Below are 57,671 nucleotides of genomic sequence, written 5' to 3'. Positions count from 1 at the left end.
CCCGCCAAAGCACCGGGCCGCAGGAATGAACCTTCATTTCTACCCTGGATCTGTGAAACACTGGCAGCGCTTAGAGGAGTAAATGTACAAACGTTGGCAAAAACGACAACTGAATCAGCAAGGCGCTTCTTTTCACTTTGATATTCAGCGCTTGATCTCGCAGGCTCAATTTACAACGTACTATTTCCTGCATACGATTTTTTTAAGTACATTTCTCAATATACGACCACTTTACTGGAATCCATTATGGCTACATCACAACGCAATACGTCCAAACTACCGGGATTCCTGCGCATCATTACGGGCGATAATGCGCTACCGGTAGCGGTGGCATGGACACTGGATGATGGTCGTCTGAAGCACACGCTCATTCAGCCACTCGAAAGTTGGCTCGAAAATGACAGTATTGCACTCGATGGGTATGATGAAACTACCCTGCATGCCATGGGGGTCCGCCCTCTGGATGTCATTCGTGAATTGGAAACCGATCACGATAGCGAGACACTATTCATCAGTGGGTTTGGGGAAGAGGAAGAAGCGCTAGAACGCATGTACGAAGAGTATGGGCTGAACCCGGTGGTCGAATTGGCACCGGCCTATACACTTTACCCGGGCATGTCATTTGATGAGTGGGAAGAAGAACGCCGTCAGATCATGGAAGAACGTGGGCTGGATGCCTTCAATCCAGAACATGAAGTCGCCGCCATGCTATTTCTGCATGCCCGGTTGGCCGAAGAGTGGCCAGAGCATATTCCTCGCAACTAGCCGTACTTCCATCAGGCGAGACCGCTAGGCGACACCTGGGAGCGAGCATCAGAGCAACTCACAGGAAGCATTCAACGTGCCCCCTAAGGGACTCCCATAAAGAGTCCGGCAAACAGGCTATTACGAGACGTCCACCATTGTCGTCAGTGAACATGATATCTCTTAAAAAAGAGGAATACGATAAATGTGCTCCTCTCCTTCAGGATAAAAACGCGAAGGCTTAATGCATCGATGATACACCCCGCCACAGGCAGTGGTAACGCCAATGGAAGCATGATTACCCGCAGCAATCGAGACCTCAATATAACGCAGGCCCGAGGTGCGTATTTCCTCCAGCAGAAGACGGACGCCAGCAGTTGCATAACCACGGCGTCGTTTCCATTCCGCAATGGCATATCCCAAATGCCCCGGAACAGTAGGCGGAAGTGCTTCACTGCCTGGTACCCAACGAAAGCCGAAAGAGCCAATAAACTCGTTCCCTTCCATTAGCCATCGGCGAAAACCGGGAATACGCCCTGTACCAAGACGCTGATATAATCGAGCTTCCTGCAGATTCCGTGCACCATCAATGCTGGCGATGAAACGTTCAGGCTGAGCTCTCAGCTGCTCCAGCTCGCGGACACGTGTCTCTTCAGACACGAGGTTATTAGGGGAAAACCCTCTTTCCAATGCCCTTTGATAAGCAGGTAATAGAGTCAGGGAAGGTTTTTCCAAATGAATGGGCAAAGCGGGTATCCTCCTCACAAGCGCTTGTCCGGGGCTTGATTTCAACCCCCTGTTTCACCCGCGGAAACACCTCCTCATTGCACGCCCCCTCTGATTATCCAACAACTTGCCTACCGGGTTGCAACGCCGCTTTTATCTTCCACGCAATAACATAGATGATTCCGCCTGAAATGGACCCGGTAAACCAGCCATAATCGTAAAACCAGTGAACCGTAGGCGAAAACATGGAAAATCCAGTCGCAATAATAGGCAAAATGAAAGCAATAATCCCGCATATATTCCAGCGTGGATACACATCTTCCCGATATAGGCCAATAAGATCCAGTTGCTGTTGTTCGATGATAAAATAGTCCGCGACCATAATCCCGGCAATAGGCCCCAGCAAGCTCGAATAGGAAAGCAACCAGTTGGACAATAATGATTCAATGCTCAAATCAGAGTGTATCCAGCCCAACTGCTTCAATAGCTCATGTGCCATTAACAACAACCCTACCAACCCGGTAATAAGCACGGCACGGGTGCGCGTAATCCACCGCGGCGCCATATTCTGCAAATCATTGGTGGGCGACACTACGTTGGCTGCCGCGTTGGTGGAGAGCGTTGCCAATACGATAAGCACCATGGCAATCGCAACGAACAGCGGGTTACCAATAGCACCGATCAAACTGACAGGGTCTGCAACGGTATGACCAATCAATTGTGCGGATGCTTCTGTCATCACCACGCCCAGCATGGCCATCATGAACATGGTGGTAGGTAAGCCGATTATCTGCCCCCAGATCTGGGCCTGCTGATTTTTTACGAAACGGCTGAAATCAGGAATATTCAGAGACAATGTAGCCCAATACCCGACCATGGCCGTGACACCCGCGAAAAAATGCGGAGTCGTGTGTTCATTCCCAAGTGAGGTCTGGTGCAAAAGATGGCTGAGCGGTACCTCGCTTAGCCCCCACCACAAAAGTGCCAGGCAAACGACAGCCAGTATGGGCGCAGCAAGTGTTTCCAGTAATTTAATCGATTCCGAACCTTTGATGACCACATAAAGATTCATCGCGCCGAAAACGAAAAAACCAATCACATCGCCACTGGCGCCCAATAGATGCCATGAGGGAACAATGACACCAACCAAACGACTGAGTGCCATTCCACCAAACATGGTTTGGATGCCAAACCAGCCGCAGGCTGTTAACGCACGAATCAGGGCAGGAATATTCGACCCGGTAAGCCCGAACGAGCTACGCAGAAAAATGGGAAAGGGAATGCCGTAGCGCGTACCTGCCACCGCATTCAATGTCAAGGGAATCAGTATGATCAGATTGGCAACCACGATGGCCGCTACCGCCTGCATCATGCTCAGGCCAAAATAAGTGGTAAGAACTCCCCCAAGGGTATAAGTGGGCACGCAGATTGACAGGCTGACCCAAAGCGCCGCCACATGCCAGGTATTCCATGTACGTTCGGAAAGCCGCGTCGGTGCCAAGTCAGGATTGAAGAAACGACTTTTTTTAACGTCATCACCAACGACCATTTCGACTTGCCCACCACGCTCGATCAAACGGGACTTCTTTATTGTTTCATTCATGGAGTCTCCTGCCGCACGAGTCATCAATATCCATTATAGAGAGGCATGATGGCCAATGGCTGCCATTATTATCTGTTGGCATCCATGTCAAAAACCGCCATGCACTCAATAGTTTGTTATAAAACAATCCTTCATGGGTTACCTGAAATGAAAGCCCTCTTCTATAGGGAATACATCTAAAGAAGGGGATACAAGAGAAGCAGCGCGCCATGAAAGAGCCATCAATACACTATTGATCCTGGCGCGCGAGTATACCAAAGTCCTAAGCATTACCGGATCGATATCCTTTTTATCTTTTTCTTTTCATCGATGACCGATATTGTTCCTCCTGATTTCAGCATATGAAGATTATGTGCTCGAATAAACCGACGCTGACTCACCATGGCGCATACAGACAGCTCTCTCTGTTTTCCGTACTTACTCTTTTTTCTTCATATACCCTATTTTCGACATGCGAGCTATTTTCCAACGTGTGCAACCGTCGCAATTTCAACCAGAGCATCGCGCTTGACAAGGCCAACCTGTATGCAGAAACGCGCCGGTTTATCACCAGGGAAATATTCGGCATAGACCTCATTAATAGCACCATAATGAGCAAAATCACTGACGAAAATTGAATTGAACGTCACATCATCCATGGTGCCACCCGCTTCCTCTATGACTGATTTAATAATCTCAAGTACATGACGTGTTTGAGCAGCCGGGTCGCCGACATGAACAACGTCATTATTTTCATCGAACGGCAAAGTCCCTGAAACGTAAACAATGCCATCAGCCTGAGTGCCCGGCGAATAAGGGGCCAAAGGGGCGGATGTTCCTTGTGGAACTACAATCTGTTTAGGCATAACACGACTCCCTGAAAACGTAATGACAATGTTACAGCGTTTGAATGATCCGCTTTAAAGGAACCAAATGCCGATCACTCCAGTGAAAGGATGAGTAGCACTTCATCACTTCATCACTTCATCACTTCTTCACTTCTTCACTTCTTCACAGAAGTGATCTACATCACTGACCCAGCCAAAGAATTTTTCAACGTTGAAGACAGCAGCATCATGCGCTTCACGCGGACCGGCCTGATGTGCGGCATCTTCAAGAAGTACGCAGAAGTACTCAAGGAAATAGCCGTCACGAATCGTCGATTCAACACAGACGTTGGTCGCCACCCCAGTGAAGATCAATGTACGAATACCACGTGAGCGCAGCATGCTATCCAATGCCGTGTTATAAAAACCGCTATAACGAGGTTTATTGATTACAATATCGTTCTCTTCAGGCACCAAAGCATCGATCAGTTCGAAATCCCAATCACCACGGGCGAGAAACTTTTGCGGTGTTTCAGGGTGAGCACGCAAATATTTAAGTGCATTGGATTTGTGCCAGTTGGGTGAACCCTCACCACCAGCCTCATGATAATCGGCGTCCCATCCATTCTTGAAAAAAACAACTGGCATGCCAACACTACGGGCGGTAGTAATCGAGCGCTGGACTTGTGATACCACTGACTCGATATGACTCAAATCAAAGCCGACGAGATCGAAATAGCCTCCTTTACTGGCATAGCCATTCTGCATGTCGACCACAATCAGTGCGGTGGATGCAGGGTCAATCACCAATGATTCAGGGCGAGCTGTTAACGTAATCCCTTTTCCTTCAGGAGTAAATGAGGGCCGAACGACCTCTTCTTCACGGCCATTTTCAACAACTTTTTTCTCCACGGCATCTTTCTGGATGACATCACTCATACAGCTTTCTCCATTTCAGTCTCAAGGGAATTCAGAGAACCAGACTTCATTTTTGGATAAATACGTTGCCCATAGTTTTCAACACCTTCTACAAAATCATCAAAGGTGAGCAGCACTCCAGCTACACCGTCCATGGCATCAATTTCATCCAGCATGGCCGCCACTTGTTCGAAGGAACCGATCAACGTGCCCATATTGATATTGACCGCCGAAGTGGGATCACTCATTTGGCGCACGTTGGTATCCTTGCCGGAGCGCGTATCCCTGGCAGCCTGATCCGTTAACCAGCTCAGAGCCCCTTCATCAGCACCCGCCTTGTAATGCTCCCACCGTTGGCGGGCTTCCTGTTCTGTTTCTGCAGCAATAATCATGAAAAGCCCGATACTCCCGACATCTCGCCCTGCTTCCTGGGAAAAGCGCCGCATCCGTTCGACTGCCGGTGAAAAGGCGGTTGGCGTATTGACGCCTTTGCCAAAGACAAAATTGTAGTCTGCGTGCCGGGCCGAGAACGCCATCCCTGTATCGCTTTGCCCAGCACAAATGATAGGCATATCTGATTGCGGTTGAGGGCTCACCGTACATTCATCCATCTGGAAGAAGTCTCCCTTCAGATCACTCTTTCCGGTCTGGCACAACTCTTTCAACACACGAATATATTCATCCAGATAGTCGTAACGCTTGGCGAAATAATCATCACCGGGCCAAAGCCCCATCTGCGAATATTCAGGCCGTTGCCAACCCGTCACGATATTCAGTCCCAGGCGCCCATGACTGGCCGAATCAATAGTGGCAGCCATGCGCGCCACAATGGCAGGCGGCATGACCAGGGTAGCAGCCGTCGGAAAGAGTTTTATTTTTGAAGTCACGGCGGCCAGGCCTGCCACAAGGGTGAACGTTTCAAGCGCGTGATCCCAAAACTCGGTTTCCCCACCAAACCCTTTGAATTTGGTCATGGCAACAGCGAAATCGAAATGGTTATCCTCTGCCTTGAGGGTAATCTTTTTCAATAAATCAAACGAAGGTTTGTACTGGGGTGCATTTTTGGAAATCAACCACCCGTTATTGGCGATGGGAAGGAAAAGCCCTGTTTTCATGATGACGCTCCTGGTATTCGAATTGGCGATTACCTCAAGGATTCTTTCTGCCTCTTTGATGTCTTCTGCATGAAAGAAGTCGAGGTCCATAAACCGGTGATCATCTATCGACACTTGAACACTTCAAGCTTTATGCCATACGAGGATTCGTTCAGATAAAACAGTCACATAGGAAAACATGCTTACCAATACGCATAAAAAAAACAGACCGGATGGTCAAATTTTGCGCCAAAATGGCTCATCTCATGCACGAAAAGAGGGATCTTCATCGAAATGTGGCTAACTAGTTTCCCGACGCAACAAAAATAAAATGTAATTGCTGACGTAATTCTGCGCCCTGATTCAGAATTTTTAGAGTGATATCAAATAAAAAAACAAACCACAAAATAAATGATAATCATTATTGTTTGTGATAGTGTATCATCTATTCCATGTATTGGACTTTTCACGCTGGGTGTGAGCAACCAAGCCTCTGTTTTAACAAAAAACCATTCCAATGGCTGGCTGTCAGGATGACGGGGAGACGTATGAAAACTGCATTATCCATCCTCATGCTCTGCTTGTTATCGGTATCATGTTATTTACTACCGAACAAGGGAGTGGCTGGAACACTACAGTACCCGATGACGGTCACTGACCTGGCAGGCCGCCACGTCACCCTCAATCATCGCCCGTCAAGAGTCTTTTTGGGCCAGCCCCGTTTTTTCTATGCCATCATGTCCTTGACCCCGAGGCCAACCGATCAATTGGCAGGATGGAATTACCCTCTCTCTCGAATCGATCCTGAAATTGCGCCTGTCCTGAATAAGGCGTGGCCCGCCCTGGCACATCTACCTGCACTTTCTCCTGCGCCCAGTCCCCATATCAGTGGTGAGGGACTTATCGCCATGAAGCCCGACCTGGTGGTGCTTCCTCTCAATCAGGAAAGTGCCATCGAAGGATCCACGCTGGCAAAGGTCATGCAATCGATGCAGATTCCCTGGATATATGTGGATTTTGACCAATATCCTCTAGTAGATCCCGCGAAAAGCATCTCGCTTTTGGGACGTGTATTGGGACATGAAAAAAGGGCAACCCGGATGACACAGATCATTACACATCAACAGCACTTGATTGCCACTCGAGTTGCTCTCATGAAGCATCATCCCAGTGTCCTCATTAACATCACACCGGGAATAAAAACACAGTGTTGTCGCACCAATATACGCACAGGGATGGATAATATTGTGACCGCCGCTGGTGGAAAGAACATTGCCCATAACATTCCCTCTGACAAGGCGACCCTTTTAAGCAATGAGTGGATATTGGGGCATCCTACCGATGTTGTGATCAATACAGCCCGAATGAACGTTGCTCAACGCGGGATTCGTCTCGGTCCGGGGGCAAGCGAGAGTGACATACAGCAAAAACTGGTTGATCTGACACATGACATGTCCGGATGGACAACGCTACGTGCCGTGAAAGACAAACGTTTTTATGTCATTTGGCACGGTCTTCATCAAGGCCCCTATGCAGTCGTTGACCTCATGCAGGTAGCCAAATGGCTGTATCCCTCTACTTTTTCGGATATATCCCCGATGAAAACCTTCAGGGCGTTGTTGGGTCCGGCAGCCCCCGTACTTGGCGCCGGTATCTATTGGGGGAGCCTGGGATCCCCCCATGAAAGTGATCACTCGATAAACCAGTAATCATGGCGTCTTGTCCTCCTTCGTCATCAATGTATAGAGTTCCCCCTAATGAAAGATGGTTTTTTTCGCCTGATCACACCACAAAAGCGTGATCGCCGCGTCATTCTCATCGCGACATTTGTTGGCGCAACACTCTTTTATGCAAACCTGTGCTTTGCCGAAGCCATAACGGATACAGCGGCCTCAAGTCAAAAAACCACTTACTTGAATACCATGACGGTGGAAGGTAAACAGCCGGGGTATATTCCTTTGCATGGATATACGGTCACACAAAGTAGTATTGCCGGGAAACGGCCGGTCTCCTTTCTGGATGATCCTCATACCGTTAATGTCGTTACGTCACAAGTGATTGAAGATCAGAATAGCCATACGCTCGATGACGCTTTGGCTTCTCAGGCGGGGATCACATTGGGGAATTCGATGGGCGGTACTGAGGATGGCTTTGTCAAGCGTGGTTTTGGCAGTAATCAGGATGGTTCCATTCTGGTGGATGGGATACGCCAACCGCGGGGTACACTATCGCTGGCGACGATAGATCATGTCGAATCTCTTATGGGACCAGCGTCCATGTTCCGCGGGCAGCAGGACCCTGGAGGCGTCATTAATCTGGTAACCAAAAAACCCGAGTACCATGCACGTACTTTAATAAGCGGAAATGCCAGCTCTTTTGGTGGAGGCAATGGAACCGTTGATATCACCGGCCCCCTAGGGCAAACAGGACTGGCGTATCGATTGATTGCAGATCGTACGGCAACAAAGTCGTGGAGAGAATTTGGTAAAAACCGGCGTACGATTATAGCGCCCAGTCTACGATGGGAGGGTGAACACGATACCGTTAATCTTGCCTATACCTATAGCCATTATAATCTGGACATGGACCGCGGAACCCTTTTTGTAAAAGGCCAGCCCGTCCATGTCGGTAGAAGGCATCGTTTCGATGAGCCGTGGAGCCATGTATTCGGACATGACAATAACGTCACCGGATGGTGGCAACATAGCCTCAGTCATCATTGGTACTCGAGAACGACGTATGCCTTTATTCGTCGGCAGTATAGTGATGGTCAGCCCCGTGTCATCTCCGTCAACCCTCTCAATGGCAATATAAAAAGACGCGCTGATGCCAATCATGGCTTCGATCGTCGTGAGCAATATGCTTCCTTTGACTTCATTGGCCATACCCTTCTTATGGGGATGCGCCACGATGTGGTCGTAGGGGTGGATCATGAGTTCCAGCGTGACTACCTGTTAAATAAATACGTAGGCACGGCTGTAATCGATGCCAATCTTTACAGTGATCAGGAAGGTGAACTGGAATTTGATCCCGCTTCCCTCAACAACGCCAAAAGCAACCGACTGGATGAGATCAAGACCTATGGCCTTTACGCCAGCGACAGTATTCAGTTAACTCCGCACTGGATTCTGGGCATGGGTGCCCGCTATACATGGTTCAAGCAGTATGATGGTCAGGGACGCCCTTTCAGAACGACCAATGATACGTTGGGCAAAAAGCTTTTACCTGCCCTCAATCTACTTTACAAGATTACGCCGAGTACCTCTGCCTATGTAAGCTACAGTGAGTCGTTCATTCCCAATGCAGGCAATTCCGAGTCGGTTGGGGCCTTGGCGCCTGAGCTTGGAAAGGGATATGAAATCGGACTCAAGCACCAATGGTCTGATAGATTAACAGCCAGTGCCGACATCTACCGAATAAGAAAGAACAATGTGGCCGTGACAGATAATGGAATAATGCGCACAGTTGGAAAGGCAGGTTCTCAAGGATTCGAGTTTAATCTCGCAGGGCAAATAACGCCCACTCTCTCCTTACTCACGTCGTATGCTTATACCTCAACCAGGGTTATTTCCGATACACCTGACACAGTGGGCAATCAACTCCCCAACTCACCGCACGGTTCAGTACGGTTGCTCATGGCAAAAAGTCTTGATCTTACGCCGGGGATGGGAAATTGGCGGCTCGGTGGTGGCGTAAGATATATCGGTGCCCGTCAAGGAGATGCGAAAAACACCTTCAAGATGAATGCCTATGTGGTGGCCGACATGTTCATTGCATGGAATCCACGCATTGGGGGAAAACAAACCCATGTACAATTGAACTTTAATAACATGTTCAACAAGACCTATTATGCGTCCAGTGGTGGAAGCCAACGCGTAGCGATCGGTGCGCCTAGAGAGGTAACGTTATCAGGAAACATTAAATTTTAAAAAGCTGCAATACGATATAAAGACAGAGGTATGAGTATGACGCTAGCACAAATACCCCGAGCACGAAGAAAATGCTCGACTCAACAAAAACATTCACGCATTAGCCTTAAACGTTGCGAAGCCATTCTGGCTGCTGCGCTTAAGGCCTTCGCATCCCATGGTTTGCATGGTGCACGCCTGGAGACCATCGCCGAAGAAGCAGGCCTTTCCAAAACAAATCTGCTTTATTACTTCCCCTCCAAAGGCAAATTGTATACAGCAGTACTAACGCGAACATTGGATGATTGGCTCGCGCCCTTGAAGAAATTTGATGAATCACAAAATGCCATGGAAGTTCTTGATCATTATTTGACCGAGAAACTGGTGTCATCGCGGGATAACCCCGATGCTGCGCGGTTATTTTGCATGGAGATGCTGCACGGTGGGCCGACCATAAAACACTTCATGGAAACAGAGTTAAAGCAGGTGGTGGAGGCTAAAAAAAACGTCGTCGTCGCATGGATTGCACAAGGTCAATTGGCACCGGTCGACCCATATCAGCTCTTTTACCTACTATGGGCCGCCACACAGCAGTACGCGGACTATACGCCCCAGATGTTGGCACTTTCCGGCAAAGACCTGAATGATCGCGAGTTTTTTGACGCTGCGTTGGCAACACTACGCCAAACACTACTGGCAGGATTGGCGCCAAAACCATCACACGATGCCTCGCCATCAGGGCCTCTGTAGACATGCGAGTGATTATCCAATCAGGCGGTATTCAATCATGCAGCAATACACGGCTATCTACAGGTCAAACGTATACACCGCTGTAAAAGATGCCAGAGCGGACAAAATACCTGAGTGAACACGAAAAACAATGGGCTCTTGTCAAAGCATCAGGCACATGCGCAAAGCGTTTAGTCTTTCAGTCCCGCATTACGCCTGACTTGTTCGAAAATCGCAGTAAAATCAAGCTCGCCGTCACCTGCGGCATAGGCTGACAAGAAGCGATCATGCAGTACCGAGGCATAGGGCAACGGCACCTCAAGATGCTGTCCGGCATCCAGAAACAAGTCATTGTCCTTTACACCGATCCCCATCGGGGCGCCTGCAGGTGAATATGCCTTATCCACCATAATCGAACCATAGTTCTTGTGCACAGGTGCGGTACAAAAGCTGTTGGTCATGATCTCGAACATGGCTTTCGGGTCAACACCGCCCTTCTCGCAAAGAGTAAAGACTTCAGCCATTTGTTCGATGGTAGAGAAAATCATGAAATTCAGCCCCACTTTCACCACATTGGCCTGAACGGGATCTTCTCCCACATCGAACGTGCGTTGGCCGATAACATCAAACAGAGGCTGGAGCTTTTCTTTTTGCGCTTTTTGGCCTGCGGCAATCACAAACAATTCGCCGGCCTCTGCAGCAGGTGGGCGCCCTAATACGGGAACAGAGAGGTAGTGTTGACCACGTATGTCGTGTTGGTGCTTAAGGCGTGCTGCTTGCCCAAGCGAAAGCGTAGAAGAGCAGACATGAATAGCCCCTTTTTTCAGGGTAGATGCAATACCGTCTTCACCAAAGGTCGCGGACTCTACAGCTGCATCATCAAATAACATCGAAAATACGACATCAGCCCCGTGTGCGGCCGCCGCCGGTGTTTTGGCCAAAGAAGCACCTTTTGCTATCAATGGCTCGGTTTTTTCGACACTACGGTTATAGACGGTGACAGGGTACCCCGCCTCTACCAACCGCATTGCCATGGCGGCTCCCATCACGCCCAATCCTACAAAGCCCACGTTCATATACGTACTCCCTCGTTCACTGAAACATTTGCAAAAAAGGTAATAGTGAGCCTGCCGGGTTGATCGGGGGTAAGTCTCCGAATCCAGACACCTGACGACATCTTCTTTACCCGTTTCTAGCCACCCCCTATCGCTGCCGGCTTGCACTCCCACATCAACATCGCGTTTCCCATCAACACGGAAGATGCATACCAATATTCAAACGTTTGATTGAATACGGCGACTTTCAGCAGTCGAGTATCTTCACTGCCTTCATAGCGCCTCAATTTTCCGACAAATATCACCTTCTTTGCGACATACAGTCAGTGAAGAACGATTAGGCAGGAATGCCACATTCAGTAAAGACTTCATCCGCTTTTTGACAGGCAACAGCGTTAGATTCACCTTCTCTGAAATATGCCTTCAATGCACGACGCAATGCCTCTATCCGGGGAGGCAACCCTTGTTGCCGTCGTTCATCCGCTTTCTGTTCCACCCTGGCACGAAAGGCGTCGCGGTCCACTTCGATATCCGGCGAAAGATTATCCACACTCACATTGAAGCGTCTTCCGCATGCCCGGGTCAGAATCAGCTCAATGGCTTGTGGTGCGATTTCGGCTTTTTCGAATGCCTCTTGTTCACTTTGATTACGTCCATCCGGAAGATACCAATAGCCAAAATCCTCCAACAAACGTCGTTTTGGCCCAGCGATGCACCAATGACTGATCTCATGCAGGGCACTGGCAAAAAAGCCATGGGCAAATACGATACGGTGGTACGGCGTAATATCGTCAGCAGGCAGATAAATGGGCTCGTCATCTCCTCGAACCAGACGTGTGTTGTATCGCACCGAGTACAGTGCATTGAAGAGTGCAATCAATGCGTCTGTCTGCACTGTCTCGTCTTTTTCATCGTCCAACGGCATATGAGACCGGTCAAGTACGTCCTCTGAGAGCGAACTTGATGGACGGCTATTCGAATGACTCATTTGATGCTCATACTTAACTAAACTGTCGCCCTTGAAATCCCTGGCATTTGGAATTAATGCACTTGAAATTAATGACGCTTGAAATCCAGGGCCGCAAAGAACCTATTATCGAGTGGATAAGGATTTATTTTCAATGCAAACACAAAAAGGGCATGAAGCCTTCGCTTACAATGCATAAGTACGTTAAGCATGAGAACAGCCAGCCCCTTTTATTTGCAAGTATATTATACATATCCACCCCCGACTGAGCAGGCTCTGCTAAACTTCCTGATCCTGGATTCTGCTGACGGAGCCTTTGTGTCCTCTTCCACTTTACCTCAAACATTTGATCGCCGTTCGGCGACCATCCGACTTGTGAAATTGGCATTGCCACTTTATGGAACACAATTGGCCCAAATGGGCATCAGCACGTGTGCCATTATTCTGGCGGGGCGTTCAGGTACCGTGGATCTTGCCGCGGTTTCCTTGAGCGGCAACCTGTGGCTACCCATCTTCATTCTGTTGAATGGCACACTTATGGGGCTCACCCCTGTGATTGCCCATTTGAAAGGTGCTGGTCGTGTAAACGAATTTCGTGAGCAAATCCATCAATCGATCTGGATTGCCCTTCTATTAGGGATAGTCACAAGCCTTATTCTTGTATTTCTGACGCCATTTGTATTGGCCGCCATGCATGTGGCTCCCAATGTTCAACACTCGGCCCACACATATCTATGTATCGCAGCATGTGGTATTCCAGCATTGGCGCTATTCCAGACACTACGCTCATGCGCGGAAGGCATGAATAATACCCGTGTCGCCCTTTTCTGCACTATCCTGAGCCTGTTACTGAGTATTCCATTGGGAGTATGTCTCGTATTCGGCTACTTTGGATTGCCCGCCATGGGTGCAAAAGGATGCGGGATCACAACAGCCTTTGCCATGTGGGCAGATTTATTGCTGATCCTGTTCTACTTCCACTGCTCACCCACTTTTCGTGCACTTCATTTGTGGAAACACGGTATTCAGCGCCCCAATTGGCCAATCATCAAAAATCTTCTGGGATTGGGGCTACCTATCGGTATTTCGATTTTTTCGGAAGTCATGATGTTCGCCACCATGGCTCTGCTAATCGCGACTTTTGGCACCGTCGCCATTGCCGCTCACGAAGTAGCCGTCAATATTTCCGGTATTCTTTATATGGGGCCTCTTTCATTAGGTATGGCACTTACAATCCGTGTGGGAACACGCATGGGAGAAGGCTCATCCTTCCTTGCACGCAAGGAAGCACTCAATGGCTTACGCCTGGCGGTGCTGTTTGCGCTCTTTAATGATGTCATTGTGTTTATGTTCGGACACTGGCTGGCTACGCTTTACAGTGATCAGGCAAATGTGATCGCTCTCTCTGTCACGTTGTTGCACTTTGCTTTGGTGTTCCAGCTTTCAGATGCCTTGCAATCCACTCTTGGCGGCATTTTACGGGGATACAAGGACACGCGCGCGGCCATGATCATCACCCTTTTCGCTTATTGGATTGTTGGTTTCGGCGCAGGTATCCCACTGGGATACGGGGTGCCGGGACTATGGCATGGATTGGGTATTTACGGTTTTTGGTGTGGCATGATCATCAGCCTAACCGTCTCCGCCCTTCTGCTTTATATCCGCTCTAGAAGAACGGCAAAACGCCGATTGTCTGCATTGCCAAGTCATTAGGCAAGCGCCTGAAGCGCATGAAATAGACACGACGCTGAATGAGAGAACGATATTTGACGATTCGCCTGTAGTAATTGGTAAGGGACCTATGGTATTAGTAAAACATCCGGTTGAGGAATATTCGAGATCCTTACCGGATGAATTCGTGGCAAACGTGCAAGGATTCGAGGAATCGATTCTCCAACGATCGCCATGAACCGCGGCAAACGTTACTGGTGTGGCGCAAGCCCTGTGCGGACGTGTGCAGATGTGTTGGGGGCACTACCTCCCTTGGAAAGCCTGCTCCAATCTTATGGGAAGCATTATCCCTATATGAAACAGGAGCCAGAGAACACAGTGCTTTACTGAAGCCTGTATATCTGAAGCCTGGCTAGACTATCGGACACACTCATTGAGGAGAGTCTCATGGGCACACCGCTTCGCCAACCTGCCAACGTGATTGACTTTGTTAGTCGCCGTAACCACTTCCGCGCCAAACAGCGTGTCATCCGACTGGCCCCCGAGCTGGATGGCCTTGAAATGATTTACCGCCTTGCTTCTGATGATGAAGCCCTCTACGGGATGCCTGTACTTGCCTGGGCCTTGAAGGAAAATGGTGAACCGATGGGCATGGTGCCCTGGATGGACAAGCTAACCCCTTGCCAACAGCTGGATGATCCCGAATATGGTAGCTTTGTCGGTTATCGTGACCCGGAAACCAATGAGCTCTTCGATACTCCCCCCGACTACAAGATTCAGGAATTGCAACAGGCATCACTCTACTATGATTATGAAGCCTGTGACGAAGTAACCCAGATCCAGCAGATTCCTGATTCTCAAGGCACGCACGCCCTGTGTATGGATGAGGAAGGCGCTCCATGGCTGCTCAAACAGGTACATGGCTGGCGCCTCTTCAGCGATGGTTCGATTGATGCATTGCTTGTCGATGAAGACCTCGTCGAGGACACGCCTATCCTGCTGAACGACAACTGTATTTATTCGGCCAATGCACGGCATGGTGCGCTCTACTATTTTCAACGCAATATTGCCAATAGGATCAAGCAACAGGATGCGGAGACATTGGAAGCCCTCGCCATGATGGTGAATGATGCGCCCTAAACCCAACCCGGGGGCCTTTAACACCCATCACCACAGATAATTCCACTTCATATTTGTACAAAACGCCCGAGGGTTGGATAGGTGTCCAACTTTCGGGGTGTAGTTAAAACCTTTACACCGACCTCAAGCTTTTAACATTTGATCTGAATATGGGCACGGATGTAGAGAAAGAGGGATAGCAAAATGCGACATTAATGGGTTGAAACCGGGGGAAGCACGTTCTCAAAAGCTTGCAGCGATAAAATACCATCATCCCAGTTTTACAAGGTAGTAATACACACGTTCGCCATCATCTGAAGTGACCTCTTCCTGTTGAAGTAGCTCATGACCAAGAAAACTACAGAATTGGGGTATATCACGTTCCGTGGCAGGGTCTGTCGCCTTAACCAATAAAAGTTGATCGGAAGCCATATCCCTGACTTTATTGTGCATCATCATGATGGGTTCGGGGCAATACAGCCCACGCGTGTCCAACTCAGCATCCGACCGGCCAATTGATTCAGGAATTTCGGCATCCATTATTTCAAGACCTCCACAAATACAGTGACTTCTTCTCGGTCATGGAAGAGCTGACGTGCCCGACGGTACACCTTAACGTGTGCCTGATCCAAGGCTTCATCCAGATATTCAAGACACTCTCTTACTGCTTCCCAACGCTTTTTCATGGGAAGTTTCAAATTGAAGATAGCATAGCGACAATGGCCACCCATCAACCATTCGCTCATGACTTCTATCACTCGAATAGGCCGCTCTACCATATCGCATACTAACCAGTCGATAGGCGTTTCAGGCAACCATTTAAGACCATCTTCCTTGAGATGCTCTACCATGCCTGTACTCATTAGACGCTTATCCATCGGGCCATTATCAATGGCAAACACTTGCATGCCTCGATGCACCAACTGCCAGGTCCAGCCACCGGGAGCCGCTCCCAAATCCGCCGCTGTGCTGCCGGCAGCAAGGATATCTTCCCAGCGGTCATGAGGAATAAACTGATGCCATGCCTCTTCCAGTTTCAGGGTGGAACGGCTGGGCGCCGTCGGAGGAAATTTCAATCGCAGAATACCATTGGGATGTTCGCTCCGATTGCCGGGAAAACTTAAACCCAACTGTATTTCTTTTTCATCAGTGAGAAAAACATGCAGCCTGCGTTTCCCTGCCCGACGGCGAAGAATGTTCTTCTTGCCAAGGTGGCTCTCCAATGGGCGCATGAGCGACTTTGCCAAACCGGCAAGAGCTTTCCCTTCATTGGTATCCGGTGTCTCGACGAGAATGGAGTCAACGCTCCAGCCCACTTCTTTCAACTGGGAAACAATCGCTTTCATGCGCTCGCCCTTGTCCAGCCCCTTCATTGGCGGCAAGGCAATTAATGACTGCCTCGCAAACACCAGAGCTTCCAGCGGAACATGGCGCTGTAGTTCATTCAACGGCTTATTGTCGATGGAAATGACACGAACATACCCTGCATACAGCTCATGCTCCAGCTCAACAGCTTCATCAGCCAAGTGGTCACTCAATTCAGCAACAAGATCAGCTTCCAGACCGGGGCGACAATAAAGCAGCCATTCACTGGGACATACGGTAAGCATATTGGAAGAAGTATCAGACATTATTCAGATATAAACAGAAGGGAAAAAAGCGCGATAGTGCGCATTCAAAACAGGGCACCAGTGTACCCTAAAGTGGCAACGTGTGCCCAATCATACGCGCCTATGGTTAAGCACACAAAAAAGCCCTGCTTCAGGAGAAACAGGGCTTTGACTGTGCGGTTATTGATGCTGAAGATAACCGGGTAAACCTGTACTCGGTCATGGAAAATCTGATTCAAAACATCAATTGACCTCTAACAGACTATTACTTGGCTTGATGAACCATGCCCTGAACACGTTTCAGAAGCTGAGGGTTCTGCTCGATGGATTGACCAATCTGGTTGAATTTTGATACGGAAAGACCGCTTTTCTTCACGGCATCAACCATTTTGGTATTGGCTTCACGACGAATCTGAGCAACCTTGGTCGTATCCTTGCCAGCAGCCTGAAGCTGTTTGGTGTAATCCTGGGAGAGAGATACAACACGTTGAGTGGCATTAGCGAAGCTTTTCAGCTGAGCATCGCTGAAATTCTGTGAAGCGGCAGATGCAGCGGAAGAAGTTGCAGAAGATGCAGCCTGTGCGTAAACGGCAGGTGCAGCGACAGCGCTTACAGAAAGGAGTGCAGCTGAGATGATAGCATTAGTGCGTTTCATAATCTCTCCGATAGAATCTTTGAATTTACACAATTAGGACGGCTGGGAACGAATTGAGTTCAATCAGTCATCCATTTTTTTTGGAACCGGAGCCTTTCTATAAATTTGCGGCCACCAATCCGAATGGGTCCAACAATTGTGTCTACCCTAAACTGCTGCTTAATCCCCACTAATTCAACCCTGACCACGCAAAAAAATTCATGTTTTTGTAACATCATGAAACAACATGGGTTTTAGTAACATTAATGCCGCATAATTTACATTAAATTACTTTTTATTTTATTGGCGAACAGTCTCATTCATAGGCCAAGCAGTGGTACACTTTAGTATGCATTGCCACTTTTCAGGAGATTTTGCATGCTCTCTCACCTTCTCTCTGTCGATCAACTTGATCGCACCGAGATTGCCCGTATTTTCAGCATTGCCCAACGAATGGAACCTATCGCCCATCGCAAGAAGGTATGCCGAATTCTTGAAGGCGCCATTTTGGGTAACCTGTTCTTTGAAGCCAGTACCCGTACTCGTATCAGTTTTCATACCGCTTTCTCCCGCCTGGGTGGCTCGGTATGTGATACTACCGGTTTTACCTTCTCTTCCATGGCAAAAGGTGAAACACTCACAGACACTGCGCGTGTACTTGGCGGATATTGTGATGCCATCGTTATGCGGCATCCGGACCTTGGTTCTGTGGCTGAGTTTGCCGAATCCATCAATATACCTGTTATTAATGGTGGCGATGGTCCCGGAGAACACCCCAGCCAGGCGCTCCTTGACCTCTACACAATCCAAAAGGAATTCAACCGCATTGGTCGACCGCTGGATGGTGCGCATATTCTAATGACAGGTGACCTCAAATACGGTCGCACAGTTCATTCCCTGATCAAACTCCTCTCTCTTTATCACTCGCTGCATTTCACACTTGTTGCGCCAGTTGGACTGGAAATGCCCGATTACCTGATCGATCTGGTCGTTAACCGCGGACACAAAGTGGAAATTCGTGAGAGCCTGAATGAACACTTCGCCGATATTGATGTTGTCTATGCGACACGTATCCAAAAAGAGCGCTTTACTCAGGAAATGGTCGAAAGCTTCAATGGCATCAGTGACGAGTTCAGGGTCAACAAGGCTTTTCTGGATAGCCGTGGCAACCAGAATACAATCGTCATGCACCCTCTCCCTCGTGACAGCCGCCCGGGTGCCAACGATCTAAGCAATGACCTGAATGATGATCCACGCCTCGCCATTTTCCGACAAACAGATAATGGTATCCCTGTACGTATGGCTATTTTTGCACGCCTAATGGGAATTGAAGACACGTTCGATAAACACCTCACAGATGTTACCTGGAAGACACCAGCTCAAATTGGAGTAAATGAGCAACTTCAAGGATGAAATACCAATAAGTATTCTTTACTCCTTACCCGTGGCCTGATGTGTCGGCAAACATCATAACCACGGGAATCTTCAATTGGGGAGCTGCCAACAAGTATGGATCCGCACACAATAATCACTCTGCTTCTTCCACTTGCCGGTATTGCATGTGTGGCCGGATTCATCGATACCATTGCCGGAGGTGGAGGACTCATCACGGTGCCGGTTCTGATGTTGTACCAGCTTCCTCCCATCGTTTTGTTGGCTACCAACAAGTTACAAGCCAGCGCCGGTACATTTACCTCTACCCTCACCCTATGGCGAAAAAAGCAACTGCACCTGAGATCACTCAAGGTTCCCTTCTGTATGGCATTCCTCGGCTCTGTCGTGGGAACGCTTTTGATCCAGAGGATTACGCCTCATTTTTTAATGATCGTGGTGCCAATCGTCCTGACGATTATCGCCTTGTACTTCCTCTTCGCACCGACGGCAGGAAAAATAGAAAGCACCCCTCGTATGAGTGAAGCGCTCTACGACCGTACCATTATTCCTCTCATCGGATTTTACGATGGCTTTTTTGGTCCGGGAACAGGTTCTTTCTTTTCTCTTGCTGAAGTCGCCTGTCGGGGGAGGCAATTAGTCAGGGCAACTGCGAACGCCAAAGCCTTCAACCTCGCCAGTAATATCGCGTCCTTATTGATTTTTATTGTAAGTGGCAAAGTCATTTGGATAATAGGTTTGGCAATGCTGATGGGCCAACTGATCGGCGCTTATCTCGGATCATTAACTGTCATTGGTGGGGGGGCAGCTTTTATTCGGCCGCTCATCGTCATTATGTGTCTGTGCATGCTCGGGCGATATCTTTGGGTTAATGTTTAGAAGAGAATGCCAATGCGAAGGGTATTTTCACTATTTTGAACATAAAAAAAGGAGGCTCAAAGCCTCCTTTTTTATTTGAATATTCAATAGCAACAATAGCCATTCACTCTTTCATAGCACGCGGTAAAATCCGGTGATCCATCCCGTTATAACCATTCACGCGCGGTCCTCAGGATGCACATACCTGCGAAATAGATGGACGTTGCAATCAGGCTATAAACCGCCCATACCGGGTGTTGCTGATTGATGATCAATACCGTCATGCAAACACACCACAGGACAGTGACTGCAATATTAAGTGGCATCAATTGCTTAACCCTGAAGGGGTGAAGAAATTTGATGGAGCTCACAGTCAACGCAGCCAGGACTACGATAATGGCAAAGGTAACCCAGGGCTGCTGCGGAAAAATATAAAAATAGGCCGCAACGATATTCCATGCGGCAGGAAAACCTACAAAGTAGGAGTCTTCGCTCTTCGCATTGACATTGCAGTAACAGAACATGGAAGAGAGCAAAATAACGAATATTGCCGGCAATCCCAGAAAATGAGGCAAAGGAATAAATTCGTAGATAAAAATGGCGGGGACAAATGACCATGTCAGGTAGTCAATCACCATATCCAGTATGACACCATCAAAGTTGGGCAGGATACGTTTGATTTCGTATTTTCGGGCAAGGTTCCCATCAACGCCATCTACCATCATGGCTACCCCTAACCATAACAGGCAAGAGACAGCGTCACCATTGACAAGAGACAACAGGGCCATCATCCCGAGAATAACACCGCTGGCGGTAAATGCGTGGATTCCCCAGGCCCGGAAGACGGAAACCTTGGAATCTTTAGTGGAAAGAGTTTCGGACATAAGTAGCTACCTGAAGGCTCTGTAAAGTTTACAACCCAGCTTACAACATAATCTGCAGCATGCCAGGCACAATTCTACGCCAATTCGAACATTTTCTCTAAATATCAGCAGGTTTCAAGCCGACATAAAGCACATCCAAGCCTTCCCGCTAAGCAGGAGATCCTCTTGACTGATGAGAATATATCGGCAGATGGTCTATTTACTTTATACGATATACCCACATAAAGTGATCTTAATGAACATTATCCAGATAACGCAATCCTCCCAACTGGGCTTCCTGACGGCTGATCCACCCAACGTGTTCAAGGATATGTTGATCCGGATGCACAGGGCTCCACATCGAGGGTGCAGGCAATACAGATGCCAGCAGTTCAGCCTGACGCTCTGTCAAATGTGCAGCGCTGGTACCGAAATAGTGTTCTGCAGCAGCCTGAGCCCCATAAATGCCTGGCCCCCATTCAGCGAGATTAAGATACATTTCCAGAATCCGATGCTTGGGCCACATCGCCTCGATCAAAACGGTGAACCATGCTTCTATCCCTTTTCGTACCCAGTCAGAGTCAGTCCAGAGCCAGATATTCTTTGATGTTTGCTGACTCAACGTACTGGCACCCCGTAGAGCATCCCCGGCCCTCCAACTACGCAAGGCCATCTCGATTTGATGTTGATCAAACCCATGATGAAAAGGAAACAGCTGATCTTCACTGGTGATGACTGCCATCTTCAGTTGTGGCGAAATCTCCTCATAACTCACCCAATCATAGTGGTAAGACAGGGCTTTGCCTGATACCAGAGCTTCGACCTCCCGCTGCACCATCACGGAAGAAACCGGCACGGGTATCCAACGAAAAACCAGTACACTCAAAACGGACAGTACAATGAAGAATGCCAGACATATAACGAGCCCTTTAAGAGCACAACGCAACATATCTTTGCCAGAAAGGGATATAGACATGATCTTTTTTGTTTATTCGCAACCTGTATATGGGGTCAGTATAGCGGCTTTGGCAACAATATGACCAATCCGGCAGGGTGGGAACCGCATCACGGGATACAAAGGGGGACATCCCGACATGAAGAAGGCCAGGGGTTGGTAAATGATTAAATAGAAAATATCCAGGGCTCCTCATCACAGGAGCCTCATTCAGCCTGTGAGTCAAGCCAGCTTGTTCGCATGATAGCGCAAATGATCTTCGATAAAGCTGGCAATAAAGTAATAACTATGGTCATAGCCAGGCTGCATACGCAATATCAGTGGTACACCCTTCTCTTTACAGACTACCTCGAGATTTTCAGGCCTCAACTGTGTCTCAAGGAAATTATCTGAAGTCCCCTGATCCACCCATAATTCGGGAAGTGCCGTGGCCTCTTTCGCATTGCGAATCAACTCACACGCGTCATAGGCTTTCCACGCCGAGGTATCTTCACCAAGGTAACCGGTAAAGGCTTTCTCCCCCCACGGGACAACACTGGGATGGGTAATGGGTGCGAAAGCAGAAACAGCCTTGTATCGATCGGGGTTACGCAACCCCAACACCAGCGCACCATGACCCCCCATGGAATGTCCCATAATGGAGTGCTGACCGCTGAGCGAAAAATTCGCTTCCACCACAGCCGGCAATTCATTCAGCACATAGTCATACATACGATAGTGCTGATCCCAGGGCGACTGCGTAGCATTCAGATAAAAACCTGCACCTGAGCCAAAATCATAGGTATCGTGTTCACCCGGGAGATCCGTCCCTCGCGGGCTGGTATCCGGGCAAATAATCGCAAGCCCCAGCTCATTTGCAATCCGGTGCGCCCCTGCTTTTTGCATGAAGTTCTCATCTGTACAGGTCAGGCCGGACAGCCACCAGACAAGTGAAGGGGTTGGAAAACGCTCCGCATCCGGCAGAAAAATGCCAAACACCATCGTGCAATTCAATACTTCCGAGTAGTGTTGAAATCGCTGGTAAATACCGCCAAAACTGCGAGTGGAAGACAGCGCTTCAAGTACAGTGGATTTTTCATTAACGTCAGTCATTACCTGTTCCTTGAAAAAAGGCGCTACATGCCTGCAGCGCCCTTTGATGTTGTTAGACGATACTATCGTTCATCCACGTTAGAAATGAATAACGCTACGAATCGCCTTACCGTCATGCATCAGTTCGAAAGCTTCGTTGATCTGATCCAGCTTCAGGTCATAGGTCACAAAATCATCAATATTGATTTTGCCTGCCATATAGCGCTCGACATAACCTGGCAATTGTGTACGACCTTTAACACCACCAAAAGCACTACCTTTCCAAACACGGCCTGTTACAAGCTGGAACGGACGAGTTGAAATCTCTTCACCGGCCCCTGCAACACCGATAATGACGGATTCACCCCATCCTTTATGACAGCATTCCAGTGCCTGACGCATGACATTGACGTTACCAATACATTCGAATGAATAGTCCACCCCACCGTCTGTCATATCAACGATCACCTCCTGTGTGGGCGCATTGTAATCCGCCGGATTCACACAATCAGTCGCACCCAGCTGGCGGGCAAATTCGAATTTATCCGGGTTCAGGTCAATAGCGATGATACGCCCCGCATTGGCCAGTTTTGCCCCCTGAATAACCGACAGCCCGATGGCGCCGAGCCCAAAGACAGCCACTGTAGCGCCTTCCTCTACTTTGGCAGTGTTGAATACGGCACCGATACCCGTCGTAATCCCACACCCGAGCAAACAGACTTTGTCCAGTGGCGCTTCAGGGCTAACCTTTGCCACCGAGTATTCTGAAACAACGGTATATTCGGAAAAGGTCGAAGTGCCCATGTAATGATAAATGGGGATACCGTTTTTGGAGAATCGTGTAGTGCCATCGGGCATCAACCCTTTACCCTGCGTCGCACGTACAGCGCTACAAAGGTTGGTTTTACCGGACAGGCAGAATTTACATTTACCACACTCTGCAGTGTAAAGCGGAATCACATGATCCCCTGGTTTGACGGATGTCACGCCCGGCCCCACCTCTTCGACAATACCTGCACCTTCGTGCCCAAGGACGGCGGGGAAAATACCCTCTGGATCACGGCCCGAGAGCGTAAAGGCATCCGTGTGGCAAACCCCCGTGGCAACAATTCGAACAAGAACTTCTCCTGCACGAGGCCCTGCGACATCGATCTCTTCAATAGTCAGGGGTTTACCCGCTTCCCATGCGACAGCTGCACGTGATTTCATCAAGCTCTCCAATCAGTCATTAGGTGTAAGGCCATGTTTTAATGGATCATTTGTTGATTTTAATCGGTCGATGACCACAATTCACTATCGTTCTAATGGAATAGTTAAGGTTATTTTTCAGATAACCGTCTTTTAATTTCGGATGGCGTGATCTTCAGTGTAAAGAAAATTGCAGAGGCGTATTCACAAAAAGGGCGACACCGGCTTATCGTCAAACGACAGTTTTCAAAACCGTTTTCGAAAATCTCATAAGCAGCATTCAGTAGTAAGAGTAAATCACATGGCCAAGGCTTTTTTAACGACACCTTTTTAACCAGGCATCTTCAATCACGTACCCGTGGGCTCATAAACAAATTTTTCAAATCATAAACAAACACCCCCACCATGCATGAACTCATAAAAATGAATCACGATGGAGAGGGTGCGGTATAATCCTATTCGTTGTTTTAACGAAATGAATTATTTTTTGCGTTTACGATTGGCCTGATGAATAGCATGACCATCAACAGCCAACGCGGCTTCATGAATGGCTTCGGAAGTTGTTGGGTGTGCAAAACAAATCAGCCCAATATCCTCAGCCGTTGCACCAAATTCAATCGCTGTGACTGCCTGAGCAATTAGCTCACCGGCATGCTGTGACAGAATATGAACGCCCAGAATACGGTCTGTTTTGGCACAGGAGATCACTTTGGCCAACCCTTCCGGCGCATTATTGGCCAATGCACGGCCATTGGCGGCAAACGGGAAGGTACCGGTTTTATATTCCACGCCTTCCTCTCGCAATTGCTGCTCGGTTTTACCTACCTGTGCGACTTCCGGTGCTGTATAAATGACACTCGGGATTGCCTCATAATTCATTTCGGCTTTGTGGCCTGCAATGATATCCGCAACCATCACGCCTTCTTCAGAGGCTTTATGCGCAAGCATGGGGCCACGTACAACATCGCCTATGGCATACACACCGGGAACGCTGGTCTGACAATGATCATTGACCGTGATAAACCCACGCTGGTCCTGTTCAATGCCAGTATTCTCGGCCAGTAGATTCGCCGTGTAGGGTTTACGCCCAACAGCGACCACTACTTTGTCAAAGGTCTGTGACTTTTCGCCATCCTTGTCACTATAACGAATCTCGACTTCGTTACCCTTGACTTCTGAGCCTGTGACCTTGGCGCCCAGTTTGATATCCATTCCCTGCTTGCTCAGAAGCTTTTTGGTTTCCTTGGCAATCTGCTCATCCACTGAAGGCAGGAAGCTATCAAGAGCTTCAATCACCGTCACTTCACTGCCCAAACGGTTCCAGACAGAGCCCAGTTCCAAACCGATCACACCTGCACCAATGACCCCCAGACGTTTGGGTGCCTCGGTAAACTCCAACGCACCGGTAGAATCCACTATGACATCACCTGTCAGCGGCGCAGGAGGAATATTGACCGGCACAGAGCCAGACGCAATGATGATATTGTCGGCTGAATAGGTAGCAGTACTCCCGTCATGGGCCGTCACTTCAACCTGTTTGTCAGCCAACACCTTACCGCTCCCCTCCAACGGTGTAACACCATTGGCCTTGAACAGCATGCCAATACCGCCCACATTCTTGTTGATGACAGATTGCTTGAAAGACTGCATTTTATCGATATTTGTCGAAATATCGCCTACTTCGATACCGATTTCAGCGAAATGGTCACGAGCCTCAATAAATTTGTGGGAGCTCTCCAACAACGCTTTCGAAGGGATACAGCCAACATTCAGACAGGTTCCACCGAAGACGGTCTTACCCTCATTGTTGACCCATTTCTCGACACATGCCGTTTTCAATCCAAGTTGAGCTGCACGAATGGCAGCAACGTAACCGCCAGGGCCAGCACCAATGACGATAACATCGAATTTTTCGGCCATAGAATAAAACTTCCCGATGGTATAAATGTAGACGCACCTTTACTCACTCAAGATGCGCGCTGTTAATAAATTGATAAAACCTGACCGTTTCCAACCCAACCACAAAATACTCAAACATTCAGTAGGAAACGAGCAGGATCTTCAAGCAGATTCTTCACAGTGACGAGGAACTGTACAGCATCCTTACCGTCGATCATACGGTGGTCATACGAGAGTGCAACATACATCATCGGGCGAATAACCACTTCACCATCAACCGCTATAGGACGCTCCTGAATCGCGTGCATTCCCAAAATAGCGGTTTGGGGTGGATTGATAATCGGCGTCGAGAGCAGAGACCCGAAAATACCCCCATTGGTAATAGTGAAGGTACCGCCAGTCATATCATCAATACCGAGCTTTCCATCACGACCACGTTTACCGAAATCCGCAATCTGGCTTTCGACATCGGCCAATTTCATGGTATCGGTATTACGAAGTACCGGTACTACCAAACCACGCGGTGTTGAAACGGCGACACCAATATCCTGATATCCGTGATACACAATATCCGAACCGTCTATAGAAGCATTCACATCGGGGAACCGCTTGAGCGCCTCTGTACACGCCTTGACGAAAAAGCCCATGAATCCTAGTTTGATGTCGTGGGTTTTCTGGAACAGATCGCGATATTGTGAGCGCAGCGCCATAACACTGCTCATGTCGACTTCGTTGTAAGTCGTCAACATGGCGGCGTTTTGCTGAGCCTGTACCAGACGCTTGGCAATGGTCTGGCGGAGGCGACTCATGGGCACACGTTCCTCAGGGCGCTCACCGCTGGGCGTACTCACACTGGATTGCGCTACAGCAGACGTTGATCCTGCAGATTTAGCCGCAGGAGCAGATGCAGCCTGACGTGATTGCACAGCATTCGGGGCCTGTCCATTGTTGATCGCCTCAACCACATCCTGCTTAAGGATTACGCCATGCTTGCCTGTGCCTTTGATCTTTTCGGGATCAAGCCCGTGCTCTGCCACAAGCGGGCGGGCCGCCGGTGCCAACCAGACTGAACCGACTTGTTCTGCGCCTGCTTCTTCGTCGTTTGTTTGTGCCGTTGACGAAGCAGCTGCCGATGAAGGAGCCCCCCCTTCCGAAAAGGTAGCCAATACCTGTTCAGAAGCCACCTGAGTGCCTTCAGGCGCCATGATCTCTTTCAATGTGCCATCGGCAGGTGCAACGACCTCCAACACGACCTTGTCGGTTTCAATATCAACCAGCAATTCGTCACGTTTGACAGGTTCACCCGGCTGTTTGTGCCAGGTCGCCACTGTCCCTTCTGCGACGGATTCAGGAAACGAAGGTGCCTTCACTTCATGATCAGACGCTTGAGGGTTAGCATTATCAGATGAAGCTGACGTGGAACTTTCATTTGTAACGGCTTTCGCGACAGCATCGGGGGATTCGCTCGCGCTCGCGAGAGAGGCTTCGGGTTTGGGATCTCCCAATACCCCAAGCACTTGTTCAGAATCACATACCTCGCCTTCCTGAACCTTGATCTCTTGCAAAATACCGGCAACAGGGGCGACCACTTCGAGCACCACTTTGTCGGTTTCGATTTCAACAATGAGCTCATCACGTTCAACGGAATCACCCGTTTTCTTATGCCAGGCTGCTACGGTACCTTCCGCGACAGACTCTGGAAAACTGGGGGACTTGATATCGGTTGCCATGTACGTTCCTTTTTGCGTTACCCTATCAAGTGTTGCATCTACCTGCTTCACTTGAGAGCTGCAGGACTTCACCCCTGAAGCCCGTTAATATAAAAGTGGTAAATACCCGACGTTTTGAGCGCGTGGTTTATAACGTATGCCCGGATTCAACGTCACCATTAAAAGCCGCATTGACCAATGCTTCCTGTTGAAGCGTATGGTTTGCGATGTATCCGACTGCTGGCGCTGCTGAAGAATCACGCCCCGCGTAATACAGCGTATTTTCAACACCAGGATGAGCTACCTTGATAGCCGCCGTCAGTTCATCCTTGAGGATAAGCCACCCCCCCTGATTGCGCGGTTCATCCTGGCACCAGCATACGCTCTCCAGCGAAGTGAATTCACGCAGGCGTTTCGGCAACGTTTCACTCGGGAAGGGATACAACTGCTCAACACGGATAATCGCAACATCGTTGCGCTCATGTTCACGACGATAATTCAACAGATCATAATAGACTTTACCCGAACAGATAATCGCGTGCCGAATGGTATCCGCCGCCACCTCGCCATGATCACTGATCACCAACTGGAAACGGCCCTCTGCCAGATCATCCAGGGTCGAAACAGCCTCCTTGTGACGCAACAGACTTTTGGGCTGCATGACAATCAGCGGCTTGCGCAAGGGACGCACAACCTGACGCCTCAATAAATGGAACATTTGCGCCGGCGTGGTAGGAACGACTACCTGCATATTGCTTTCGGAAGACAGTTGTAGAAAACGCTCAAGACGTGCTGAAGAGTGTTCAGCGCCCTGCCCTTCGTAACCGTGAGGCAGCAACAGAACCAGCCCACACAGGCGCTGCCATTTGGTTTCACCCGAGCTGATGAACTGGTCAATAACGACCTGAGCGCCGTTGGCAAAATCACCAAACTGCGCTTCCCATGCAACCAGCCCTTTGGGCGACGTTGTCGCATAGCCATACTCAAATGCCAACACCGCTTCTTCCGACAGCAACGAGTCATAAATATTAAACGGAGGTTGCTCTGGCTTGATATGCTGAAGCGGTACCCAGGTCGAGTCATCTTTCTGGTTATGAATCACCGCATGACGGTGCGAGAAAGTACCTCGACCGCTGTCTTCACCACTGATGCGAATGGGATGTCCTTCATCAAGCAGAGTTGCATACGCCAATGTTTCCGCAAACCCCCAATTGATCGGCAGCGCTCCTTCAATCATTTTCTGCCGGTCACTGTAAACTTTCGCCACCTGACGCTGCACATCCACCCCTTCGGGAATACGCCCAAGGGCATTCGCCAACTCGATCAAACGGGCCTTGTTGAAAGGCGTATCGTAATCACCGAACCAGCTTTGGCCGAGGTAAGGTGTCCAATCAACAAAAAGCTGACGATTCGGTTCCTTGACCAATTCATTAACCACCTGACTTCGTTCATCCAAATGGTGGCGATATTCATCAACAAGGTGTTGTACTTGATCAGGGGTAATGACCTGCTGGCTGATCAACTGGTCTGCATACAGTTTACGCGTAGTCGGATGCTGCTTGATCGTGGCATACATCAACGGCTGAGTGCCCGATGGCTCGTCGGCTTCGTTGTGACCACGACGGCGGTAGCACACCAGATCAATAACGACATCCTTGTGGAATTTCTGGCGATAGTCGAGTGCAATTCTTGCCACTTCGATGACAGCTTCAGGGTCATCTCCATTTACATGGAATATGGGTGCCTGAACCATTTTGGCAACATCAGTGCAGTATTCGGTTGAGCGTGCATCCGCACGGTCCGATGTGGTGAAGCCCACCTGGTTATTAATAACCACATGGACGGTTCCCCCCGTTTTGAAGCCACGGGTCTGAGACATCTGGAAGGTTTCCATGACCACGCCCTGAGCGGCGAAAGCAGCATCGCCATGAACAGAGATAGGAAGCACTTGATCACCCTGATCATCCTGACGACGATCCTGACGTGCTCTCACTGATCCTTCGATGACGGGGCCCACTATCTCAAGATGCGAGGGGTTAAAGGCCAGCGCCAAATGCGTTTCACCGCCGGGCGTCATGATATTCGAGCTGTACCCTTTATGGTATTTAACGTCTCCCGCGCCCTCTACCACCGGGTGTTTGCCGTCGAATTCATCAATCAGATCCGCCGGACTTTTACCAAGAATATTAACCATCAAATTGAGACGGCCGCGGTGCGCCATACCAATGACGACCTCTTTCACCCCTTCCTGACCTGAACGCTGGATGAGCTCGTCAACCAAAGGAATGAAGGATTCTCCTCCTTCCAGACCAAAGCGCTTGGTTCCCGGATAACGGCTCGCCAGATAACTTTCCAGCCCTTCTGCCGCCGTCAGTCGTTCAAGAATACGACGCTTTTCATCAGCACTGAAATCAGGTTGCCCGTGGATGGATTCTACACGCTGTTCCAGCCAGTGTTGCTCGCCCGTATCAACGATGTGCATGAACTCACAACCAATGGTACGGCAATACGTCTGCTGCAGGCGCTCAATAATTTCACCCAGTGTTGCTTGCGACTTGCCAAAATAGAGCGTATCCGTGGGAAACTCGACGGTAAGATCCTGCTCGGTCAAATGGTGGTAGGAAAGGTCCAGATCAGGAACCGGCTGGCGTTTACGCAATCCAAGTGGATCGAGTTGAGCGCGCTGATGTCCGCGCAGACGGTAGGCATCTATCAGGCGCAAAACACCAATTTGGCGACGAAGATCATCAGAGGAAGTGTGGGAAGAAACCTGAACATGTTGCCCTTGTCGACCCAATTGTTCGAAGGCCGCTCGGACAGGCGCCAATGGTTGATCTTTCCGGGAAGAATCACCCTGTGCAGCCAACGTATCGAAATACTGACGCCACTCATCTGGTACTGAGGCTGGATCTTCGAGGTAGTGCTCGTATAACTCTTCAACGTAGTGCGTGTTGGACCCACTCATGTGAGAAGTGCGTCGAAGAGAATCCATAGTGCCTTCTTGCATTGTAGTGCACCCTGCTTATTCGTAACGGGTGGGGTTCGGGGATGACACATTGGCGCGTCATCTCTGGTCTTTTTAACGCTTATCGTAATTCACCTTTCCCGGCCTACCCGCTTAAGGCCAGGAAACCCATTTTCCAAGGTTGATTACAATATTACTGATGCATAATAACAAATGACCCATTAACGCTTATCTAATGCTTTGCGCTAATGGGCAATGTTGTCAAAGGGTAATTCCTGTCATGTGGCCTGTGTCATCAGAAGCTCACGAATCTTGCCGATCGCATGTGTCGGATTCAGGCCTTTAGGGCATACGCTAACGCAATTCATGATGCCTCGGCAACGGAAGACGCTGAAAGGGTCGTCCAGTTCTGCCAGTCGCTCGCGCGTTGCAGTGTCACGGCTGTCATTCAGGAAGCGATAGGCCTGTAACAGCCCTGCCGGTCCAATGAACTTGTCGGGATTCCACCAAAACGAAGGGCAGGAAGTCGAACAACAGGCGCACAAGATGCATTCGTATAGGCCGTCCAGTTTGTCACGGTCTTCCGGGGACTGAAGACGCTCGATAGCGGGCGGCGGGGTGTCGTTCTGCAAATAGGGTTCGATCTTGCGATACTGCTGATAGAACATCTGCATATCAACCACCAGATCACGAATAACCGGCAACCCCGGCAGCGGCCTGAGTACAAGACGGTTGTTTTTGACCACTTCGGAAAGCGGTGTAATACACGTCAGGCCATTGCGTCCGTTCATGTTCACACCATCCGAGCCACACACACCCTCGCGACAACTACGACGGAAGGCAATGGTCGGATCCTGATCCTGAATCATGGTAATCACATTAAGTACCATCAGGTCACGGTCTCCCGTATCGACCTGATAATCCTTCATGTAGGGTTTTTTATCCGTATCCGGATTATAACGGTATATCGATACTGTTAACGTCGTCATGAGCTAACCTTCCCCATCAATAAGTACGAATTTTTGGCTCAAACGGTGGAACTGTTTTCGGTTTCATATTGACATCACGCTTGCCAAGACGCTTTTCAGTCGGATAGTAAACCGAATGTTTCAGCCAGTTTTCGTCATCACGATCAGGATAGTCTTCGCGGGAATGAGCGCCACGACTCTCTTTACGGTTGAGCGCTGATATAGCGGTTGCCTCAGCCACCTCGAAAAGATTATCCAGTTCCAATGCTTCGATACGTGCCGTGTTGAAGGTTTTTGATTTGTCTTTCAAGTGAGCGTTGTCAATACGTGTACGCAGATCCTTGAGTTTTTCAACACCTTCCAGCATTGGTTTTTCAGTACGGAATACACCAAAGTGCATTTGCATAATATCCTGAAGCTCTGCTTTTAGCTCAGGCACAGACTCACCCTCAGTGGAATCATCCCAGCGTCTCAGACGCGCGAGTGCATGATTGACCTCATCATCTGTAGGCTCAAGCCCATCGACACCATCATTCAGGACACTTTCAATATAACGCCCCGCTGCACGGCCAAACACCACCAGATCAAGCAGTGAATTACCCCCCAGACGATTGCCGCCGTGAACAGAAACACAGGCGACCTCACCACAGGCGTACAAACCATCGATGGGTTTGGCATTCCCCTTATCATCAATTTGCAGGGCCTGACCATGCACATTGGTGGGAATTCCCCCCATCATATAGTGGCACGTGGGTGTTACCGGGATTGGCTCCTTGACCGGATCGACATGCGCAAATGTTTTGGACAGTTCGATGATACCGGGCAGGCGTTTCTTGAGAACCTCTTCACCCAGATGGTCCAGCTTCAGCAGCACGTGGTCTCCTTTCTCACCACAACCACGACCATCCTTCATTTCCAGCACCATGGAACGTGCCACGACATCACGGCTAGCCAAATCCTTGGCATTGGGGGCATAGCGTTCCATGAAGCGTTCGCCGTCCTTATTGATGAGATAACCTCCCTCACCACGGCAACCCTCTGTTACCAGCACCCCTGCTTCATAAATACCGGTGGGATGGAACTGCCACATTTCCATATCCTGTACAGTGAAGCCGGCACGGAGTGCCATGCCAACACCATCACCCGTGTTGATCAATGCATTGGTGGTGGATGCAAAAATACGACCAGCGCCCCCGGTTGCCAATACAGTGGCTTTGGCCTTGATCAATACCTCTTCGCCGGTCTCTATATTGATGGCAATGACACCAACGACAGCATTGGCTGCATTCTTGACCAGATCAACGGCATACCACTCTTCCAGAAACTCGGTACCGCTACGCAGGTTATTCTGATAAAGCGTATGCAACAATGCGTGCCCGGTACGGTCCGCCGCGGCACAGGTACGCGCCGCCTGCCCACCATGACCATAATCCTTGGACTGCCCACCAAAAGGTCGCTGATAAATACGACCGTTATCGAATCGGGAAAAAGGAAGGCCCATATGCTCAAGCTCAAAGACCGCACTTGGCCCCTCAGCACACATATACTCAATCGCATCCTGATCACCAATGTAATCAGAACCTTTTACGGTGTCATACATATGCCAACGCCAGTCATCATTCGGGTCGGCACTGGCAATGGCACTGGTGATTCCTCCCTGTGCCGAAACAGTATGGGAACGCGTAGGGAATACCTTGGTCAGAACTGCAGTTTTCTTGCCGGACTTGGAAAGCTCCAGGCCCGCACGCATACCCGCACCACCACCACCGATAACGATGGCATCAAACGTCATTTCATGAATATGTGACATAATAAATCAGGCTCCCCACATCACTAGCACTGACCAGACAACAAAAGCGAAAAGCGCGAGGATCACAACAACCTGTATGATCAACCGTGCAAAAGCACATTTGACGTAATCAGTCAGAATGGTCCATACCCCAATCCATGCATGGGCAGCAATGGAAAGCGCAGCTGCCAGGGTAAATACTCGCATGGCATTATTTTCGAACAACCCGGACCACTCGGCATAATTCAAGTGAGGGTGAAACAGAAGATAAAGCACCATGAACAGGGTATATAGGGCAAGGATAACGGCGGACACCCGCTGTACAAGCCAGTCGGACAAACCGTTGCGCGTTAGATTTGTAATAACAGTTACCATACCCATACCCCCGCGAGCACAATCAGGACAAAACCGGCAATCAATACCAGTTTGGAAGTACGCATGCCGCCTTCCTTGTCATCGGCATAGTGCATGTCCATTGCCAAATGACGGATACCGGCAACAAAATGCCAACCCAATGAGGATAGAAGCCCCCAGGCGATCAGTTTTGCCAGAAAGTTGTGTGCGAATGCATGATGAACAGCTGCAAAGCCCTGAGGAGAAGAAAGCGATTTATCGAATGCCCAAAGGGCGAAGATGAGGCCGATAAAAAGGAAAACCCCGGTAACACGATGGGTTATGGAAATAATGGCGGGTAGTGGCTGCCGTATCGTACTGATATCCAGATTGACTGGTCTATCGGCAGCCTTTATAGGCTGTTTGTTGGTCACGGTGAAATTCTCTCATCCGGCTGACTTTCACACGGATTTCTGTTTGGTTTTTTTGGACGCCATATCAGGATGCCGTCAAAAACTCCCAGTTCACTCGAATCACCGCCCACAAAGCAGCATATTCCCACGGAATCGGAAGATCAGATCGGATCTCGATACTTGCTATGACGGATTAGTAGTATAAGACCTCCTTAACGTTTGTACAATCGAAGTACGGGCGAACAAACTTAGCTTAAAGTATAGGCTTTACGCATCTCTCCTTGGTTTATTAAGCAGACTGTGGAATGTACCTGTGCCTCCACTGGAATATTGCTTTGTTATTCCCAACCTCTCATTACGCGCCCTTTTTTGGAATCTCTCTATGGGATAAGCGGCCATGTCATAGCAAAACACACCTTATATTAGACGATCGGCTAAACCCTCTACTCCTCCCAAAGGGATACACTATGTGTCTGTGCATGTTTCAAGTAAGAATCGAATAGGCGACGAAGGGTTGGTTAAACCGGTAGTGAGCAAGAGGTAATCGGGGAATTGCCCGGTGAAGTCGCAATGGATCAGTCGTCAGAGAGTATATTCACTACTCTACAGACTAGCGGAACAGATCCGTCTCGAATTCAGATATAACTCAGGTTCAGTATCAACATATGTTCAGTATTAACTCAGGTTCAATATCAACTTAGATTCAATATCAACTCATTCAATATCAACTACAGGCACAGCTATAGGTACACCTACAGGCAATAACTACAGGCAATAACTACAGGTATAACTACAGTTATATAACGACAAGGGATGAACGCGAGGTACTTGAGCAAGGCAGAAAAATGCTTACTGTTTCATCCCTACACTCTACGAGTCAATAGCGCCAGGTTCACCCGTAGAAATGGAAGCTGTTTGGGTAATGAGCCCTGCAAATCAAGGGCAAATTCTCCTGAATTCACTTCCCTGATAAAGAAATAAAGAGCGCAGTATTAGCATGAGGAGTCGGAGAGCATGGCCAACAAAACAGCAGAACTGGATATTGATAGCAACCGGGTAGATGTCACTCTACCTGTATACTCCGGCACACTGGGGCCCGATGTGGTTGACGTCAGAAAACTGGGGGGGTCGGGTTATTTCACCTATGACCCGGGTTTTGTATCTACTGCTGCCTGTGAATCAGCCATTACTTACATCGATGGTCAAAAAGGGCTTCTTTTACATCGCGGTTATCCTATTGATGAGCTGGCGAAATACTCCAATTATCTGGAGTTGAGCTATCTTTTATTGAATGGCGAACTGCCTACTCCGGAAGAATATGAACAGTTCACTCATGACATCCGTTATCACACGATGATTCATGAACAGGTACACCACTTCTTCCGCGGATTCAGACGTGATGCGCATCCAATGGCTATCATGTGTGGCACGGTAGGGGCATTGGCGGGCTTCTATCATGATAGTTTGGAAATTAGTCATGAAAACGATCGCATATCTGCCGCCCATCGTTTGATTGCGAAAATGCCAACCCTGGCGGCCATGTGCTACAAGTACAGTATCGGGCAACCTTTTACCTATCCACGGAACAACCTCGGCTATGCAGAAAACTTCCTGCACATGATGTTCAGTACCCCGTGTGAGGAATACAAGGTGAATCCCGTGCTGGCTCGTGCGATGGACAGGATATTCATGTTGCATGCTGACCATGAACAAAATGCCTCGACCTCTACCGTACGTTTGGTAGGTTCTACGGGAGCCAATCCCTATGCCTGCATCAGCTCTGGCATTGCTGCGCTATGGGGACCAGCGCATGGCGGTGCCAACGAGGCTGTCCTTAACATGTTGAATGAGATCGGTGAGGATTCGGAAGAAAATATCCAACGCTTCGTGGACAGAGCCAAAGATAAGAATGATAGCTTCCGGCTGATGGGATTCGGTCATCGTGTCTACCGTAACTTCGACCCACGCGCGAAGGTCATGAAGGAGACATGTGCCGAGGTATTGAACGAGCTAGGGCATGGGAACGATCCTCAACTCAAAATCGCTATGCGACTTGAGCAGATTGCCCTCGAAGATGAATACTTCATTGAACGCAAACTTTACCCAAACGTTGATTTCTACTCAGGCATCATTCTCAAGGCAATGAAAATTCCCACGAACATGTTTACTGTAATCTTTGCAGTAGCACGCACGGTGGGATGGATTTCACACTGGAATGAAATGATCAGCAAAGGCACTCGGATTGGCCGCCCGCGTCAGCTCTATACTGGTGTAGGAGAACGCCACTATCCAGCGGATCATACAAACGACAATTGATCTTCTTCATGCTTTTGGTTAAGCATCTATGTCAAAGGCCTCTCCATGAGAGGCCTTTTCATTAATTGAATCCTGTCCAATAGTCAGATGTTCTAGATTCGTCCGTATTCTTTTATCGTGAGAAGTTCCAGAATTGACAAGAAGACGCGAGGCGATAACGGTTCCTGGCACTCTCATCTGTTCCTGTTCCTGTTCCTGTTCCTGTTCCTGTTCCTGTTCCTGTTCCTTATAAAGGTTAGCCATCTGTCTAAAAGTATCTACCTCGAATGATTTTTCCCCCGAAAATGTATGAGAAATGAAAAATTTCAGGCAATGAGTAGTTTGCGACCTTAAGCATTCATGCGAAAATAGCACCACTTTTCAGAATATAGCGCTAGCATCACAAGGCTTATCCCATGACCGTTCGCACACGCATTGCTCCTTCCCCCACAGGTGATCCCCACGTAGGGACTGCCTATGTGGCACTGTTCAACCTTTGTTTCGCAAAACAGTATGGTGGCGAGTTTATCCTCCGCATTGAAGATACTGATCTGACCCGTTCCACATCGGAATCGGAACAAATGATCTTCGACTCATTGCATTGGATGGGGATCGAATGGAGCGAAGGCCCGGACATTGGGGGCCCTTTCGCCCCTTACCGCCAAAGTGAGCGCGGGGATATCTACAAAAAACATGTTCAGCAATTATTGGATGCCGGACATGCCTTCAAATCGTACCTGACTGCTGAAGAGCTCAATGAATTACGCGAGACCCGAAAGGCATCCGGCAACTTTACGGCATTGAAACAGGATGACCTGATTCTGCCGGAAGAAGAAACCAAACGCCGTGAAGCCGCAGGTGCCCCATATGTTGTCAGGATGAAAGTACCGACAGAGGGTATTTGCGTCGTCGATGACCTCTTGCGTGGGCCTATTGAGCTAGACTGGGCACAGGTAGATGCTCAGATCCTGATGAAATCCGACGGGATGCCCACCTATCACCTGGCCAATGTCGTGGATGACCACCTGATGGAGATCACTCACGTACTGCGCGGTGAGGAATGGATCAACTCTGCATCCAAACACAAGCTGCTCTATGAATACTTCGGTTGGGATATGCCGGTACTATGTCATCTACCCCTTTTACGCAATCCCGATAAAACGAAACTATCAAAACGCAAGAACCCAACCTCCATCAATTATTACCGTCGTATGGGGTATTTGCCTCAAGCGCTCCTTAACTACCTGGGGCGCATGGGGTGGTCGATGCCGGATGGAAGTGAAAAATTCACGTTGTCCGAGATGGAAGCAAACTTCGATATTCACAGAATTTCGTTGGGTGGCCCTATCTTTGACCCTGATAAACTCGGCTGGTTGAATAGTGTTTATATTCGGGAAGATCTGGATAATACCCAGCTGCTGGAAGCGTTACAGAAGTGGGCATTCAATCGCGCTTATCTTGACAGTATCCTGCCGGAAATTCGTCCACGTATTCATACGCTCTCAGACGTCATCCCACTGGCGGAGCCCTTCTTCTCAGGCATCCCCAAACTGGAACAGGACGATTTCGAGCCCATTGCACTGCCGCTTGAACAACAGAAAGAACTACTCCAATTCCTTGTGTGGCGCTTTGAAGCTTTACGCACATGGGACAAGGCTCATTTGATGCATGAAGCAAAACAACTGTCAGAACATTATCAGATCAAGCTGAAAGTTTTATTGGCACCGGTCTTCATGGCGATGACAGGCAGCCTGAGCTCTACTTCTGTTCTGGATATCATGACTATCGTCGGATCAGATATCACACGAGCCCGTTTGCGAAACGCTATCGAAGTACTCGGTGGAGTTTCGAAGAAAAAAGCAAAATCTCTGGAAAAAAGCTTCCGGGCTATCTCCTTTACAGACATGGATTGATACGTGCGTAATGTCTGACGACATTCCCAATCAACTCATAAGGCTTGCTTACAGATGTAGGCAAGCCATTTTGTTATCTTGATTTTATCTGTATTCAATCATTTTCAAACCAAAACTTACGGCATTCATTACTTATTTCGGGCATGATTTAGCGCATTCCTGATTAAGGCCCTCCTCATTCGGCTGGCTACGGCATTCCGATCTCTTGAGTGAAATTTGGCATGCTACATGTGTACCGTGATCGAATACCATGGGTTTGTTAACCCTCGAAATTTGTCTTCAAAGTGACATGTTTGGCGAAGATCAGGACGTTTTAATCCTTCATTGGTTTTGGAGGGAAAAAAACACGATTTTCAAGTAATTTTTTTAAGTAATTCATGAAAGGTAGGCTTGACTTTTCCACTGAATAAACAAATCCATAACAAACTCGTCATCATACATGCATATTCCCGTTGCAGGCCAATGATATCGGAACATTTCTTTTAAAATCATAGAGTTATAACTGTACAAAAAACGAACAATTTGTACTCATCCCTTATGAGACCTAGACTTTGAGCCTATAAAAAGGGCTTTTTCACAAGGTTATCCACAGAAAGTGTGGACAAACATGTGCCTCACCCCATTTGAGTATCAAGAATGGTCCTTTACGACATCCAGGCACACCTTACATCCTGTATCCAAAACATTTGGGTATAGGGATATCTCCCTTATATAAAGGCCAAGGCTCTATGGACATGTCTTCACATGCATATTCCCGCGCACGGAAGGAAGACGACTCGCGTGAATGGACAAATCGGTGAATAAAAGCCTGATGCACGAGCGTCCCGGAAAAAGCAGATTTGGAGAAAAAGTGCTATGCGACAGTTGGTCTCTGCACATCGTGACTCAAAATGGCTTAAAATCATGGCCTTGATCTGGAGAGCTTATGACTGATAGTGACCAAATCCAAAGTAACTCACCGTCCGCTACTGATGCACCGGCTGAGTCCTTTTCCATGACACCCGCCAAATGGCTACGTCAAAATGCCAAACGTGCAGGAAAGTGGCCACGTATTTCAGTGATTATGGGCGGAGTGTCTACCCTCTTCCTGCTCATACAGGCATGGGCGATTGCCATCATTGCACAACGAATGGTCATTGAGCATGCGGCTTTTAGCAGTATCACCGTACCGGTTATTGTATTGCCGTTTGCATTCATCGCCCGAGGGCTATGTAGTCGTTTCAAAACCATCGCGGGGGCAAAAGCCAGTATACTGGTGCGTCAGTCCGTGCGGGATGCCCTACTGAGCCAATTGAACACAAAAGGCCCTCTCTGGGTAAGGCATCAACATAGCGCTACTCTGAATACCCGTGTATGGGAAGAAGTAGACGCACTGGATGGTTTCTATGCCAATTTCCTGCCACAGATGACATTATGTGGTCTGATTCCACTCATTATTCTGGTGATTGTCTTCCCCATCAACTGGGCGGCAGGTCTTGTTTTTCTGATCACGGGTCCAATGATTCCCCTCAACATGGCGATGGTGGGAATGGGCGCCAAAAATCTGCAGGATGCACAATTTCGTGAAATGGGGCGTTTAAACCGCCACTTCCTTGATACCATCCGTGGCTTGCCTACCCTGAAGCTGTTTGGGTTGGGACGTATACAGGCACGCGCGGTGGAAAGAGTGTCAGAAGACTTTCGTATTCGCACAATGAAAGTGCTGAAGCTGGCCTTTTTGTCATCTACTGCCCTGGAATTTTTCTCTTCTGTCTCTATTGCGATTTTAGCAATCTATATTGGCTTTACCTATTTGGGGCACTTTCACTTCGGTACGTGGGATCATGGCCTATCCCTGTTTTCAGGGCTTTTCATGCTGATTCTGGCACCCGAATTTTATCAACCGTTAAGAGATCTTGGCACTTTCTATCATGACAAGGCGGCTGCAGAAGCAGCAGCTGAAAACCTGATTCCGATGTTGGATGACGTCGCTAGCAAGAAAGCCGCTCAACATGTAGATAGCTGGGCGGTACCCAAACAGATTGAGCTCAAGGTGGATCACTTGACCGCTCGTTATAGCGGTACGCATTTCAACGCTTTGGAAGATATCAACTTTACGTTGGCCGAAGGTGAAACGCTTGCTGTTATCGGTCAAAGCGGTGCAGGTAAAAGTACATTGCTGAATATACTGCTTGGTTTTATGCAACCCACTTCCGGCGAGGTAAGCTGTAATCAAACACCGATAGCCAAAATCCCCAACAACGACTGGCACAAATCCCTCGCCTGGGTAGGTCAGCACGCAGCACTTATCAAGGGAACATTGGCTGATAACCTCAATATGGCTGCGACAGAATCCACGACAGAGGAAGACCTGTGGACGGCATTGAAAAAGGCAGAGCTATATTCATGGGCAAAATCGCTACCCAATGGCTTGTCCACACTCATTGGTGAAGGTGGGCAACCTGTATCGGGTGGTCAGGCAAGGCGCATCTCTCTGGCACGGGCCTTCCTGCGTAACGCGCCACTGACACTTCTGGATGAACCGACTGCCAGTCTGGATGTTGAAAGTGAACGCAAAATCATTGATGGGTTGGAGACACTGGGTCAAGGTCGAAGCATGATCATGCTGACACACCGACTGGAGCTGTTGCGGCTGGCAGATCATATTCTTGTCTTGAAAAAAGGCAAACAGGTGGCCTATGGGAATTTCGACAAGCTGAGTCAACCTGGCGGTCCCCTCGCCTATCTGGCCCATGCTGAAGGAGGTTTGAATGTCTGATAATGGACGGGCGATACATCCCAAGCGTGGTACTTTCAGCGAGATAAAACCCTATTTGGGAGCAATGCGCCCTTTCTGGTTCCTTCTTCTGATTGGACTTATCCTTAACTTAATGGCGATGGCATCCAGCGTTGGGCTGGTTACTCTCTCCAGCTGGTTTTTGAATGCATCCGCATTGGCAGGTGTCTCTATAACAACAGCCTTTGCCTTTAACTATGCCCTGCCCTCTGCAGGTGTCAGGCTCTTTGCCACCGCACGCACAATTACCCGTTATGGGGAACGTACCCTCACGCACGAGGGAACCTTTAAAATACTCTCCCGCCTGAGAACACAAATCTATAGGGCAATCGAGCCTCTATCGCCTTCTACACTGCAGCAGATCGGCAGCAGTGAACTCAGCACACGCCTGACAGCAGATGTCGATGCCTTGGATGCGTTGTATGTCAGAGTGTTGGTGCCATCCATCGTGGCATTGCTCACCATTATTGGCTATGGCGTTATCATTGGCCTGTTTTCTCCTTTTATTGGCCTTTTCTGCGCATTATGCCTGCTGATTTCCGGTGTACTGGGTCCCTTGCTTGCATGGAAACGGGGGCATGTAACGTCAACCCGCTGGCAGGTACTGGATGGCGAACTTCGGGCCGAGTTAGTGGAGAGACTGGATAGCTTTGCTGAATTAAGTCTGTATGGTCAGTGGGATAAAGAGAAAGAGAAGTTACTTGAAAAGCAGAAAGAGCGTGATCGCGCACAAATGACGCTTTCCAGCCAATGGGGTGACTCTCAACTACTGTCCATGTTTTTATTGGGCCTGAGCATGTCAGGGGCATTGATATTGGCTGCCTGGTGGGCAAGACATTATGGCCTGAGCGACACTATGGTCGCTACGATTGCCTTGGGGCTGCTATCTGCGTTTGAGGCCGTCATGATGCTGCCTGAAGCATGGCAGCAATTGGGTAAAGTACGCCAGGCAGCCACGCGCTTGAACGAGCTCCAGGAAGCTGTGCCAACGATCACTTTTCCCGAGCAGGATCAGGCAGAGCCCCATAGCAACGATATAGAGATACAGGATGTCTCTCTTCGTTATGATCAGGAACAGGTATTGAATTCGATGAGCCTGTCCCTTGCTTCGGGTGAGCATCTGGCACTCATTGGACACTCGGGCGGAGGAAAAACCAGCCTGCTCAATCTATTGGTCCGATTTATCGAGCCAACAACAGGTACGATCAGGTTCGGTGGTGTCGAGACCAAACAACTATCCGAAGCGCATTTACGCAGGATCTTTGCCGTTGCTACTCAGGATGTTCAGATTTTCAGTGCCGATTTTCGTGACAATTTACGCATGGGGCGAAACAAAATTAGTGATCAGCAAATCATTGATATGCTGAAGGCCCTTGATTTGGGCGATTGGCTGGAGCATCAGCCAGAAGGTCTGGATACATGGCCTGACGAAGGGGGGGCCTCCCTTTCCGGCGGACAACTACGCCGTTTTGGATTGGCGAGAGCCCTGTTGAGTCCTGCGCCCGTCGTGCTTCTGGATGAACCCACGGAAGGCCTGGACCGGGAAACCCAACAACTCGTCATGGCACATATCAAAGCCTGTTGCAAAGACCGTTCGTTGATGATGATCACTCACAGGCTTGGAGATCTTGCGTATATGGATCGTTATGCCCTGATCGAAAAAGGAAGCGTCATTGAAACTGGCTCTCCCCAGCGCTCAACAATGAATGATCAAAGTAAACTGGCGTACTTGTATCAGGGATTACAGATATAAAACCTGTACTGACATGAAGCGTTAAAAGCCGCTGAATATAATGTGAGTTAAAAATAAAAGTCCGCGCCGGTTAATGATACCGACGCGGACTTTTTATCTTGCACTGTTTATTTAGCGACTAAAACATCTTCAACAAGAGAGGCTTACTTGGCTTACAGAGCAAAAAAACCTACCGATGCAAGCACGATCAGCAAGATGATATAGATGACCAGACGTAGGAAAGGTTTGTACTCAAGGAAAGGCAAAGACAGCAGTGTGACGCGTGTGCAACGTAGAAGAAACAGCAACACACCCAGCACCACCAGGCTAACAATAAAAATACCAAAATTAACAAACAGCAATTGTTGCCATAGAGTCGCATGCTCAGTAGCTGCGATCGAAGCATCCCCTGTCAGTTTCAGGAAAAGATAGCCCCCGAACGCGAACATCCCCAAGTCAAATGTTGTTGCCAACACGCGAATGGCGACAATACTCAACCCTTTGGCAATAGGATTGTAGGTAGCAAAATCGCGCAACAGAAAAGCAAGTACTGTGAAAAACAACGCGACTACTTCCAGCGCATTCCAGAACGTCGTCGTGCTATGCGAGTTCCCATGAGACAGAGATGTAAGATTAATGGTGTCATTAGTGCTCAATGGCATTAACCACTGAACGAGTACACCTATCAAGGCCCAAAGAACAAGCGCGAAGAAAAATTCACCTACCCGACGCCCCTGATTGGGAGTCCCTTCATTGACTGTGAAAGGTGCATCCTGACCTGCCATGTTTATTCTCCTGATTATCATTTACTAGCCACTTTATACATGGCTACCGTTATCCCTAAAAAATATTTCTGTCATGGATATGTCAAGGATAACATCTAGCACCAATGTGCGCTCTTTTCGTCTCTATAATATTCTATCGATACTGAACCGTTCTTGTGCTTTTATTTCACCTGTGCCCTCTTGATTCACAGGGTTATCCTGAGTCACTTTGCTTCAATAGAATCAAATGAATCTTCCTTGACGAGGGAGGGAAATAATTTCACCCAGGCCAATACCACAAAAAGAGTAGTGAATGCGCCCACAACACCTGCTTTTTCAGCACCAATCCATGCAGCGACACTTCCTGCCCTGAACTCACCGAGCTGATTACTTGAGCCAAGAAACAGCATGTTAACAGCGTTAACACGGCCTCTCATATCATCTGGTGTCGCTAACTGAATCAGCGTTGAACGAACATAGACACTCACCATGTCTGCACCGCCCGCTATAGTCAACGCCACCAACGATAGCCAGAAATGACCTGAGAGCGAAAAAACAAGGTTACCCAATCCAAACATCACAACAGCAAGGTACATTGTGATGCCGACATGCTTTCTCAACGGATGCGCACTCAGAAAAACGCCCACAATAAGTGCCCCAACAGCTGACGAAGCCCGTAATGCCCCCAGGCCAAGTGGACCCACCGATAAAATTGAATTCGCGTAAATGGGCAGCAACGCCACCACATCACCCAGTAACACGGCGAACAGATCCAGTGAAATTGCGCCCAGAATAATCGGCCGATGCCAAATATAGTGTAGTCCAGCGATGAAACGTTGCCACGAGCGGCTACCTTTACGTATCTCTGTTGGAGACAACATTTCTGGCGACTCTTGTGCTACCCGTACACGACTCATGGCAAATATCGCGATTAGTGTGCCAGCGAAACAGACAGCATAGGCACTGGCCGCCCCATAGATATACAGCACACCTCCCAATAAGGGGCCCGAGATGACAGCGATCTTCATGATCGAGGAATTGACGACTACCGCTTGTGGCAACCGGTCACGGGACACAATTTGAGGGAGTAGGCTTTGCAGACTGGGGGCGGAAAAAGCACGGGAACATCCGAATACAATCAGAGTAGCATAAATGGCAACAACTGAAGGATGCGCCGATAAAGCGATGAATAAAAGCCCCGCACTACAGATACATTGCAGAATCCAACTGAAGAGCAGGATGAGTTTACGCGGAAAACGATCAAGAAGGTCGCCGGCGGGCATCAGCAGAAGCACCATCGGTAAAAATTGGGAAAGCCCTGCATAAGCCAACGCCATCGCCTGATGAGTCAGGTCGTAAAGTTGCCATGCGACGACAATCGCTTGTATTTGCATGGCAAACACCGCACCCAAGCGCGCAATCAGAAAGTAAAGAAAACCACGATCATTGAACACGTTCTTTTCTTCAAGAGAAATTTTATCAGTCATATGGGGCATAGTAAGTCATCATTTCAAATGCCTATCAGCAAGATCCATGAGTGACCATTTTCTTACGCATAAAATGAAAGCGTCTACCAAGAGTAGTGCGATGACATATCAATCAGACACAATAAAAAGCAGGCCACCCGTCGGAGTGACCTGCCACGACGATCAACACAATATGTTAATGCGACCGATTATCGACAAAGACAAACGCAGGCTGGTCAATTTCTGCCACAACACCATGACGGCGTAACGACTCTCCTGCTTCATGATCAATCAGTACCAGCGAGCCACTCCCCTGATTGGCCACCAAAATCCCCTTGTCGTCAATCGGAGTGAAATGACGGGGTATAGTGCCACCTGTAGATTCAGCACTGGCATAATCGAGATGGCCAGTCTCGTGATTCACGTGGAAACTGACAATTTCATTCAGGTTACCGCGGTTGGAGGCCAATAATATATTGCCGTCCTGAGTAAATACCAGCTCTGCACCACTGTTTTCAGCTGATTCAATATCGCGAGCAGGATCAACAAGAGCAACACGCTGAATGGATTCCAACTTTCCCTGACGGTAGGAAAATACTTCAATACTGCCATCCAGCTCGCTCAATACATAAAGAAAGCGGCCATTCGGGCTAAACCGCCCCATACGGGGACCACTCCCAGGTGTCAGCTCGATAGTCGTTTGCTGACTGAAATCCAGTGGACTATTGGCGCCTGGCGCAACAACCTCATCAAGGGGAAAGCGATAAAGACAATCATTCCCGAGATCGAACGCAAAAACATATTGCCCATCAGGTGAAACCAGTGTGGAGTGAATATGCGCTGCTTCCTGTTCCGGCCGCACTTGACTACCACCACTGAAAGCCAATACCTGAACAGCGGCACGTAAACCGTGATCAAGCCCCAACTCATAAACAGCCAGGCTACCACCGGAATAATTACTGACGATCAGATAACGTTCATTGGGTGTTAGTAACAAATGACAAGGATCGGCCCCTTCGCTAGAGCTATCATTAATCAATTGCCATTGCCCATTCTCCAAATGAAAGGCAGAGACACGTCCGGGACGATCAGCACCAATTTCATTGGCGGCATAAAAAACATTGCCGTTTTTATTAAACGCCAGATAGGAAGGATGTTCACTTTTGATGACCTGTTTTGGCTGATATCTGTCGTTTGACTCATCCCATTGAAAGATATGGATGCCTTCACTACTTCCGCCAGTGTATGCACCCACGAATAACTGATGCATTAAAAACTCCTCAGATGTGTCTTTCGATGATAAACCACACAGGGTCTTCACCAAGATGAATTCGATTAACGTAGATGCTTAAGACGACGCGAAGCCAAACGATCAGCCTGCCGAGTCGGCTCAGGCAACTTATAGCCGGTCAGACAACGAACGACCCAGTCTCTGGCAGTGGCTACAGAAATGTGATAGCCGGGGGAAACAAATACGGGTTTAACACCAACGCGGGTTCTTAATACATTACCCAACACTTTATCGCCATCGCATAAAAGCGTGTAGTCTCCCCTGTTCTCGCCCGGGGCTTCGTAGTGGCCGAATAATTTCTTTTTAGCAATTCCGATCGCCGGTTTATCAAGGTAGAGCCCTAGATGAGCTGCAATTCCCAACGACCGTGGATGCGCTATTCCATGTCCATCCACCATAAGCAATTGAGGGTCCACAGACAATTGGCGATATGCCTGAATAACAGCGGGCAATTCTCGGAAGGATAACAAACCGGGGATATAAGGCATTCGAGTAGGCACGCGTTCGACAATACTTTCGACTACTTCCAATGCCGGATAGCTCACTACCACGACTGCTGCTCTTGTCACTGTACCCAATGGTTGAGCTTCGTCACGTTCAAAGCCAACATCAACACCTGCAATATGGGTCACTGGTTGCTCAATATGATCAACGAGATCAATTTGCTTTGCCCATTCACGTTGCTGTGCAATCGCTTCCCTGGGTGATAAAGACCAAGAGGATTCTTCGCTCATGATGTATCCCATAATCAGTGATCCTATGAGTGTAACGTTCTGACTGCAAGACGTATACGCTGAGCGCCGTTTAAACATCAAAGCATCAAGGCATTGGCAAGAACAGGAATGGTCTTTTTTTGCCTTGATGCAAAAAGTACAAAAAAAATGGCTCCCGGAGGAGCCATTTCAAGACCTGATAATTCAGGCATTTATCATCATCCAAAACGACGGTCATCACCGTTACGTTCGCGACGACGTTCAGGACGCTGTTTGTCTTCACTGATCTCGAGAGGACGACCCGCTACGCGAGCACGTGCCATTTTCCCAAGAATACTGGAAGGGAGGCTATTGGGTAGCTCAACGGTGCTGTGTGATTGACGAATATCGATCCGCCCAATGCGAGCACCTTCGATACCACCTTCATTCGCCAACGCACCGACCAACTGACCGGGTTTGACACCATCACGATGCCCTACCGCTACACGGTAACGGGTCATGCCTTCGCGAGGAGCGCTTGGACGTCCACTTCCTTCACGTCCATTACGGCGATTGTTGCCACGACCATTATCGCGTTGCTGGCCGCGGTCACGATCACGTGAGCCACCATTACGAATGGGCAGAACCGGGGCTTCATCAGCACGGGCCAATTGAGCAAACACCATGGCCAGCTCCAATGGGTCATGCCCTTCAGCTACCAAGGCTTCAACCATGTTGCGCTGACGTTCGTCAGGTGATGCCAATGCTGCTTCAGCACGGGCTTTGAAACGCGCATCACGGTGTGCTCGAACGGCTTTCTCGTCAGGCAATTCCATCATTTCGATGCGTTGTCCTGTTGCCCGTTCCAGCCACTGAACCTTGCGCATTTCACGGCCACCCACGAACGTAATCGCTGTTCCTTCGCGTCCAGCACGACCTGTACGACCGATGCGGTGAACATAGGCTTCAGTGTCATGAGGCAAATCATAGTTGATGACATGCGTAATCCGTGGAACATCAAGACCACGTGCTGCAACATCCGTTGCGATAACAACATCTACTTTGCCCCGTTTCAAACGGGCAACAGTACGTTCACGCAGGCTTTGATCAAGATCACCGGACAGCGCCGCCGCAGAGACACCACGTGCTGTCAACTGCTCAACCAGTGTAGTACAGGCAGCACGTGTACGAACAAAGACAATAGCCGCATCTACATCTTCAACCTCAAGAATGCGTGACAGCGCCTCAAGTTTGGAGCCCCCTTCGACACGGCACATACGCTGGGTAATGGTCGTCGTAACAGCCTTGGTTTCGATCTGCACTTTGACAGGATCGATCAGATAGCGATTGACGATTTTTTCGATTTCACGAGGCAAGGTCGCAGAGAAAAATACACGCTGCGTACCTTCAGGCGTATCACGGAGCACACGTTCCACATCATCAATGAAGCCCATACGCAGCATTTCGTCGGCTTCATCAAGTACCAGCGCCTGTAAATTGTCGAGCTTCAGCGAACCGCGCTCAAGATGATCGATAACGCGGCCGGGGGTGCCCACCACAACCTGGGCGCCACCACGCAGGCCACGCAACTGATCACGATATTCCTGACCACCGGTGACAGTAAGAACTTGCAAGCCACCCAGTGTTTTACCATAACGCTCGAAATTAACCGCAACCTGCTGAGCAAGTTCACGCGTTGGGGCCAGAACCAATACCTGAGTCTGATGCTTATTGACATCCAGACGGGTGAGCAAGGGCAGTGCAAATGCTGCCGTTTTACCTGTACCGGTTTGCGCCTGACCCAATAGATCACGCCCTTCCAATAGAGAAGGAATGGTTTGTGCCTGAATGGGAGAAGGCTTTTCATAGCCCAGGGAGTCAAGCGTTTTGAGTAGGGTAGGAAGAAGCTGAAGGTCGCTAAAGCTTTCAACCTGAACATTTGAGGAGACGTCGGAGTTCGAAGTCATTTCACACCTTGATTTGGCTGTGCGATCTGCGCGCACCGGATTAGGGTGGCAGAGCAATAGATAAACGCAGCTTTCACAGCGGGAGAGAGAGGTCATGATGCCAGCTCAAGGCATCCATGACGGGTCGCACCTGGTGCTTTCAATATCAACGGAAGGGATTGCCGCATCAAAAGGCGATTACCACAGACGTAATTATCGCCACGTTGATCAGAAAACACACAACACGTGTGGCGACCATCAAGCGGTCTGATACATTCAAAATGCATCGGACACACACCCATCCTTTTAGGCATCGTTGGATACACCCTTCCGACGGGAAGGCAATGCGATCAATCTGCCAGAAGTCTGAAGCCCAAAACCGGCCAATGCCGTTAAATTAGTCACCGGACATACATCCGGGATAATCACCCTGGGGCCAATCAGTTGAGATGGTAAGGCCATTCACATGCGAGGAGCAGTTATACTAACAGACTATGCGTTAACATGCACTTTAAATGTAAGTTATCCGAATATGTAAATTATCAAACGATTGCGGCGGAGAAATATCATGTCAAAAATATGGGTGGACGCAGATGCTTGCCCGAAAGCCATTAGGGAAGTCATTCTACGTGCAGCTGAACGCACCGCCATCAGTACATTTCTTGTTGCGAATCATGCATTGCCGGTGAATCGGACAACGCATGTCTCCATGCTGAGTGTTCCCAGCGGTGCCGATGCTGCGGACCAACTCATCATTGATCGTGCAGAAGCCGGCCATCTGGTAATTACTGCCGACCTACCTCTGGCCGATGCAGTGTTAAAAAAGGGAACACAGGTGCTGACACCACGTGGAGAATCCCTCACACTGGACAATATTCGTGCGCGCCTGAACATGCGCGACTTCATGGATACCATGCGAGCCAGTGGAGAGCATTCACGCGGACAAAAAACACTCAATGAACGAGATGTCAGAACCTTCGCCAATGCTTTTGATCGGATAGTAACGCGCATGCGCGTATTGCAAACGCGTTAAAATGGATGGGTAGGGAACCTACGGATGTCACACGCAGTCATAGCCTCAAATTGAATTCTCCCTCAACGGAAATTCAAGTTATCGACCAGGCAACGTCGCAAGACAACGCCCCGTAATGATTTATGTGATGGTTTTTCGAATGTATCGAGTATTCTGCTCAAGGAAAGTGTATCAATCGGCGTTGGTCTCACTCGGCGCGTTTGTACTTACGCTAGGCGCTCAAACAGCATCAGGAGCACCACAGCTCCAAACCAAAAACGCTCCCTCCCCCTACTCGTTTGGGATTCCCTGGAAACTGCATACTCATGGTATTCCTCCAACAACGACAGTACATTTTGGCCTGGGCACCATCGCCCTGCTGAATCCCCACGCCAATGCCATCAATGTAAAAACAGGCAAGGCCACATACGCAATACAGCCCAATGACTCATTCACGGCGCTGGCTAACAGGCTTCTCCATCTTGATTTCACTCAAATCATGGGGATACTGAATGCGTCTCCCAAAGATGAAATTCGTCGTGCACTCACTCAATTCAAATCCGGTTCGACATTTTCCTACGACATGGATTCACATGGAAATTTGCTCACACTGAAGATCATGACAGACGTCCTTCATGGTGTTGAAGTTACCCGCCGCTATGGTCCGAATGGCTATGATGTCCGACTGGTCACTGTCAAACCCGAAACACATTTACATTTATATAGCACGACCATCGGTACGACATTGTCACATGCCTCAGCCTATGCCGGGCTAAGCGCTGATCTGACGCGTCAATTGCAAACCTTGCTGTCTGAGAAAATGCAGCTGAACAAGCAAGTGATGCGTGGCGACAAGCTACGGGTATTGGTAGAAACACGTGCTTATAACGGGAAAAAAATCGACTCACGTTTGCTGGGAATATCCTATCAAGGCAAAAGAGCAAATGTTCTTCTGTTTGATTATGATGATGACTATTACTCACCGAACGGAGAAGCACTCGAATCCGATTTCAAACGCTACCCGTTTGAGGGAAATTACCCCGTTAGCTCCCCTTTCTCACCCCAACGATTGAATCCCGTTACCCATGTGGTCGCCCCCCATAACGGTACGGATTTCGCTATGCCTGTGGGTACAGTCATCAAGGCCCCGTCTGATGGCATAGTCAAAAGCGTTACCAATGCTCCTAATTCAGGCCAATTTTTGGTCATAACTCATGAAGACAATATCACAACCAAATATCTGCACTTGTCCAAGGCGCTGGTAAAGCAAGGACAACAAGTGAAGATGGGTACCCCTGTCGCCCTTTCCGGGGATACAGGCAGAGTGACAGGACCTCACCTGCATTACGAAGTGTGGGTAGATAACCAGCCACAAGATCCAATGACAGTTCCATTGCCCCATCACCCTGTATTAACAGGCGATTCACTCAAAAAATTCGAGCAATTTTACTACCCGCTTTTGGAAAGGATGGGATTGAAGGCCAATGATAAAGAGACTTCATCAAAAGATCATTCATCCGAAAAGCAAAAAACGTCATAAATGACTGTATATACGTTATACAACAAGACTCTTACATAACATTTAATAACTGCATATAAAAAAGCCGACCCAAAGGGTCGGCTTCTTCATATTGCCACTTGATCTTTCTTGCACATAATCGAGGCGGTAGAGCGGCATCACTCACCATCTGCCCAATTAAAATTTTACAAAAAGATCAAGCTAAAACACCCTGAATCATTGGCGTTTTAGAGTTACATCTGCGCTGCTGTCTGGAGTTGTCAACTGATTGGTCAGCACTTCCAGGTCACCTGAATCAAGCGGACGCAGGTTATAGATGGTATTACCCTGAGAACCTTTCAGCTGATAAACGATCGGAAGTTTCTGTGGACCAGCGTTGGTCAACACAAGGAAATTACCTTTTGTCTCAAGCACTTTATTGCTTTGGCCATTACGGACACTCTTCAGGACAAATGAGCCCGAAATGTTGTCATTGTTGACCAAATGCAGGTTGGTCTGGATACCAGAGCAATCAGCACAAGGCAGAAGCCCTTGATAATCACCAGCGACACGGCTGTAGGGAGTTTGTGGGCCACTTGCACACCCTGCCAATGCAGTAACAGCAGCCAGAACACCAGCACCTGCCAAAAGCTTGAATTTCATTGTCGATTTCTCCTTGAAACTGGACGTATTAAACGTAGTCCATTAAGCCACTTTGTTCAAACAAGGACGTTAATGAGATATTAGCCCACACCCCCAGATTGAAAGATGTGAGTCTCTTAAATCCCTTGGCTGATTATCATGTTACTTAAACCAAATGGACTTCATACCTTCCATGAGTATCCACTTACTTTTAGAAGATATACACTAACGCTCGGCATCGTCAAGTTTTAACGGTCATATCCACATTATTCTGCGTGTACTAATACATTAGTATTGTTTTTTATCATTGAAAGCCATAACAAATTCGCTTTAACAATAATAATTTAATTATCGCTAAATTTAGACATTAGGAAAAGGTATGAATTGGGTAACTTCTTCAAATATTATTTCACTTTTTTCATTTACAGTAAGCGTAGGCAACGTTTTAATTTCGTATCGGCAAAGTAAGTGTCAAAATGAACAAGCCTCACATGCTTTTCTATCTTCATTCCTTGAGAAAGAAGCCATTGAAATTAATGAATTATTGGATGAAGCAAAAGCGTTATTGGAAAACAATAGGCAATCAAATAAATTAGCCTGGAAAAAATACAGTGAAGCTTATCAAAAGGTCCTTCAAGCCATTTATAAAAATGGAAAATCGCAAATTAAAAAAACATCCAGCTGGTTATTTCATTACTTGTCAGAACACTCCCAGACTGAGTTAATGACTGGCTATGGTAGTTATGTAATGTATAACACCGATATAGAAGGCTGGAAAGCTGTATATGGACGCATTGAGAATATTACCAAGGAATCACGCGCTGCTTATTATGCAAAATTTAATAAAGAATTACGTCATCCTCAGCAAAAAATACGCGAACTATTTATTACAGCAGAATGACCTGTAATAAGTCATGATCAACCTATGTCCTATATGACAGATATGGAGGGCACACGACAAACATGCATGAATGAGAAGGCTGGTCAGTATTCAGGAAGAGAATTGTACGGGGTGCAACACGGAAAATAGTTGCCATATGGCTGGAAAGAACTTCTTCAGAAAAAACCAAATCGGAACCAAACACTGAACTATGTTGAGCAAATATACTCTAAGTCATTGATTCGATTGGTGGGCCCACTAGGACTTGAACCTAGGACCAAAGGATTATGAGTCCTCTGCTCTAACCAACTGAGCTATAGGCCCCAAAGAAGTTGGTGTGTATGATAACTAAAGCTTTTTCAATGATCTAGCAATTTTTTCACCTTAGAGGTACAGAATGCACTCTTTACATTCTATCGGACGATTTTTAGTCATTCCCATTGGCCTTGCGTGCAGTTTGCATGCTTTCGCCGATTGGAAATTCGATCCTGCCAAGAGTGACCTGAGCGCCACTTTCACGGATCAGCGGACAACGGGTAATGTTAATCATGTTTATCACGTCCAAAATCTGCAAGGCACTATCGATGCACAAGGGCACTTGAATATTCCATTGCAATTGTCCCAACTCGATTTAATGAACGGATTGCCTGATTGGGTCACTGCAATGATTGGTTCTCAAACGGCCGATATCACGGGTACTATTGATCCGTCCTGGTTCAACCTGCCAGAAGGACAATCCATTACGCGCCCTGTCCCCCTAACGTTTACATCTCATCATCATTCCAGAACTCAGTCTGTCGATCTTAAGATGACACGCATGGCAAACGGTAATTATCAGGTAACAACCGCCAGGCCGATGTCTTTACATGCCAATGAACTCATGAAAGAAAGCTATTCTCACATCATTCTTTCCACGTTGGGTTACCAGAATTTGGCTGAGAACGTTCCCATCGCATTGGATGCACAAATCATCCACACTCAGTAAATCTTAAGTTTTAAATGGTGATTAGATCGACACCACCTTTCTCACCGTGTCAAAATAGATGGGAATTATTTACATCAAAAAATGACATGTGCCTATCGCCAGGCTCACGTCTGACACGGTGAGATGCTTCACAATGATAAAATGGTTTATTGTCGCCCTGGTGGTGGCCTACGTCTTATTCAGTATTGCTTACGTCCATTGCAGGGGCCGTATTCGGCATCGTTTCACTCGCCAACTTTCTGATCATTCAAGCTTTCTGGCACCGATCAATGTATTCATGTATCTGTTCTCCAGGGAAGCAGATCGGCCTTACCACTCTTCCAATGAATTTCCTGAGATGAGGGAAGTAACAGAACGCTGGAAAGAGATTCGTGCCGAAGCGGAAGCCCTTGAAAATCACATCAAGGGTTCAGACAAGAAGGATGATGCTGGCTTCAATTCATTCTTTCGCAGAGGTTGGAAACGTTTTTATCTCAAATGGTATGGAGAAAGCCATCAATCTGCTGTCGATTTATGCCCTGTAACGACAGAAATCCTTTCACGAATTCCCTCTATAAAAGCTGCCATGTTTGCAGAACTCCCCGCCGGCAGTAAATTAATGAAACATCGTGACCCTTATGCTGGCTCTATTCGCTATCATTTGGGCTTGCGTACACCCAACGATGATCGATGCTTTATAGATGTAGATGGCATGCCCTATAGTTGGCGCGATGGCGAAGCTGTTTTTTTCGATGAAACCTATATTCATTGGGCACAAAATGGCACAGAGGAAAATCGATTAATCCTTTTTTGTGATATTGAACGTCCAATGAAATTCAAATGGGCAGCAGCGTTCAATCAATGGTTCAGCCGAACAGTCATGCGTGCAGCTGCTTCTCCCAATGATGAATCGGATGAAACAGGTGGTATCAATAAAATCTTTAAATATCTCTATGCGTTAAGAGATAAAGGTAAGCGGCTTAAGAAGTTCAACAAGCCATTGTATCAACTCGTTAAATGGATCATTTTTTTCATCCCGATCGCCATTATTCTTTTTATTATCTGGCTAATATAACGTGCAATCCTCTGTATTTTCGCCCTTCATACAGGAGGGCGATTTATTCCTGACCCCCCTTCCTGAAACAGCTATTTCAGCTATATATGATACACTGGACACACAGTATTCAGTTATGCTGAGTATTACGTGTTTCGATCTATCGCAATACAGTGATGCAGATTATGATCGCTATGGAATTAATCTCCCCACTTATATAGAACGAGCCGTTAAAAAGCGTCGGGCAGAATACCTGGCTGCGCGAGTTTGTGCTCGTTTTGCCTTGCAACGGGTAGGAATAGATGCCTTGCCACAGAGTATTCAGGGAGAAAGGCGCCCTCATTGGCCTAATGCCAGTGTTGGATCAATTACACATAGTGATGGGATAGCTGCCAGTTATGCCACTGCATCCAGCTATGTGAGAAGTATGGGACTTGATATAGAAAAGTGGATTGACGTAAATAAGGTAGAAAGATTAGCACCTGCAATTCTCACCAAAAATGAATTGGCATATTGGAATAGTCTTTCAGTCGCAATGAAATCCAACTGGCTCACGCGCATTTTCTCAGCTAAGGAAACTTTATTTAAACTCCTTAATCCTCTCGTCGGCCAGTCTTTTTACTTTCATGATGCTGAAGTTACTGAATTCAATTCTCAACGTAACGTGCTGACACTTACGCTATTGATTCATCTCAATCACGAATTCGTTACCGGATATCGCTGCAATATCCATTATTGTGACATGCCACGATGGGTCATCACCCATGGTTTGATCCCGGCTTCTGTTTAACAGACATAAAAAAACCGCATTATATAAATGCGGTTCTCTTCAAACAAGATCGTAATCTTATTTGGCTTTTTTAGCAGCGGTAGTAGCTGCAGCTTTTTTATGAGCTACATGCTTGTGCGCTGCATGATGACGATGGTGGCGCTTGGCCTTGTGTTTTGCTGTATGAGCGTGAGATTTAACTGCATGTGTTGCATGTTGTGCAGTAGTAGATGCAGCTGTGGTCTGAGCTTCAGCAACGAAAGGAAGAGCCATCAGAAGTGCAGCAGAGAGTGCGAGTGTCTTTTTCATGTTCTTACTCCTTATTGATGAGTACTCAGGTGAGTACGTGGAGAAGATAGTACGGTATAACACTAACAAAATAAATCGTCTATACAGCAAGAATAATGCATGTTCGTTACCCAGTGTAAATCCAAATGCAAATGTTCAAAAATAAGGGAATTATTAAGGTAATAAACTAAAAAAGGGGGCATTGCCCCCCTTGGTAGATTACTGATTATTTCTATTACCCATGATATTCAAGAGCATCATGAATAGGTTTATAAAATCCAAATACAATGCCAATGCACCGATAATGGATACTTTCCTCACCTCACCATGCTCCATACCGGCAACTTGCCCACCCAGCGACTTGATTCGCTGAGTATCATATGCCGTCAGACCGACAAAAAGAACGACACCGATATAGCTGATAATTAATGAAAGAGTGCCACTTTTTAACCATAGATTAACCAGAGATGCGATGACGATACCGATCAGAGCCATGAAAAACATGGTTCCGAAACCACTAAGATCACGCTTGGTTGTATAACCATAAACGCTCATGACAGCAAACATCCCAGCGGCTGCAACAAAGGTGCTGGCAATGGATGAGTAGGTAAAAACGACAAAAATACTCGATACTGTTAGACCAGTTAATGCGGCATAGCCCATGAATAGAGTCGTAGCCACTCCCGGGGATAGTTTCCCTATGGATGCCGATAAAAACCAAACGACACCAAACTGTACAATAATCAATCCAAAAAAGAGGATTTGATTGGAAAAGATGGCATGCATAACGGCAGGTGAGTGCGCCACATACCAGGCAACAAATGCGGTCAGAATAAGTCCACTGGCCATCCAGCCATATACCTGAGCCATAAATCCCTGTAACACACCGGATTGATCGCGCTGCTCAACAGACGATGAATCTAGACGCATACTATTTACTCCTTGATTGAATGCAGTCTCATGATGGTACATCATGGATTAACTGTTAGACTACAAAAAAGAGACGCCATTCCCTTCTCTGAAAAATTAATTTTACAGCAAGTTTCAAGCAGCACAAACAAATCACTATCTTACGCTCTTCTTACAGCCCCAAATAGACTCTCCACCACGTGTATATCATCCCGATATAAATATTGGTTTTACATGATATTTTTATTGCCGGATAGTATCCATATTATGTATTCTTTTCCTTTAATTCCAACTATAGAATGAATAATACTATTTTCTGAAATATTCAAATAACTAATACTATTAGTGTATTAAATTACTATACTGCTTATAGCGTATATTATTAATACCACAATGCCAAAAGTCGCATTTTAATAAGCTAATAGACGATATAGTTATCATCGGGCTGAAAGATATATTACACAAATAATAAGTAATTTGGACTCTTCAACCACATCTTTCTTATAGCTTTACCCACTTGTAGCTTTACACAGTTACCGCTTGGCGCTATGTCTTTAGCGTCCTTTTTACCAATCTGCTTTACCGATCTGCCGTGCTTTCCACGCTGTCATTGATACCCAGGGAAAGAAAAGAAATAAAAAGGTGGGAGAACACCCAAAATGAGAGGTACCGGGCAATTTTTCTACAGACAAAAAGAAAACCCGCTGTGCCTTCCGACACAACGGGTTCTCTGGGATAGATGCCTGACGATGACCTACTCTCACATGGGGAAGCCCCACACTACCATCGGCGC

Annotated in this window: 49 protein-coding genes and 1 tRNA gene (1 of these 50 running past the window's edge); 19 read left to right on the top strand and 31 right to left on the bottom strand. The window is 48.0% G+C overall.

The features are described 5' to 3' along the window. A protein-coding gene (locus LMG33818_RS11840; RefSeq protein WP_442323601.1) for a TatD family hydrolase crosses the window boundary here: on the top strand, positions 1-141 show its 3' portion. It extends 699 nt beyond the left edge of the window; only the last 141 of its 840 coding nucleotides appear in the window; its start codon lies beyond the left edge, outside the window; the stop codon is at positions 139-141. A gap of 105 nt (positions 142-246) precedes the next feature. Beyond that, positions 247-765: a hypothetical protein gene (locus LMG33818_RS11835; protein WP_442323600.1), complete on the top strand. Its 519-nt coding sequence runs from the start codon at positions 247-249 to the stop codon at positions 763-765. Positions 766-927: 162 nt separating this feature from the next. Here the strand turns inward: LMG33818_RS11835 and LMG33818_RS11830 are convergent, their stop codons facing one another. From LMG33818_RS11830 to rutA, 5 genes are all read right to left on the bottom strand, one after another. After that, positions 928-1,491 carry a GNAT family N-acetyltransferase gene (locus tag LMG33818_RS11830; protein WP_442323599.1) on the bottom strand — a complete coding sequence of 188 codons (564 nt, stop codon included), beginning with the start codon at positions 1,489-1,491 and terminating at the stop codon, positions 928-930. 94 nt (positions 1,492-1,585) lie between these two features. Continuing rightward, the gene (locus LMG33818_RS11825; RefSeq protein ID WP_442323598.1) at positions 1,586-3,073 is read right to left on the bottom strand and encodes an NCS1 family nucleobase:cation symporter-1; all 1,488 of its coding nucleotides are present in this window, start codon (positions 3,071-3,073) and stop codon (positions 1,586-1,588) included. Between the two features lie 458 nt (positions 3,074-3,531). Beyond that, positions 3,532-3,918, bottom strand: coding sequence for a pyrimidine utilization protein C (rutC, locus tag LMG33818_RS11820; protein ID WP_442323597.1), 387 nt, complete (start codon positions 3,916-3,918; stop codon positions 3,532-3,534). A 129-nt stretch (positions 3,919-4,047) separates the two neighbouring features. Then, positions 4,048-4,818, bottom strand: a complete 771-nt coding sequence (locus tag LMG33818_RS11815; protein WP_442323596.1) for an isochorismatase family protein — start codon at positions 4,816-4,818, stop codon at positions 4,048-4,050. Beyond that, positions 4,815-5,912, bottom strand: a complete 1,098-nt coding sequence (gene rutA, locus LMG33818_RS11810; RefSeq protein WP_442323595.1) for a pyrimidine utilization protein A — start codon at positions 5,910-5,912, stop codon at positions 4,815-4,817. Before rutA ends, LMG33818_RS11815 begins: the two co-directional genes overlap by 4 nt. A gap of 527 nt (positions 5,913-6,439) precedes the next feature. Here rutA and LMG33818_RS11805 point away from each other — a divergent pair. The 3 genes from LMG33818_RS11805 to LMG33818_RS11795 are packed head-to-tail and all read left to right on the top strand — an operon-like array spanning position 6,440 to position 10,549. Beyond that, positions 6,440-7,600 (top strand): ABC transporter substrate-binding protein, encoded by a 1,161-nt coding sequence (locus tag LMG33818_RS11805; protein ID WP_442323594.1) that lies wholly within the window; start codon positions 6,440-6,442, stop codon positions 7,598-7,600. A gap of 48 nt (positions 7,601-7,648) precedes the next feature. Next, on the top strand, positions 7,649-9,820 hold the full coding sequence (locus LMG33818_RS11800) for a TonB-dependent siderophore receptor (protein ID WP_442323593.1): 2,172 nt from the start codon (positions 7,649-7,651) through the stop codon (positions 9,818-9,820). A gap of 30 nt (positions 9,821-9,850) precedes the next feature. Next, a complete protein-coding gene (locus tag LMG33818_RS11795) occupies positions 9,851-10,549 on the top strand; it encodes a TetR family transcriptional regulator C-terminal domain-containing protein (RefSeq protein ID WP_442323592.1) in 699 nt (232 codons plus the stop codon). Positions 10,550-10,719: 170 nt separating this feature from the next. Here LMG33818_RS11795 and LMG33818_RS11790 read toward each other — a convergent pair whose 3' ends face one another. Together LMG33818_RS11790 and LMG33818_RS11785 are read right to left on the bottom strand one after the other, a co-directional pair. After that, positions 10,720-11,604 (bottom strand): NAD(P)-dependent oxidoreductase, encoded by an 885-nt coding sequence (locus tag LMG33818_RS11790; RefSeq protein ID WP_442323591.1) that lies wholly within the window; start codon positions 11,602-11,604, stop codon positions 10,720-10,722. A gap of 316 nt (positions 11,605-11,920) precedes the next feature. Continuing rightward, positions 11,921-12,571, bottom strand: coding sequence for an elongation factor P hydroxylase (locus LMG33818_RS11785; RefSeq protein ID WP_442323590.1), 651 nt, complete (start codon positions 12,569-12,571; stop codon positions 11,921-11,923). Positions 12,572-12,868: 297 nt separating this feature from the next. Here LMG33818_RS11785 and LMG33818_RS11780 point away from each other — a divergent pair, with 297 nt between their 5' ends. After that, positions 12,869-14,263, top strand: a complete 1,395-nt coding sequence (locus tag LMG33818_RS11780; protein ID WP_442323589.1) for an MATE family efflux transporter — start codon at positions 12,869-12,871, stop codon at positions 14,261-14,263. 405 nt (positions 14,264-14,668) lie between these two features. Further along, positions 14,669-15,361, top strand: a complete 693-nt coding sequence (locus LMG33818_RS11775) for a hypothetical protein (RefSeq protein ID WP_442323588.1) — start codon at positions 14,669-14,671, stop codon at positions 15,359-15,361. 249 nt (positions 15,362-15,610) lie between these two features. Here the strand turns inward: LMG33818_RS11775 and tusA are convergent, their stop codons facing one another. The 3 genes from tusA to LMG33818_RS11760 form a co-directional block, all read right to left on the bottom strand. Then, the gene (gene tusA / locus LMG33818_RS11770) at positions 15,611-15,880 is read right to left on the bottom strand and encodes a sulfurtransferase TusA (RefSeq protein ID WP_442323587.1); all 270 of its coding nucleotides are present in this window, start codon (positions 15,878-15,880) and stop codon (positions 15,611-15,613) included. After that, positions 15,880-16,971, bottom strand: coding sequence for a 23S rRNA (cytidine(2498)-2'-O)-methyltransferase RlmM (gene rlmM, locus LMG33818_RS11765; protein WP_442323586.1), 1,092 nt, complete (start codon positions 16,969-16,971; stop codon positions 15,880-15,882). The genes tusA and rlmM overlap by 1 nt, the downstream gene beginning before the upstream one ends. Before the next feature lie 244 nt (positions 16,972-17,215). Continuing rightward, positions 17,216-17,605: a DUF4168 domain-containing protein gene (locus tag LMG33818_RS11760; RefSeq protein WP_442323585.1), complete on the bottom strand. Its 390-nt coding sequence runs from the start codon at positions 17,603-17,605 to the stop codon at positions 17,216-17,218. Between the two features lie 357 nt (positions 17,606-17,962). Between LMG33818_RS11760 and pyrB the strand changes: the two genes are divergently transcribed. Then, positions 17,963-18,997 (top strand): aspartate carbamoyltransferase, encoded by a 1,035-nt coding sequence (gene pyrB / locus LMG33818_RS11755; protein WP_442323584.1) that lies wholly within the window; start codon positions 17,963-17,965, stop codon positions 18,995-18,997. A gap of 96 nt (positions 18,998-19,093) precedes the next feature. Further along, positions 19,094-19,855 carry a TSUP family transporter gene (locus tag LMG33818_RS11750; protein ID WP_442323583.1) on the top strand — a complete coding sequence of 254 codons (762 nt, stop codon included), beginning with the start codon at positions 19,094-19,096 and terminating at the stop codon, positions 19,853-19,855. A 146-nt stretch (positions 19,856-20,001) separates the two neighbouring features. Here LMG33818_RS11750 and pcsA read toward each other — a convergent pair whose 3' ends face one another. The 11 genes from pcsA to sdhC all read right to left on the bottom strand — a co-directional run bounded on the left by pcsA (position 20,002) and on the right by sdhC (position 34,008). After that, positions 20,002-20,718, bottom strand: coding sequence for a phosphatidylcholine synthase (gene pcsA, locus LMG33818_RS11745; RefSeq protein ID WP_442323582.1), 717 nt, complete (start codon positions 20,716-20,718; stop codon positions 20,002-20,004). 232 nt (positions 20,719-20,950) lie between these two features. Beyond that, positions 20,951-21,646, bottom strand: a complete 696-nt coding sequence (gene mtgA, locus LMG33818_RS11740; RefSeq protein ID WP_442323581.1) for a monofunctional biosynthetic peptidoglycan transglycosylase — start codon at positions 21,644-21,646, stop codon at positions 20,951-20,953. A gap of 228 nt (positions 21,647-21,874) precedes the next feature. Then, positions 21,875-22,744, bottom strand: coding sequence for an S-formylglutathione hydrolase (fghA, locus tag LMG33818_RS11735; protein ID WP_442323580.1), 870 nt, complete (start codon positions 22,742-22,744; stop codon positions 21,875-21,877). Positions 22,745-22,822: 78 nt separating this feature from the next. Further along, positions 22,823-23,932 (bottom strand): S-(hydroxymethyl)glutathione dehydrogenase/class III alcohol dehydrogenase, encoded by a 1,110-nt coding sequence (locus tag LMG33818_RS11730; protein ID WP_442323579.1) that lies wholly within the window; start codon positions 23,930-23,932, stop codon positions 22,823-22,825. A 459-nt stretch (positions 23,933-24,391) separates the two neighbouring features. Beyond that, positions 24,392-25,831 carry a dihydrolipoyl dehydrogenase gene (lpdA, locus tag LMG33818_RS11725; RefSeq protein WP_442323578.1) on the bottom strand — a complete coding sequence of 480 codons (1,440 nt, stop codon included), beginning with the start codon at positions 25,829-25,831 and terminating at the stop codon, positions 24,392-24,394. Between the two features lie 110 nt (positions 25,832-25,941). Further along, positions 25,942-27,540, bottom strand: coding sequence for a 2-oxoglutarate dehydrogenase complex dihydrolipoyllysine-residue succinyltransferase (odhB, locus tag LMG33818_RS11720; RefSeq protein ID WP_442323577.1), 1,599 nt, complete (start codon positions 27,538-27,540; stop codon positions 25,942-25,944). 127 nt (positions 27,541-27,667) lie between these two features. Then, positions 27,668-30,526, bottom strand: a complete 2,859-nt coding sequence (locus LMG33818_RS11715) for a 2-oxoglutarate dehydrogenase E1 component (protein WP_442323576.1) — start codon at positions 30,524-30,526, stop codon at positions 27,668-27,670. A 236-nt stretch (positions 30,527-30,762) separates the two neighbouring features. Further along, positions 30,763-31,473 carry a succinate dehydrogenase iron-sulfur subunit gene (locus LMG33818_RS11710; protein WP_442323575.1) on the bottom strand — a complete coding sequence of 237 codons (711 nt, stop codon included), beginning with the start codon at positions 31,471-31,473 and terminating at the stop codon, positions 30,763-30,765. Between the two features lie 16 nt (positions 31,474-31,489). Then, on the bottom strand, positions 31,490-33,262 hold the full coding sequence (sdhA, locus tag LMG33818_RS11705; protein ID WP_442323574.1) for a succinate dehydrogenase flavoprotein subunit: 1,773 nt from the start codon (positions 33,260-33,262) through the stop codon (positions 31,490-31,492). 6 nt (positions 33,263-33,268) lie between these two features. Then, positions 33,269-33,616: a succinate dehydrogenase, hydrophobic membrane anchor protein gene (gene sdhD, locus LMG33818_RS11700; protein WP_442323573.1), complete on the bottom strand. Its 348-nt coding sequence runs from the start codon at positions 33,614-33,616 to the stop codon at positions 33,269-33,271. Beyond that, the gene (sdhC, locus tag LMG33818_RS11695) at positions 33,610-34,008 is read right to left on the bottom strand and encodes a succinate dehydrogenase, cytochrome b556 subunit (RefSeq protein WP_442323572.1); all 399 of its coding nucleotides are present in this window, start codon (positions 34,006-34,008) and stop codon (positions 33,610-33,612) included. The genes sdhD and sdhC overlap by 7 nt, the downstream gene beginning before the upstream one ends. A 993-nt stretch (positions 34,009-35,001) precedes the next feature. Between sdhC and gltA the strand changes: the two genes are divergently transcribed. The 4 genes from gltA to cydC all read left to right on the top strand — a co-directional run bounded on the left by gltA (position 35,002) and on the right by cydC (position 42,724). Continuing rightward, on the top strand, positions 35,002-36,303 hold the full coding sequence (gene gltA, locus LMG33818_RS11690; protein ID WP_442323571.1) for a citrate synthase: 1,302 nt from the start codon (positions 35,002-35,004) through the stop codon (positions 36,301-36,303). Between the two features lie 395 nt (positions 36,304-36,698). Next, positions 36,699-38,195, top strand: a complete 1,497-nt coding sequence (gene gltX / locus LMG33818_RS11685; RefSeq protein ID WP_442323570.1) for a glutamate--tRNA ligase — start codon at positions 36,699-36,701, stop codon at positions 38,193-38,195. Between the two features lie 925 nt (positions 38,196-39,120). Then, positions 39,121-40,953, top strand: a complete 1,833-nt coding sequence (cydD, locus tag LMG33818_RS11680) for a thiol reductant ABC exporter subunit CydD (protein ID WP_442323569.1) — start codon at positions 39,121-39,123, stop codon at positions 40,951-40,953. Beyond that, complete coding sequence (gene cydC, locus LMG33818_RS11675; protein ID WP_442323568.1) at positions 40,946-42,724, top strand: thiol reductant ABC exporter subunit CydC; 1,779 nt, start codon at positions 40,946-40,948, stop codon at positions 42,722-42,724. Before cydD ends, cydC begins: the two co-directional genes overlap by 8 nt. A 152-nt stretch (positions 42,725-42,876) precedes the next feature. On the opposite strand, the gene LMG33818_RS11670 is transcribed toward cydC, so the two are convergent. The 5 genes from LMG33818_RS11670 to LMG33818_RS11650 form a co-directional block, all read right to left on the bottom strand. Then, on the bottom strand, positions 42,877-43,488 hold the full coding sequence (locus tag LMG33818_RS11670; protein ID WP_442323567.1) for a hypothetical protein: 612 nt from the start codon (positions 43,486-43,488) through the stop codon (positions 42,877-42,879). A 203-nt stretch (positions 43,489-43,691) separates the two neighbouring features. Beyond that, on the bottom strand, positions 43,692-44,963 hold the full coding sequence (locus LMG33818_RS11665) for an MFS transporter (RefSeq protein ID WP_442323566.1): 1,272 nt from the start codon (positions 44,961-44,963) through the stop codon (positions 43,692-43,694). Between the two features lie 166 nt (positions 44,964-45,129). Further along, entirely contained in the window at positions 45,130-46,203 is a 1,074-nt protein-coding gene (locus LMG33818_RS11660) for a lactonase family protein (RefSeq protein WP_442323565.1), read from the bottom strand. Between the two features lie 65 nt (positions 46,204-46,268). After that, entirely contained in the window at positions 46,269-46,958 is a 690-nt protein-coding gene (gene nfi / locus LMG33818_RS11655; RefSeq protein ID WP_442323564.1) for a deoxyribonuclease V, read from the bottom strand. Positions 46,959-47,155: 197 nt separating this feature from the next. Then, positions 47,156-48,883 carry a DEAD/DEAH box helicase gene (locus LMG33818_RS11650; RefSeq protein WP_442323563.1) on the bottom strand — a complete coding sequence of 576 codons (1,728 nt, stop codon included), beginning with the start codon at positions 48,881-48,883 and terminating at the stop codon, positions 47,156-47,158. Positions 48,884-49,430: 547 nt separating this feature from the next. Here LMG33818_RS11650 and LMG33818_RS11645 point away from each other — a divergent pair. Next, on the top strand, positions 49,431-49,895 hold the full coding sequence (locus LMG33818_RS11645) for a YaiI/YqxD family protein (RefSeq protein ID WP_442323562.1): 465 nt from the start codon (positions 49,431-49,433) through the stop codon (positions 49,893-49,895). Between the two features lie 139 nt (positions 49,896-50,034). After that, on the top strand, positions 50,035-51,414 hold the full coding sequence (locus LMG33818_RS11640; RefSeq protein WP_442323561.1) for a peptidoglycan DD-metalloendopeptidase family protein: 1,380 nt from the start codon (positions 50,035-50,037) through the stop codon (positions 51,412-51,414). 195 nt (positions 51,415-51,609) lie between these two features. Here the strand turns inward: LMG33818_RS11640 and LMG33818_RS11635 are convergent, their stop codons facing one another. Then, positions 51,610-52,035, bottom strand: a complete 426-nt coding sequence (locus tag LMG33818_RS11635; RefSeq protein ID WP_442323560.1) for a copper resistance protein NlpE N-terminal domain-containing protein — start codon at positions 52,033-52,035, stop codon at positions 51,610-51,612. A gap of 358 nt (positions 52,036-52,393) precedes the next feature. Between LMG33818_RS11635 and LMG33818_RS11630 the strand changes: the two genes are divergently transcribed. Beyond that, on the top strand, positions 52,394-52,915 hold the full coding sequence (locus LMG33818_RS11630; protein WP_442323559.1) for a hypothetical protein: 522 nt from the start codon (positions 52,394-52,396) through the stop codon (positions 52,913-52,915). A gap of 226 nt (positions 52,916-53,141) precedes the next feature. Here LMG33818_RS11630 and LMG33818_RS11625 read toward each other — a convergent pair. Beyond that, positions 53,142-53,218: transfer RNA gene (locus tag LMG33818_RS11625), tRNA-Ile, on the bottom strand. A gap of 73 nt (positions 53,219-53,291) precedes the next feature. Between LMG33818_RS11625 and LMG33818_RS11620 the strand changes: the two genes are divergently transcribed. From LMG33818_RS11620 to LMG33818_RS11610, 3 genes are all read left to right on the top strand, one after another. Continuing rightward, positions 53,292-53,879, top strand: coding sequence for a hypothetical protein (locus LMG33818_RS11620; RefSeq protein ID WP_442323558.1), 588 nt, complete (start codon positions 53,292-53,294; stop codon positions 53,877-53,879). A gap of 133 nt (positions 53,880-54,012) precedes the next feature. After that, entirely contained in the window at positions 54,013-54,933 is a 921-nt protein-coding gene (gene lpxO, locus LMG33818_RS11615) for a lipid A hydroxylase LpxO (RefSeq protein WP_442323557.1), read from the top strand. Between the two features lie 115 nt (positions 54,934-55,048). Further along, positions 55,049-55,702 carry a 4'-phosphopantetheinyl transferase family protein gene (locus LMG33818_RS11610; RefSeq protein WP_442323556.1) on the top strand — a complete coding sequence of 218 codons (654 nt, stop codon included), beginning with the start codon at positions 55,049-55,051 and terminating at the stop codon, positions 55,700-55,702. Positions 55,703-55,759: 57 nt separating this feature from the next. Here the strand turns inward: LMG33818_RS11610 and LMG33818_RS11605 are convergent, their stop codons facing one another. The 3 genes from LMG33818_RS11605 to LMG33818_RS11595 all read right to left on the bottom strand — a co-directional run. Beyond that, on the bottom strand, positions 55,760-55,990 hold the full coding sequence (locus LMG33818_RS11605) for a hypothetical protein (protein ID WP_442323555.1): 231 nt from the start codon (positions 55,988-55,990) through the stop codon (positions 55,760-55,762). 198 nt (positions 55,991-56,188) lie between these two features. Beyond that, a complete protein-coding gene (locus LMG33818_RS11600) occupies positions 56,189-56,899 on the bottom strand; it encodes a Bax inhibitor-1/YccA family protein (protein WP_442323554.1) in 711 nt (236 codons plus the stop codon). 545 nt (positions 56,900-57,444) lie between these two features. Then, positions 57,445-57,671 (bottom strand): hypothetical protein (locus LMG33818_RS11595; RefSeq protein WP_442323553.1); only part of this gene is annotated, 227 nt, incomplete at its 5' end.

The sequence above is a fragment of the Cernens ardua genome (genome assembly GCF_051251085.1).
Classification (GTDB): domain Bacteria; phylum Pseudomonadota; class Gammaproteobacteria; order Pseudomonadales; family Halomonadaceae; genus Cernens; species Cernens ardua.
The sequence above is the reverse complement of the archived record's forward strand: the minus strand, read 5'-3'. Positions and strand labels throughout refer to the sequence as shown.

What these genes read in the sequence shown, in the direction of transcription:
- LMG33818_RS11835 (WP_442323600.1), top strand. Translation starts at nt 247, where the DNA reads ATGGCTACATCACAACGCAATACGTCCAAACTACCGGGATTCCTGCGC.
- LMG33818_RS11825 (WP_442323598.1), bottom strand. Translation starts at nt 3,073, where the DNA reads ATGAATGAAACAATAAAGAAGTCCCGTTTGATCGAGCGTGGTGGGCAA.
- rutC (WP_442323597.1), bottom strand. Translation starts at nt 3,918, where the DNA reads ATGCCTAAACAGATTGTAGTTCCACAAGGAACATCCGCCCCTTTGGCC.
- LMG33818_RS11815 (WP_442323596.1), bottom strand. Translation starts at nt 4,818, where the DNA reads ATGAGTGATGTCATCCAGAAAGATGCCGTGGAGAAAAAAGTTGTTGAA.
- rutA (WP_442323595.1), bottom strand. Translation starts at nt 5,912, where the DNA reads ATGAAAACAGGGCTTTTCCTTCCCATCGCCAATAACGGGTGGTTGATT.
- LMG33818_RS11805 (WP_442323594.1), top strand. Translation starts at nt 6,440, where the DNA reads ATGAAAACTGCATTATCCATCCTCATGCTCTGCTTGTTATCGGTATCA.
- LMG33818_RS11800 (WP_442323593.1), top strand. Translation starts at nt 7,649, where the DNA reads ATGAAAGATGGTTTTTTTCGCCTGATCACACCACAAAAGCGTGATCGC.
- LMG33818_RS11795 (WP_442323592.1), top strand. Translation starts at nt 9,851, where the DNA reads ATGAGTATGACGCTAGCACAAATACCCCGAGCACGAAGAAAATGCTCG.
- LMG33818_RS11790 (WP_442323591.1), bottom strand. Translation starts at nt 11,604, where the DNA reads ATGAACGTGGGCTTTGTAGGATTGGGCGTGATGGGAGCCGCCATGGCA.
- LMG33818_RS11785 (WP_442323590.1), bottom strand. Translation starts at nt 12,571, where the DNA reads ATGAGTCATTCGAATAGCCGTCCATCAAGTTCGCTCTCAGAGGACGTA.
- LMG33818_RS11775 (WP_442323588.1), top strand. Translation starts at nt 14,669, where the DNA reads ATGGGCACACCGCTTCGCCAACCTGCCAACGTGATTGACTTTGTTAGT.
- tusA (WP_442323587.1), bottom strand. Translation starts at nt 15,880, where the DNA reads ATGGATGCCGAAATTCCTGAATCAATTGGCCGGTCGGATGCTGAGTTG.
- rlmM (WP_442323586.1), bottom strand. Translation starts at nt 16,971, where the DNA reads ATGTCTGATACTTCTTCCAATATGCTTACCGTATGTCCCAGTGAATGG.
- LMG33818_RS11760 (WP_442323585.1), bottom strand. Translation starts at nt 17,605, where the DNA reads ATGAAACGCACTAATGCTATCATCTCAGCTGCACTCCTTTCTGTAAGC.
- pyrB (WP_442323584.1), top strand. Translation starts at nt 17,963, where the DNA reads ATGCTCTCTCACCTTCTCTCTGTCGATCAACTTGATCGCACCGAGATT.
- LMG33818_RS11750 (WP_442323583.1), top strand. Translation starts at nt 19,094, where the DNA reads ATGGATCCGCACACAATAATCACTCTGCTTCTTCCACTTGCCGGTATT.
- pcsA (WP_442323582.1), bottom strand. Translation starts at nt 20,718, where the DNA reads ATGTCCGAAACTCTTTCCACTAAAGATTCCAAGGTTTCCGTCTTCCGG.
- mtgA (WP_442323581.1), bottom strand. Translation starts at nt 21,646, where the DNA reads ATGTTGCGTTGTGCTCTTAAAGGGCTCGTTATATGTCTGGCATTCTTC.
- fghA (WP_442323580.1), bottom strand. Translation starts at nt 22,744, where the DNA reads ATGACTGACGTTAATGAAAAATCCACTGTACTTGAAGCGCTGTCTTCC.
- LMG33818_RS11730 (WP_442323579.1), bottom strand. Translation starts at nt 23,932, where the DNA reads ATGAAATCACGTGCAGCTGTCGCATGGGAAGCGGGTAAACCCCTGACT.
- lpdA (WP_442323578.1), bottom strand. Translation starts at nt 25,831, where the DNA reads ATGGCCGAAAAATTCGATGTTATCGTCATTGGTGCTGGCCCTGGCGGT.
- odhB (WP_442323577.1), bottom strand. Translation starts at nt 27,540, where the DNA reads ATGGCAACCGATATCAAGTCCCCCAGTTTTCCAGAGTCTGTCGCGGAA.
- LMG33818_RS11715 (WP_442323576.1), bottom strand. Translation starts at nt 30,526, where the DNA reads ATGCAAGAAGGCACTATGGATTCTCTTCGACGCACTTCTCACATGAGT.
- LMG33818_RS11710 (WP_442323575.1), bottom strand. Translation starts at nt 31,473, where the DNA reads ATGACGACGTTAACAGTATCGATATACCGTTATAATCCGGATACGGAT.
- sdhA (WP_442323574.1), bottom strand. Translation starts at nt 33,262, where the DNA reads ATGTCACATATTCATGAAATGACGTTTGATGCCATCGTTATCGGTGGT.
- sdhD (WP_442323573.1), bottom strand. Translation starts at nt 33,616, where the DNA reads ATGGTAACTGTTATTACAAATCTAACGCGCAACGGTTTGTCCGACTGG.
- gltA (WP_442323571.1), top strand. Translation starts at nt 35,002, where the DNA reads ATGGCCAACAAAACAGCAGAACTGGATATTGATAGCAACCGGGTAGAT.
- gltX (WP_442323570.1), top strand. Translation starts at nt 36,699, where the DNA reads ATGACCGTTCGCACACGCATTGCTCCTTCCCCCACAGGTGATCCCCAC.
- cydD (WP_442323569.1), top strand. Translation starts at nt 39,121, where the DNA reads ATGACTGATAGTGACCAAATCCAAAGTAACTCACCGTCCGCTACTGAT.
- cydC (WP_442323568.1), top strand. Translation starts at nt 40,946, where the DNA reads ATGTCTGATAATGGACGGGCGATACATCCCAAGCGTGGTACTTTCAGC.
- LMG33818_RS11670 (WP_442323567.1), bottom strand. Translation starts at nt 43,488, where the DNA reads ATGGCAGGTCAGGATGCACCTTTCACAGTCAATGAAGGGACTCCCAAT.
- LMG33818_RS11665 (WP_442323566.1), bottom strand. Translation starts at nt 44,963, where the DNA reads ATGCCCCATATGACTGATAAAATTTCTCTTGAAGAAAAGAACGTGTTC.
- LMG33818_RS11660 (WP_442323565.1), bottom strand. Translation starts at nt 46,203, where the DNA reads ATGCATCAGTTATTCGTGGGTGCATACACTGGCGGAAGTAGTGAAGGC.
- nfi (WP_442323564.1), bottom strand. Translation starts at nt 46,958, where the DNA reads ATGAGCGAAGAATCCTCTTGGTCTTTATCACCCAGGGAAGCGATTGCA.
- LMG33818_RS11650 (WP_442323563.1), bottom strand. Translation starts at nt 48,883, where the DNA reads ATGACTTCGAACTCCGACGTCTCCTCAAATGTTCAGGTTGAAAGCTTT.
- LMG33818_RS11645 (WP_442323562.1), top strand. Translation starts at nt 49,431, where the DNA reads ATGTCAAAAATATGGGTGGACGCAGATGCTTGCCCGAAAGCCATTAGG.
- LMG33818_RS11640 (WP_442323561.1), top strand. Translation starts at nt 50,035, where the DNA reads ATGTATCGAGTATTCTGCTCAAGGAAAGTGTATCAATCGGCGTTGGTC.
- LMG33818_RS11635 (WP_442323560.1), bottom strand. Translation starts at nt 52,035, where the DNA reads ATGAAATTCAAGCTTTTGGCAGGTGCTGGTGTTCTGGCTGCTGTTACT.
- LMG33818_RS11630 (WP_442323559.1), top strand. Translation starts at nt 52,394, where the DNA reads ATGAATTGGGTAACTTCTTCAAATATTATTTCACTTTTTTCATTTACA.
- LMG33818_RS11620 (WP_442323558.1), top strand. Translation starts at nt 53,292, where the DNA reads ATGCACTCTTTACATTCTATCGGACGATTTTTAGTCATTCCCATTGGC.
- lpxO (WP_442323557.1), top strand. Translation starts at nt 54,013, where the DNA reads ATGATAAAATGGTTTATTGTCGCCCTGGTGGTGGCCTACGTCTTATTC.
- LMG33818_RS11610 (WP_442323556.1), top strand. Translation starts at nt 55,049, where the DNA reads ATGCTGAGTATTACGTGTTTCGATCTATCGCAATACAGTGATGCAGAT.
- LMG33818_RS11605 (WP_442323555.1), bottom strand. Translation starts at nt 55,990, where the DNA reads ATGAAAAAGACACTCGCACTCTCTGCTGCACTTCTGATGGCTCTTCCT.
- LMG33818_RS11600 (WP_442323554.1), bottom strand. Translation starts at nt 56,899, where the DNA reads ATGCGTCTAGATTCATCGTCTGTTGAGCAGCGCGATCAATCCGGTGTG.